The organism is Bradyrhizobium sp. B117 (assembly GCF_038969555.1).
GTDB lineage: Bacteria > Pseudomonadota > Alphaproteobacteria > Rhizobiales > Xanthobacteraceae > Bradyrhizobium.
The window spans coordinates 3,851,343-3,907,845 of record NZ_CP152414.1; the positions used below are offsets into that span (position 1 = coordinate 3,851,343).

Annotated in this window: 50 protein-coding genes and 1 pseudogene (2 of these 51 only partly in view); 34 read left to right on the forward strand and 17 right to left on the reverse strand. The window is 64.5% G+C overall.

The window, feature by feature from the left end:
* From AAFG16_RS18795 to AAFG16_RS18810, 4 genes are all read left to right on the forward strand, one after another.
* Positions 1–433: the end of a hypothetical protein gene (locus tag AAFG16_RS18795; protein WP_342740165.1), read on the forward strand. Its footprint begins 923 nt before the window's first position; 433 of the gene's 1,356 nt are visible here — the last part of the coding sequence; its start codon lies off the left edge, out of view; it ends in the stop codon at positions 431–433.
* Positions 434–498: 65 nt separating this feature from the next.
* A complete protein-coding gene (metK, locus tag AAFG16_RS18800) occupies positions 499–1,695 on the forward strand; it encodes a methionine adenosyltransferase (RefSeq protein ID WP_283085792.1) in 1,197 nt (398 codons plus the stop codon).
* 124 nt (positions 1,696–1,819) lie between these two features.
* Complete coding sequence (gene ahcY, locus AAFG16_RS18805; RefSeq protein ID WP_342740166.1) at positions 1,820–3,241, forward strand: adenosylhomocysteinase; 1,422 nt, start codon at positions 1,820–1,822, stop codon at positions 3,239–3,241.
* Positions 3,242–3,401: 160 nt separating this feature from the next.
* Positions 3,402–4,862, forward strand: coding sequence for an NAD(P)/FAD-dependent oxidoreductase (locus AAFG16_RS18810; RefSeq protein ID WP_342740167.1), 1,461 nt, complete (start codon positions 3,402–3,404; stop codon positions 4,860–4,862).
* An 18-nt stretch (positions 4,863–4,880) separates the two neighbouring features.
* Here AAFG16_RS18810 and AAFG16_RS18815 read toward each other — a convergent pair whose 3' ends face one another.
* From AAFG16_RS18815 to AAFG16_RS18825, 3 genes are read right to left on the reverse strand one after another with little or no spacing between them, the layout of a single operon-like run.
* Complete coding sequence (locus tag AAFG16_RS18815; protein ID WP_342740168.1) at positions 4,881–6,104, reverse strand: MFS transporter; 1,224 nt, start codon at positions 6,102–6,104, stop codon at positions 4,881–4,883.
* Positions 6,105–6,134: 30 nt separating this feature from the next.
* The gene (locus tag AAFG16_RS18820) at positions 6,135–6,371 is read right to left on the reverse strand and encodes a 4-oxalocrotonate tautomerase family protein (protein ID WP_342740169.1); all 237 of its coding nucleotides are present in this window, start codon (positions 6,369–6,371) and stop codon (positions 6,135–6,137) included.
* Positions 6,372–6,387: 16 nt separating this feature from the next.
* Positions 6,388–7,098 carry an SDR family oxidoreductase gene (locus AAFG16_RS18825; protein ID WP_342740170.1) on the reverse strand — a complete coding sequence of 237 codons (711 nt, stop codon included), beginning with the start codon at positions 7,096–7,098 and terminating at the stop codon, positions 6,388–6,390.
* A 206-nt stretch (positions 7,099–7,304) separates the two neighbouring features.
* Between AAFG16_RS18825 and AAFG16_RS18830 the strand changes: the two genes are divergently transcribed.
* The 3 genes from AAFG16_RS18830 (at position 7,305) to AAFG16_RS18840 (ending at position 9,603) form a co-directional block, all read left to right on the forward strand.
* Entirely contained in the window at positions 7,305–8,228 is a 924-nt protein-coding gene (locus AAFG16_RS18830) for a LysR family transcriptional regulator (protein WP_283085798.1), read from the forward strand.
* Between the two features lie 146 nt (positions 8,229–8,374).
* The gene (locus AAFG16_RS18835) at positions 8,375–8,530 is read left to right on the forward strand and encodes a hypothetical protein (RefSeq protein ID WP_014493894.1); all 156 of its coding nucleotides are present in this window, start codon (positions 8,375–8,377) and stop codon (positions 8,528–8,530) included.
* A gap of 143 nt (positions 8,531–8,673) precedes the next feature.
* The gene (locus AAFG16_RS18840) at positions 8,674–9,603 is read left to right on the forward strand and encodes an aspartyl/asparaginyl beta-hydroxylase domain-containing protein (RefSeq protein ID WP_283085799.1); all 930 of its coding nucleotides are present in this window, start codon (positions 8,674–8,676) and stop codon (positions 9,601–9,603) included.
* A 78-nt stretch (positions 9,604–9,681) separates the two neighbouring features.
* Here the strand turns inward: AAFG16_RS18840 and AAFG16_RS18845 are convergent, their stop codons facing one another.
* Positions 9,682–10,509 (reverse strand): molybdenum storage protein subunit alpha, encoded by an 828-nt coding sequence (locus AAFG16_RS18845; protein ID WP_342740171.1) that lies wholly within the window; start codon positions 10,507–10,509, stop codon positions 9,682–9,684.
* A 13-nt stretch (positions 10,510–10,522) separates the two neighbouring features.
* The gene (locus tag AAFG16_RS18850; protein WP_342740172.1) at positions 10,523–11,335 is read right to left on the reverse strand and encodes a uridine kinase; all 813 of its coding nucleotides are present in this window, start codon (positions 11,333–11,335) and stop codon (positions 10,523–10,525) included.
* Between the two features lie 135 nt (positions 11,336–11,470).
* Between AAFG16_RS18850 and AAFG16_RS18855 the strand changes: the two genes are divergently transcribed.
* Both AAFG16_RS18855 and AAFG16_RS18860 read left to right on the forward strand, forming a co-directional pair.
* Positions 11,471–11,929 (forward strand): nuclear transport factor 2 family protein, encoded by a 459-nt coding sequence (locus AAFG16_RS18855; RefSeq protein WP_342740173.1) that lies wholly within the window; start codon positions 11,471–11,473, stop codon positions 11,927–11,929.
* 150 nt (positions 11,930–12,079) lie between these two features.
* Positions 12,080–13,420 carry an MFS transporter gene (locus AAFG16_RS18860; protein ID WP_342740174.1) on the forward strand — a complete coding sequence of 447 codons (1,341 nt, stop codon included), beginning with the start codon at positions 12,080–12,082 and terminating at the stop codon, positions 13,418–13,420.
* 72 nt (positions 13,421–13,492) lie between these two features.
* On the opposite strand, the gene AAFG16_RS18865 is transcribed toward AAFG16_RS18860, so the two are convergent.
* From AAFG16_RS18865 to galE, 3 genes are all read right to left on the reverse strand, one after another.
* Positions 13,493–14,194, reverse strand: a complete 702-nt coding sequence (locus AAFG16_RS18865; RefSeq protein ID WP_071912070.1) for a fumarylacetoacetate hydrolase family protein — start codon at positions 14,192–14,194, stop codon at positions 13,493–13,495.
* 37 nt (positions 14,195–14,231) lie between these two features.
* Positions 14,232–16,034, reverse strand: coding sequence for an ABC transporter ATP-binding protein (locus AAFG16_RS18870; protein WP_342740175.1), 1,803 nt, complete (start codon positions 16,032–16,034; stop codon positions 14,232–14,234).
* 118 nt (positions 16,035–16,152) lie between these two features.
* On the reverse strand, positions 16,153–17,166 hold the full coding sequence (galE, locus tag AAFG16_RS18875) for a UDP-glucose 4-epimerase GalE (protein ID WP_342740176.1): 1,014 nt from the start codon (positions 17,164–17,166) through the stop codon (positions 16,153–16,155).
* Positions 17,167–17,292: 126 nt separating this feature from the next.
* On the opposite strand from galE, the gene AAFG16_RS18880 reads away from it, so the two are divergent.
* On the forward strand, positions 17,293–18,330 hold the full coding sequence (locus AAFG16_RS18880) for a glycosyltransferase family 4 protein (protein ID WP_342740177.1): 1,038 nt from the start codon (positions 17,293–17,295) through the stop codon (positions 18,328–18,330).
* A gap of 194 nt (positions 18,331–18,524) precedes the next feature.
* On the opposite strand, the gene AAFG16_RS18885 is transcribed toward AAFG16_RS18880, so the two are convergent.
* A complete protein-coding gene (locus AAFG16_RS18885) occupies positions 18,525–18,923 on the reverse strand; it encodes a hypothetical protein (RefSeq protein WP_283085807.1) in 399 nt (132 codons plus the stop codon).
* Positions 18,924–19,208: 285 nt separating this feature from the next.
* On the opposite strand from AAFG16_RS18885, the pseudogene AAFG16_RS18890 reads away from it, so the two are divergent.
* Positions 19,209–19,390 (forward strand): annotated as a pseudogene (locus tag AAFG16_RS18890) (arylsulfatase); the annotation flags it as partial.
* Positions 19,391–19,544: 154 nt separating this feature from the next.
* Here AAFG16_RS18890 and waaF read toward each other — a convergent pair.
* Positions 19,545–20,612, reverse strand: a complete 1,068-nt coding sequence (gene waaF / locus AAFG16_RS18895) for a lipopolysaccharide heptosyltransferase II (protein ID WP_342740178.1) — start codon at positions 20,610–20,612, stop codon at positions 19,545–19,547.
* A 155-nt stretch (positions 20,613–20,767) separates the two neighbouring features.
* On the opposite strand from waaF, the gene rfaD reads away from it, so the two are divergent.
* The 6 genes from rfaD to AAFG16_RS18925 all read left to right on the forward strand — a co-directional run bounded on the left by rfaD (position 20,768) and on the right by AAFG16_RS18925 (position 28,710).
* Entirely contained in the window at positions 20,768–21,748 is a 981-nt protein-coding gene (gene rfaD, locus AAFG16_RS18900; protein WP_342740179.1) for an ADP-glyceromanno-heptose 6-epimerase, read from the forward strand.
* Positions 21,749–21,761: 13 nt separating this feature from the next.
* Positions 21,762–23,246, forward strand: coding sequence for a D-glycero-beta-D-manno-heptose-7-phosphate kinase (gene rfaE1 / locus AAFG16_RS18905; protein WP_342740180.1), 1,485 nt, complete (start codon positions 21,762–21,764; stop codon positions 23,244–23,246).
* Between the two features lie 8 nt (positions 23,247–23,254).
* Positions 23,255–24,550, forward strand: a complete 1,296-nt coding sequence (locus AAFG16_RS18910; protein ID WP_342740940.1) for an O-antigen ligase family protein — start codon at positions 23,255–23,257, stop codon at positions 24,548–24,550.
* Positions 24,551–24,635: 85 nt separating this feature from the next.
* Positions 24,636–26,549, forward strand: coding sequence for an SDR family NAD(P)-dependent oxidoreductase (locus tag AAFG16_RS18915; RefSeq protein WP_342740181.1), 1,914 nt, complete (start codon positions 24,636–24,638; stop codon positions 26,547–26,549).
* A gap of 2 nt (positions 26,550–26,551) precedes the next feature.
* Positions 26,552–27,772 (forward strand): glycosyltransferase family 4 protein, encoded by a 1,221-nt coding sequence (locus AAFG16_RS18920; RefSeq protein ID WP_342740182.1) that lies wholly within the window; start codon positions 26,552–26,554, stop codon positions 27,770–27,772.
* Complete coding sequence (locus tag AAFG16_RS18925; RefSeq protein WP_342740183.1) at positions 27,769–28,710, forward strand: NAD-dependent epimerase/dehydratase family protein; 942 nt, start codon at positions 27,769–27,771, stop codon at positions 28,708–28,710. Before AAFG16_RS18920 ends, AAFG16_RS18925 begins: the two co-directional genes overlap by 4 nt.
* Here the strand turns inward: AAFG16_RS18925 and AAFG16_RS18930 are convergent.
* A complete protein-coding gene (locus AAFG16_RS18930) occupies positions 28,704–29,723 on the reverse strand; it encodes a glycosyltransferase family 4 protein (protein ID WP_342740184.1) in 1,020 nt (339 codons plus the stop codon). The two genes, AAFG16_RS18925 and AAFG16_RS18930, sit on opposite strands and share 7 nt — an antisense overlap.
* Positions 29,720–30,679 carry a lysylphosphatidylglycerol synthase transmembrane domain-containing protein gene (locus AAFG16_RS18935; RefSeq protein ID WP_342740185.1) on the reverse strand — a complete coding sequence of 320 codons (960 nt, stop codon included), beginning with the start codon at positions 30,677–30,679 and terminating at the stop codon, positions 29,720–29,722. The genes AAFG16_RS18930 and AAFG16_RS18935 overlap by 4 nt, the downstream gene beginning before the upstream one ends.
* A 189-nt stretch (positions 30,680–30,868) precedes the next feature.
* Here AAFG16_RS18935 and AAFG16_RS18940 point away from each other — a divergent pair, with 189 nt between their 5' ends.
* The 6 genes from AAFG16_RS18940 (at position 30,869) to AAFG16_RS18965 (ending at position 38,002) form a co-directional block, all read left to right on the forward strand.
* Entirely contained in the window at positions 30,869–31,858 is a 990-nt protein-coding gene (locus tag AAFG16_RS18940) for an SDR family NAD(P)-dependent oxidoreductase (RefSeq protein ID WP_342740186.1), read from the forward strand.
* A gap of 7 nt (positions 31,859–31,865) precedes the next feature.
* Positions 31,866–33,278: a mannose-1-phosphate guanylyltransferase/mannose-6-phosphate isomerase gene (locus AAFG16_RS18945; protein WP_342740187.1), complete on the forward strand. Its 1,413-nt coding sequence runs from the start codon at positions 31,866–31,868 to the stop codon at positions 33,276–33,278.
* Positions 33,279–33,460: 182 nt separating this feature from the next.
* Positions 33,461–34,465, forward strand: coding sequence for a Gfo/Idh/MocA family oxidoreductase (locus AAFG16_RS18950; protein ID WP_342740188.1), 1,005 nt, complete (start codon positions 33,461–33,463; stop codon positions 34,463–34,465).
* A gap of 46 nt (positions 34,466–34,511) precedes the next feature.
* Positions 34,512–35,663, forward strand: a complete 1,152-nt coding sequence (locus AAFG16_RS18955; RefSeq protein WP_342740189.1) for a DegT/DnrJ/EryC1/StrS family aminotransferase — start codon at positions 34,512–34,514, stop codon at positions 35,661–35,663.
* 273 nt (positions 35,664–35,936) lie between these two features.
* Positions 35,937–37,463: a murein biosynthesis integral membrane protein MurJ gene (gene murJ, locus AAFG16_RS18960; RefSeq protein ID WP_342740190.1), complete on the forward strand. Its 1,527-nt coding sequence runs from the start codon at positions 35,937–35,939 to the stop codon at positions 37,461–37,463.
* Positions 37,464–37,726: 263 nt separating this feature from the next.
* Positions 37,727–38,002, forward strand: coding sequence for a DUF1127 domain-containing protein (locus AAFG16_RS18965; RefSeq protein WP_283085822.1), 276 nt, complete (start codon positions 37,727–37,729; stop codon positions 38,000–38,002).
* Positions 38,003–38,224: 222 nt separating this feature from the next.
* Here the strand turns inward: AAFG16_RS18965 and AAFG16_RS18970 are convergent, their stop codons facing one another.
* Positions 38,225–38,920 (reverse strand): class I SAM-dependent methyltransferase, encoded by a 696-nt coding sequence (locus tag AAFG16_RS18970; RefSeq protein WP_342740191.1) that lies wholly within the window; start codon positions 38,918–38,920, stop codon positions 38,225–38,227.
* Between the two features lie 197 nt (positions 38,921–39,117).
* Between AAFG16_RS18970 and AAFG16_RS18975 the strand changes: the two genes are divergently transcribed.
* From AAFG16_RS18975 to AAFG16_RS18995, 5 genes are all read left to right on the forward strand, one after another.
* The gene (locus AAFG16_RS18975; RefSeq protein ID WP_283085824.1) at positions 39,118–40,158 is read left to right on the forward strand and encodes a glycosyltransferase family 2 protein; all 1,041 of its coding nucleotides are present in this window, start codon (positions 39,118–39,120) and stop codon (positions 40,156–40,158) included.
* A 373-nt stretch (positions 40,159–40,531) separates the two neighbouring features.
* Complete coding sequence (locus tag AAFG16_RS18980; protein WP_342740192.1) at positions 40,532–42,841, forward strand: xanthine dehydrogenase family protein molybdopterin-binding subunit; 2,310 nt, start codon at positions 40,532–40,534, stop codon at positions 42,839–42,841.
* Positions 42,842–42,973: 132 nt separating this feature from the next.
* On the forward strand, positions 42,974–43,420 hold the full coding sequence (locus tag AAFG16_RS18985) for a cytochrome c (protein WP_283085826.1): 447 nt from the start codon (positions 42,974–42,976) through the stop codon (positions 43,418–43,420).
* Between the two features lie 130 nt (positions 43,421–43,550).
* Positions 43,551–44,339, forward strand: a complete 789-nt coding sequence (locus AAFG16_RS18990; protein ID WP_342740193.1) for a substrate-binding domain-containing protein — start codon at positions 43,551–43,553, stop codon at positions 44,337–44,339.
* Between the two features lie 189 nt (positions 44,340–44,528).
* The gene (locus AAFG16_RS18995; RefSeq protein ID WP_342740194.1) at positions 44,529–45,812 is read left to right on the forward strand and encodes a cystathionine gamma-synthase family protein; all 1,284 of its coding nucleotides are present in this window, start codon (positions 44,529–44,531) and stop codon (positions 45,810–45,812) included.
* Positions 45,813–45,996: 184 nt separating this feature from the next.
* Here the strand turns inward: AAFG16_RS18995 and AAFG16_RS19000 are convergent, their stop codons facing one another.
* Positions 45,997–46,413: a CHRD domain-containing protein gene (locus AAFG16_RS19000; protein ID WP_342740195.1), complete on the reverse strand. Its 417-nt coding sequence runs from the start codon at positions 46,411–46,413 to the stop codon at positions 45,997–45,999.
* 154 nt (positions 46,414–46,567) lie between these two features.
* Between AAFG16_RS19000 and AAFG16_RS19005 the strand changes: the two genes are divergently transcribed.
* Positions 46,568–47,494: a cytochrome c gene (locus AAFG16_RS19005; protein ID WP_283085830.1), complete on the forward strand. Its 927-nt coding sequence runs from the start codon at positions 46,568–46,570 to the stop codon at positions 47,492–47,494.
* A gap of 11 nt (positions 47,495–47,505) precedes the next feature.
* On the opposite strand, the gene AAFG16_RS19010 is transcribed toward AAFG16_RS19005, so the two are convergent.
* Positions 47,506–47,751: an Lrp/AsnC family transcriptional regulator gene (locus AAFG16_RS19010; protein ID WP_280710233.1), complete on the reverse strand. Its 246-nt coding sequence runs from the start codon at positions 47,749–47,751 to the stop codon at positions 47,506–47,508.
* 187 nt (positions 47,752–47,938) lie between these two features.
* Positions 47,939–49,918 (reverse strand): PAS domain S-box protein, encoded by a 1,980-nt coding sequence (locus AAFG16_RS19015; protein WP_342740196.1) that lies wholly within the window; start codon positions 49,916–49,918, stop codon positions 47,939–47,941.
* Positions 49,919–50,238: 320 nt separating this feature from the next.
* Between AAFG16_RS19015 and thiD the strand changes: the two genes are divergently transcribed.
* From thiD to AAFG16_RS19035, 4 genes are all read left to right on the forward strand, one after another.
* The gene (gene thiD, locus AAFG16_RS19020) at positions 50,239–51,039 is read left to right on the forward strand and encodes a bifunctional hydroxymethylpyrimidine kinase/phosphomethylpyrimidine kinase (protein WP_342740197.1); all 801 of its coding nucleotides are present in this window, start codon (positions 50,239–50,241) and stop codon (positions 51,037–51,039) included.
* A 217-nt stretch (positions 51,040–51,256) separates the two neighbouring features.
* Complete coding sequence (locus AAFG16_RS19025; RefSeq protein WP_342740198.1) at positions 51,257–52,069, forward strand: UDP-2,3-diacylglucosamine diphosphatase; 813 nt, start codon at positions 51,257–51,259, stop codon at positions 52,067–52,069.
* A 13-nt stretch (positions 52,070–52,082) separates the two neighbouring features.
* Positions 52,083–53,126 carry a glycosyltransferase family 1 protein gene (locus tag AAFG16_RS19030; protein ID WP_342740199.1) on the forward strand — a complete coding sequence of 348 codons (1,044 nt, stop codon included), beginning with the start codon at positions 52,083–52,085 and terminating at the stop codon, positions 53,124–53,126.
* A 64-nt stretch (positions 53,127–53,190) separates the two neighbouring features.
* The gene (locus AAFG16_RS19035) at positions 53,191–54,174 is read left to right on the forward strand and encodes a threonine/serine dehydratase (RefSeq protein ID WP_342740200.1); all 984 of its coding nucleotides are present in this window, start codon (positions 53,191–53,193) and stop codon (positions 54,172–54,174) included.
* A gap of 283 nt (positions 54,175–54,457) precedes the next feature.
* On the opposite strand, the gene AAFG16_RS19040 is transcribed toward AAFG16_RS19035, so the two are convergent.
* Entirely contained in the window at positions 54,458–56,266 is a 1,809-nt protein-coding gene (locus AAFG16_RS19040) for a caspase family protein (protein WP_342740201.1), read from the reverse strand.
* Positions 56,267–56,442: 176 nt separating this feature from the next.
* On the opposite strand from AAFG16_RS19040, the gene AAFG16_RS19045 reads away from it, so the two are divergent.
* On the forward strand, positions 56,443–56,503 hold the start of the coding sequence (locus tag AAFG16_RS19045; RefSeq protein WP_342740202.1) for an RbsD/FucU domain-containing protein. It continues 380 nt past the right edge of the window; only the first 61 of its 441 coding nucleotides appear in the window; it begins with the start codon at positions 56,443–56,445; its stop codon lies beyond the right edge, outside the window.

A 56,503-nucleotide genomic window follows, 5' to 3' on the forward strand; every position in this document is an offset into this window, starting at 1 on the left:
GCGGGCACTTCGCCCGGGTGGGAGGCTGATCGGAATCCACTCTCACGGCCAGGATCCGGGCATGGAAATGATCCAGGCGATCTGGCCCGGAGAAAACCCTTTCGCGGTCAGCCGCCATGAGATATTGCGCGCGGTTAAGTATGAGCTCGGATCGTTGGGCCGCGACCTAAATTTTAATGCTTATGCGGACAACCGCTCGATCTTCAGGTATGATATGGAAGCGCTGCCCAACGAGGTAACGGGCTCCATCGGAACCTCGACGGCCTTTGCAGCGTGGAACGCGGCGGTGTATGTGGCGCAGATCGAGGACGACCGATTGACAGAAATGACTCAAAACGGCCGCACTCTGGATGCCGCCCGGGACGTGCTGCGCAAGTACAACGGGCTCTGGTTTCTCGACGAATCCTACGTCATCTCGCGACGGCGTGATTGACATAATCCAAGTCTAAACATCGCAAACACCCGCCAGCTTAGCGGCGGCGGAACAAGGGGTTACTGATGCGCGCGTCCTATCTCTTCACCAGCGAATCCGTGTCCGAGGGCCATCCCGACAAGGTCTGCGACCGGATCTCCGATGAAATCGTCGATCTGTTCTACCGCGAGGGGCCGAAGGCCGGCATCGATCCGTGGCAGATCCGTGCCGCCTGCGAGACACTCGCGACCACCAACAAGGTCGTGATCGCCGGCGAGACCCGCGGTCCGAAGTCGGTGACCAACGAGCAGATCGAGGGCGTCGTCCGCAACGCGATCAAGGACATCGGCTATGAGCAGGACGGCTTCCACTGGAAGACCTGCGACATCGAGATCCTCTTGCATCCGCAGTCGGCCGACATCGCTCAGGGCGTCGATGCGCTGCAGCCGGGCGAGGTCAAGGAAGAGGGCGCTGGCGACCAGGGCATCATGTTCGGCTACGCCACCAACGAGACGCCCGATCTGATGCCGGCGCCGATCTTCTATGCCCACAAGATCCTGCGCCTCATCTCCGAAGCCCGTCACTCCGGCAAGGAGAAGGTGCTTGGCCCGGACTCCAAGAGCCAGGTCACCGTGCAGTACGAGAACGGCAAGCCGGTCGGCGTGCGCGAGATCGTGGTCTCGCACCAGCATCTGGTCGAGGACCTCTCGTCCAAGCAGATCCGCGACATCGTCGAGCCCTATGTGCGCGAGGCGCTGCCGGCGGACTGGATCACGCCGAAGACGATTTGGCACATCAACCCGACCGGCAAGTTCTACATCGGCGGTCCCGACGGCGACTCCGGCCTGACCGGCCGCAAGATCATCGTCGACACCTATGGCGGCGCGGCCCCGCATGGCGGCGGCGCGTTCTCGGGCAAGGATCCGACCAAGGTCGACCGCTCGGCGGCTTACGCGGCGCGCTATGTCGCCAAGAACATCGTTGCCGCCGGTCTTGCCGACCGCTGCACGCTCCAGCTCGCCTACGCCATCGGCGTTGCGCGTCCGCTGTCGATCTACATCGACACCCACGGCACCGGTAAGGTGTCGGAGGATCAGCTCGAGAAGGCCGCCGCCAAGGCGATGGACCTCACCCCGCGTGGCATCCGCTCCCATCTCGATCTCAACCGCCCGATCTACGCGCGCACCTCGGCCTACGGCCATTTCGGTCGCACGCCCGACAACGAAGGCGGCTTCTCCTGGGAGAAGACCGATCTCGTCGAGCAGCTCAAGCGCGCGCTCTAATTCTCTTGCGTCATTCCGGGGCGCCGCGACAGCGGCGAACCCGGAATCTCGAACCTTACGGATTCCGGGTTCGCTCGTTTCAAGAGCGCCCCGGAATGACGAGCCAAACAAACAGGACCCCCCTATGAACGCGAAGCCCGGCTTCACTGATTACATCGTCAAGGACATCTCTCTCGCCGATTTCGGCCGCAAGGAGCTCTCGCTGGCCGAGACAGAGATGCCCGGCCTGATGGCCACCCGCGAGGAGTTCGGCCCGAAGCAGCCGCTGAAGGGCGCGCGCATCGCCGGCTCCCTGCATATGACGATCCAGACCGGCGTGCTGATCGAGACGCTGGCCGCCCTCGGCGCCGATATCCGCTGGGTCTCCTGCAACATCTATTCGACGCAGGATCACGCCGCCGCCGCGATCGCGGCCGCCGGCATTCCGGTCTTCGCCGTCAAGGGCGAGACGCTGAAGGATTACTGGGACTACACTGCAAAGCTGTTCGACTGGCACGGCGGCGGTCATCCGAACATGATCCTCGATGACGGCGGCGACGCCACTATGTACGTCCATCTCGGTCTGCGCGCCGAGAACGGCGACACCGCCTTCCTCGACAAGCCCGGCTCCGAGGAAGAGGAAGTCTTCTTCGCGCTTCTGAAGAAGCAGCTCAAGGAGAAGCCGAAGGGCTACTTCGCCGCGATCGCCGAGAGCATCAAGGGCGTTTCCGAAGAGACTACCACGGGCGTGCACCGTCTCTACGACATGCAGAAGGCCGGCACGCTGCTGTGGCCGGCGATCAACGTCAACGACAGCGTCACGAAGTCCAAGTTCGACAACCTCTATGGCTGCCGTGAATCGCTGGTCGACGGCATCCGCCGCGGCACCGACGTGATGATGTCGGGCAAGGTCGCGATGGTCGCGGGCTTCGGCGACGTCGGCAAGGGTTCGGCCGCCTCGCTGCGTCAGGCCGGCTGCCGCGTGATGGTCTCGGAAGTCGATCCGATCTGCGCGCTGCAGGCCGCGATGGAAGGCTACGAGGTCGTGACCATGGAAGACGCCGCGCCCCGCGCCGACATCTTCGTCACCGCCACCGGCAACAAGGACATCATCACCATCGAGCACATGCGCGCGATGAAGGATCGCGCCATCGTCTGCAACATCGGCCACTTCGACAACGAGATCCAGATCGCGGGTCTGCGTAACCTGAAGTGGACCAACATCAAGCCGCAGGTCGACGAGATCGAGTTCCCCGACAAGCACCGCATCATCCTGCTGTCGGAAGGGCGGCTCGTGAACCTCGGCAACGCGATGGGCCATCCGTCCTTCGTGATGTCGGCGTCCTTCACCAACCAGACGTTGGCGCAGATCGAGCTGTTCGCCAACAACAAGGACGGCAAATACAAGAAGGAAGTCTACGTGCTGCCGAAGTCGCTCGACGAGAAGGTCGCGCGCCTGCACCTCGCCAAGATCGGCGTCAAGCTCACCGAGCTGCGCAAGGATCAGGCCGACTATATTGGTGTGAAGCAGGAAGGCCCGTACAAGTCGGACCACTACCGCTACTGAGCCACAGGTTCAGCCGACCATCGACGCGAAGCCCCGGAGCGATCCGGGGCTTCGTTGTTTCGGCGCACGGAATTCAACTCGCTTTGCAGTTGCAGCACGGCTGATTGCCAATTGACGGTCCGCAGCCGCAGGCGGACAATCCTCCTCGGCGGAGGAAACCATGCAACCAGAACATTTCGACGTGCTCATCGTCGGCGCCGGGCTATCAGGCATCGGCGCGGGCTATCATCTGCAAACGAAATGCCCGACCAAGAGCTACGTCCTCCTGGAGGGCCGCGACTGCATCGGCGGTACCTGGGATCTGTTTCGCTATCCCGGCATCCGATCCGACAGTGACATGTTCACGCTCGGCTATTCCTTCAAGCCGTGGACCGATCCGAAGGCGATCGCGGACGGGCCGCAGATCCTGAACTATGTGCGCGAGGCCGCAGCCGAGAACGGTATCGAGAAGCACATCCGCTTCCGCCATCGCGTCAAGCGCGCGGCGTGGTCGACGCCGGATGCACGCTGGACCATCGAGGCCGAGCGCATCACGGGTGAGGGCGCGACCGAGCTGGTGCGCTTCACCTGCAATTTCCTGTTCATGTGCTCGGGCTATTACAAGTACGAGGCGGGCTACACCCCCGAATTCAAAGGCGTTGCGGATTTCGCCGGCCGCATCGTGCATCCGCAGAAATGGACCGAGGACATCGATTACGCGGGCAAGCGCGTCGTCGTGATCGGCTCGGGCGCGACCGCGGTGACGCTGGTGCCGGAGCTTACCAAGAAGGCGGCGCAGGTCACCATGCTGCAGCGCTCGCCGACCTATGTGGTGTCGCGTCCGGCGCAGGACCCCGTCGCGAACAAGCTGCGGCGCAATCTGCCGACGCGGCTGGCCTATCATGTCATCCGCTGGCGCAACGTGATGTGGGGGATGTTCTTCTTCCAGCTCAGCCGGCGCCGGCCTGCGAAGGTGAAGGACCTCATCCTCAAGGGCGTGCAAATGGCACTTGGGCCCGACTACGACGTCGCGACCCATTTCACGCCGCGCTACAATCCCTGGGACCAGCGGCTGTGCCTCGTGCCCGACGGCGACCTCTTCAAGGCGATCCGCGAAAAACGCGCCGCCGTCGTCACCAATGAGATCGACACCTTCACCCGCGACGGCATCCGCCTCAAGGACGGCAGCGAGCTCGCCGCGGACATCATCGTGACGGCGACGGGGCTGGTGCTCCAGGCCGTCGGCGGCCTCGAGGTCAGCGTCGACGGCCGCGTGGTCGATTTCGCCAGGACGCTGACCTACAAGGGCATGATGTATGCGGACGTGCCGAACATGGCCTCGGCGTTCGGCTACACCAATGCGTCCTGGACGCTGAAATGCGATCTCACCTGCGAATATGTTTGCCGTCTCATCAACTACATGGACCGGCACAATTTTCGCCAATGCATGCCGCACAATGACGACCCTGATATCACCGCGCAGCCCTCGCTCGATTTTACCTCGGGCTATGTCCAGCGCTCGATCGCAAAAATGCCGAAGCAGGGTTCGAAGCGGCCATGGCGGCTGTACCAGAACTACGCGCTCGACATCGTCTCCCTGCGCTTTGGCCGGATCGACGACGGCGTGATGCAGTATTCCTGATCGCGCCGCCGCCTGCTTCTATGCTTTGCGCGTGATGAGCGCGAGGCCAAGGTCGATCGCGAGCGCTACAATCACGGCGCCGCCGCCGAGACCGAACAGCACGAGATAGTCGCCGCCGGTCTGCGCGTAGATCCAGGAGAAGCCGTAGGCTGCTGCTGCCTGGAACAGTGCAAAGCTGGTGGTGGCATGGCTCCACGTCGCGCGCTGCTGCTCGGTGGAGTGCGGCACGAGCTCATGGATGCGTCCGAGCACGAGGGGCACAATGCCGGGCGTGAAGCCGCCGACCACCACGCTCGACACGATCAGCGAGAGCGGTGCGGTGCTGACGGTCGGCAGCAGCACAGCGGCCGCTTCGATCAGGAATGCCGCGCGCAAGGCCGGACCAAAACCCGAACGATCGCCGAGATGGCCGGTGACGAGCGGGCCGACGATGGCGCCGAGGCCGTACAGCACCCAATAGCGAGAGCCCGCGGCAATGCCCTGGCCGAGGCCGCGCGCAACGAAATCGACGATGAAGACCATGTGCGGCACCAAGGCCACCGCATTGAGGCCGTATTGGACCAGCAGCGCGCGGGCCGCGGGCGAGGCGTGATGGTGCCTTGCTTGATGCGAAGGTGCAGCATCGGCCTTGGCTTCCGCAGGCCAGTTCCACCAGCTCGCGAGGGTGAGGAGCGCCGAAAGCACGCCGAGACCATACCAGCTTTGCTGCAAACCCTGTTGCAGCAACAGCGGCACCAGCGTCCCAGATGCGGCGACGCCGAGGCCAACCCCCGCGAAGATCACGCCGCCGACGATGCCGCGCCGCGCCGCCGAAGTGTGCGGCAGAATGACAGAGGCCGCCAGCACCATGATGATGCCGCCGGTGACCCCAGAGAAGAACCGCCATACAAAGAACCAGGTGAACGACACCGGCGTCGCGCTGGCGAAAAAGGAGAGGGTGGCGAGCAGCATCATCGCCCGCAGCGCGCGGACTGCGCCGATGCGTGCGGCCACAGCGCGCGCGGTGAGTGCGCCGGCGAGATAACCGGCGAGATTCGCCGCGCCGAGATAGACGACGTCGGACGCGCTGAACCACTTTGCCGCGATCAGGGCCGGGATGAGAGGCGTGTATGAAAACCGGGCGAGACCAAGCCCGACGAGCGATGCGGACAAGCCCGCGACCGCGTATCGCCAGGTCGCTTGCGACGCTGATCCCGGCTGCTGATGCAGCCGGGTCTCCATGTTTTGCTTCGTATGTGTCATGTCATCCTCTTGCGCAAAACGGCGCGCGGATCATCCGGTCCGGGCTGCGCGGCGGCGCCGGAATTCCTGCACGGGCAGGCCGCCCCAGCCCCAATTGTCGGTGTCGACTTGCTCGATCACGACGAAGGTGGATTCGAGCGGCTTGCCGAGCACGTCGCGCAGGAGCTCGCTCGATCCCTTGATCAGCGCCGCTTTCTCCTCCGCGGTGAGCGACGCCGCTCCCGGCGTCGTTCCTTCGCGGGTCACTTGAATGGTGACGATGGGCATCGCGCCTCTCCTCAGCTCAGTGGCCTGCGCTCTGGCCGCCGTCGACATGCAGGATCTCGCCGGTGACGAAGGAGGCCCCCTCGAGATAGAGCACGGCATCGACGATGTCGGACATCTCGCCCATGTGGCCGACCGGGTGCAGAGCACCAAGCTGTGCGTGCGTCGCGACCGGATGCATCGGCGACTTGATGATGCCGGGCGATACCGCGTTCACGCGGATGCCGCGCCTGGCGTATTCGATCGCCAGCGACTTGGTCGCGGCGCTCAGCCCGCCCTTGCTCAGCGAGGCCAGCACAGAGGGCACGTTGGAGTTGGCCTGGTCGACCAGCGTGGTCGTGATCTGGACGACGTGGCCGGACCCCTGCTTCACCATCTCGGCGATGGCGAGCTGCGTGATGTTGAAGAAGCCGGCGACGTTGGTGCCCATCACCGCCGCATAGTCCTCGGCCGTGTACTGCGTGAACGGCTTTGCGACGAAGATGCCGGCATTGTTGACCAGCGTGTCGACGCGGCCGAATCGGGCAATTGCCTGGGAGACGACCCGCTCGGCGGTGCTCCGATCGGCGATGTCGCCGGCAACTGCGAGGACATCGTCATCGCCCGACGGCTTGATCGACCGCGCCGTTGCGATGACGCGATAGTTGCGATCGCGAAAACCCTGGACCAGGGCGGCGCCGATGCCCTGCGATGCACCGGTGATGATGGCGACTTTCTGCTCGATACCCATGACGGGCTCCTGTTGTTGAAACCTGCGCCAGCAGCGGCTGGCCTGCGCGTTGAAGTACGCCGCAGCGCCCCGGCTGCGAATACACGTTGTCCGGCAGACACTGTTACGCGGCGCGAACGAATGCCGGATCGGCGCCCGGCGGAGGTTGTCGCGGCGGGGACGAACGCCTAGCCTGTCACCGGAATGTGATGGGGCGGCAGGAAGGCATGGATCGTCTGGATGCGATGAAGGTGTTCGTCGTTGCGGTCGATGAGGGCAGCTTGGCTGCCGCAGGCCGCAAGCTCGGCCGCTCGCCGGCGGCCGTGAGCCGCGCCATCGCCTTCCTGGAGGAGCGGGTCGGCGCCGAGCTGCTGCACCGGACCACGCGGTCGATCAAGCTCAGCGAGGAGGGCGAGCGCTATGTCGCGGTCTGCCGCCGCGTGCTCACCGAGTTGGAGGAGGCCGACGACATCGCCGCCGGACCGCGCACGGCGCCGCGCGGTCTGCTCACCATCACCGCGCCCATCGTATCGGGCGAGATGGTGCTGCGGCCGATCCTCGATGCGTTTCTCGACGCTTATCCGACCGTGTCGGCAAAGCTCCTGCTGTTCGATCGCGCGGTCAACCTGATCGAGGAGGGGGTCGATATCGCGCTTCGCATCGGGCCTCTCGCGGATTCATCGATGGTCGCGATGCGGGTCGGCGGAATCAGCCGCGTCGTGGTGGCGGCGCCGCGCTATCTGAAGCAGCATCCGCGCATCACCGAGCCCGGTGATCTCGCAAAGCATCAGATCGTGGCGATGGCGCACCTGCCGAATTCCTGGACCTTCGCGCCGCAGGCCGGCTCATCAGTGGCGCGGACGGTGCAGTTCACGCCGCGCCTCGTCGTCAACAGCACCTATGCGGCCGTAGCCTCCGCCGTCGCCGGGCGCGGCGTGGCGCGGATGTATTCGTACCAGGTGGCCGAGCAGATCGCGCGCGGCGAGCTCGAGATCGTGCTGGCCGGCGACGAGGATCCGGAGATGCCGGCGCATCTGATCTGCCCGCAGGGCCGGCTTTCGGTGCCCAAGGTGCGGGCGTTCACCGACTTTGCCGTGCCGCGGCTGAAGAAACAGTTTGCGCTGCTGACACAGAGCATCAAGGCGCGCTGAGCCGCTTCGCGCGCCCGCAATGCGTTGTTTTGCGTATACGGCGGGCCGGCTGAATCGGCGATGGTTCCCAAACAGTTAACGCCGATTTAACGGATGAGTCCTAGGCTGTCTCGGCCGGGGTTACTCGCAAGGCCGAGGTGAGCCCAATGGAAGCCCAGAAGATCGCGGTCGACGCCGTCGTCGCGCTGACCGATTGCGACCGCGACGCCGTCATCGCCTTCATCCGCCGGCTCTATCTCGCTGGCGTCACCGACCCCAAGCGCCTGACATTCAAGGGCCTCCAGGCGCTGTCGCGGGCTTGATTCGGCCGGTTTCGGCCCTTCCAGCTCCAGGTTCCGTGCGAGCGCTCTCCCCAGCGTGATTGCAACCCACCGGCGAATATCTTGCCGCTCGGGCCGCGTCGGGCTACACGACAACCCGGCTGGGTCACTTGGGATTTGGGGAAATGCTGAGACAGCTTTTTGCGCCGCAGCTTGTCATTTTGTATGTGCTTGCGGCATCGACGATCTACGTTCACTTCCGCGGCAAGCAGCGGCTGCGCTTCGCGCGCCAGCTCGGCGATCACTCGACCTATCTCGCGCCCTACAATGTGTTGATGTATGCGGGCTCCGCCGTGCCGAACAAGCCGGTGATCTCGGTCGATCAGTTTCCGGAGCTGAAGCCGCTCAGTGAGAATTGGGAGACCATCCGCGACGAGGCGGTGCGCCTGTTCGACGAAGGCTTCATTCGCGCGGCGGCGAAGAATAATGACTGGGGATTCTACTCGTTCTTCAAGAGCGGCTGGAAGCGCTTTTACCTGAAATGGTACGACGACTTCCTGCCGTCGGCGAACACGCTGTGCCCGAAGACGGTGGAGCTGCTCAAGTCGATCCCGAGCGTGCACGGCGCGATGTTCGCGATGCTGCCCCCGGGCGGCAAGTTAGGGGCGCACCGCGATCCCTTTGCCGGCTCGCTGCGCTACCACCTCGGCCTGGTCACGCCGAACTCGAACAAGTGCCGCATCCTCGTCGACGGTGTCGAATGCGTGTGGCGCGACGGCGAGGCCTTCATGTTCGACGAGACCTTCATCCACAGCGCCGAGAATGCGACCGACGTCAACCGCATCATCTTGTTCTGCGACGTCGAACGCCCGATGAAGTATGGCTTCATGACCTCGATCAATCGCTGGGTCAGCCATCACATCGTCAAGGCCTCGGCGACGCAGAACGTCGAGGGCGAGAATGTCGGCGTGCTCAACAAGGTGTTCGGCAAGCTCTACGAGATCCATCTCGGCAGCCGCAAGGTCAAGGAGTGGAACCGCAACGTCTACTACACGCTGAAGTACTCGCTGACGGCGCTGATCCTCGGCTTGATCGTGCTGTCGGCGTTGCGGTAATCCGCCCCTACGAGCGGAATTAAAAAGCCCCGGAGTGATTTCCGGGGCTTTCATATTATGGATGGGCTCTGGTCGTGATCACACCGGCTTGGCGCCGGTGTAGATGATCGTCCCCACATGCTGCCCGCGCAGCGCCGCGCTGATGTGGCCCGGCACGAGGCCGTTGACGACCTGCACGCGCGCGATGTGGCGTGCGTTTGCCATGACCTCCAGCAGCGCGGGATCGAACGGCAGCGTGCCCTTGAGCTTCGCAAGCTCGACGAAGCTGGTCTCCTTCAACAGCTCGGCCTTCTTGCCATCGGCGCCATTGGGATCGTCGGTGTAGACGCCGTCGACATCCTCCACGATCGTGAGACCGGCAGCGCCCAGCGCATCAGCGAGCAGGAAGGCGCCGGTGTCGGCCCGATGCAGCGGGATGCGGGAGGTCGGGAATTCGTGATGGTGGTAGGGCGGGAACGCGCTGCCGACGACCGCGCGGGCCGCCTGGAGGTGGATTGCGAGCTGGCTCGCGATGGTCGGATGCTCGACATAGGAGACGCCTTCCGGCGCAAGCAGGCTTGCGAGGATGTGGCCGTTCTGGCCGGCCTCGCTGGCCGCGAGTGGCGCGAGCGAGCCCACGGGAAGGCCGAGGTCGAGACCGACGCTGTAGAGGTGGCGGGCGCGGATGCCGGCGCCGGTCAGGATCAGCAGGCGATGCTCCGGCAGCAGCGCGCGCAGCTCCTCGACGAGCGGCAGGATCGCCTCGTGGCCGCGGTCCATGATGCGGCCGCCGATCTTGATCACCTGCAGCCAGGGCAACAGCTTGATCGGGCGGTTGCCGGCGACGGGGCGGGTGAGATCGCTGTCCAGAAGCGTCTGGCGCGCGAGCGGCGAGGCGACGTGCTTGATCTGGTTGGTGTTAGCCATGACGGGGTGTTCTTCAGCTCGCGGTGATGATGGTGCCGACATGCTCGCCCGCGAGCGCGCGGGTGAGATTGCCGGGGACGAGGCCGTTGATAATCTGCACCTCGCGGACATGGCGCGAGGCGTTGAGCAGATCGAGCACCGGGAATTCCAGGATCGAATCCTGCAGGCCCTTGGCCTTCATCTCGGCGACCGAGATCTTGGGGATGAACGTCGCGTTCTTCGACGTCTTGGGGTTCGCGGTGTAGAGGCCGTTCTCGTCCTTCACATAGATCATCGCCTTGCAGCCGAACTGCTCGGCGACGAGGAAGCAACCGGCGTCGGTGCGATAGGGCGGGATGACGCCTTCGGCCGCCGGCCGCATCCACAAACTATAGGGCGGCATGCCGCTGAAGATCACCGCGTTCACCTCGGCGAGGAACAGCGGCACGGACGAGAGGCCCGCGCTGGAGACGGCGGAGATGCCGTGCTTGGCAAGCAGCTGCCCGAGCATCGCGGCGTTCTGGTCGGCGACGGAAGCGCCGAGCTGCGACAGCACGCCGGCCGGCAGACGAAGCCCGGCGGCGATCGAATAGAGATGCCGCGCGCGCGTGCCGGCTCCGGTGCCGATCAGGAGCTTGTGCGCCTTGCGAGCTGCGACGATCTCCTCGACGACAGGATAAACGGCAGCACGGCCGCGATCGATCAAGCTCTGTCCGCCGATCTTGATGACCGTGGCATCCGGCAGGATTCGGAAGTCCGATGCCTTCTCCGCTGCGGCGACGAGCTGTGGGTCGGTGAGCGAGCGCTGCATCAGCAGTGCTTCGAGCTCGCTGGTCGTCGTCGACATCAGAGACACCTCTCGTTGTCAATGCATTCTCTACGGTGGCCTCGTCGGCCCTGACCGCTGCCGCAACTCTTGCTGGATAGTGCGGCCCATGGCAACAAGATTGCCAGCATTCAACGGCTGAATTTGGAGCAGGCGATGGCCTCCTTGCCAACCGCGACCCCCGAGATCACGCAGTTCTTCCGCGTGTGGCTGGACACCTTCGCAGGCCACGTCCGCGAGGTCGATTATGCTTCGGCGCGGCCGCTCTTTCATCCGGATATGCTGGCCTTCGGCACGCATAACGACGTCATCCCCGGCCTCGACCAATGGGTCAAAACGCAATGGGACAACGTCTGGCCGAAGACGACCGACTTTCGATTCATCCTCGAGCAGGTCTCGATCCTGGCATCCGCCGACGGCACGATGGCGACGGTGATCGCGCCGTGGACGAGCACGGGCTATCATCCCGACGGCAGCGCGTTTCTGCGCCCTGGCCGCGCAACAATGGTGTTCGCGAAGGACGGCGATGGCTGGCTGTGCGTGCACTCGCACATGTCGCTCAATCGCGGAGTGCCGCAGGCGAGCCATGCGAATCGGCCGGTGAGGGCCTGGTAGTAGAGCGGTCACCGCCGGCTCTATCGGCTGACTAAAGTTTTAGCCTCTCGTTGCAGTTCGGCTGGAACCCTTGGAACCCAATATCGTTTGTTTGGCAACGAACAACCGATGAAAACGCGCAAGCGGGGGCCTGCCCGAGGGAGCATTCCCATGGCAACACTGGGCCTCGACGTCACCCGCCTCACTGCATCCGAGCATCAGCGTCAGCTTCGTCGCGCCGTGATCGCCTCCACGATCGGGACCGCGATCGAATGGTATGACTTCTTTCTCTACAGCACCGTTACGGGTCTGGTTTTCGCAAAGCTGTTCTTTCCACATTCCGATCCCTGGGTCGGCACGTTGGAGGCCTTTGCGATCTACGCGGTCGGCTTCGTCGCGCGCCCGATTGGCGCGGCAATCTTTGGGCACTATGGCGACCGCATCGGACGCAAATCCACACTGATCGCGACGCTGCTCTTGATGGGACTGGCAACCGCCGCAGTGGCCGTGGTGCCGACCTATGCGAGCATCGGCATCTGGGGAGCCGCGATCCTGACCGTGCTGCGATTCATTCAGGGCGTCGGCGTCGGTGGCGAGTGGGGCGGCTCGGTGCTGATGTCGATGGAATGGGCCCGCAACGACCACTCCCGAGGATTGATCGCATCATGGCCGCAGTTCGGCGTGCCCTGCGGGCTGTTCCTTGCCAATCTCGCCGTGCTGGCGTTCAGCCAGATGGCGGGCGATCAGTTCCTCGCGTGGGGCTGGCGTATTCCGTTCGCGCTCAGCATCATCCTGGTCGGTGTCGGCCTCTACATCCGGCTCGGCATTCTCGAAACGCCGGTGTTCTCAAAGCTCGTGGCTGAACGTCAGGTCGACCGCACGCCGATGCTGACCGTGATCCGGGAATACCCGAAGGAGATTCTGCTGTCCGCCTTCGCGCGCATGTCCGAGCAGGCGCCGTTCTACATCTTCACCGCCTTCGTGTTCTCCTATGGCATCGGCACGCTGCACGTTTCGCGCGACTTCCTGCTGACCGCGGTGCTCTCGGCCTCGGTGCTGTCGTTTGTCTCGATCCCGTTGTGCGGGCACATCTCCGATCGGATCGGCCGCAAGAACATGTACATGCTCGGCGCTGCCGCGACGGGCATCTTCGGCTTCATCTATTTCGCGATGCTCAATACCGGATCGCTAGCCATCATCTTCCTGGCGATCGTTCTGTCGCTGATTCCGCACGACATGCAGTATGGGCCGCAAGCGGCCTTGATCGCCGAGAGCTTTACCGGACGCCTGCGCTACAGCGGCTCCTCGCTCGGATACCAGCTCGCATCCGTGATCGCCGGCGGTCCCGCGCCGTTGATCGCCACCTGGCTGTACGGCACGTTCCACTCGGCGACGGCGATTGCGGCCTATATCGCGGCGTGCGCCGTCATCACGCTGGCCGCGACCGCGCTGATGACCGATTACACCGGCAAGGATATCAACGGCGCAGATGCGCACGCTTCGCGGGCCTGAGGTCAGGAGGCCCTTCGCAAAAAAGCCCCGGACGTCCTGTCCGGGGCTTTGATGTTCGAGATGTCGCGCAGCCTACTCCGGCTGGCCGATGCTGACCTTGAGCGTGCCGACGCCGTCGACGCCGCATTCGAGCTTGTCGCCGGGCTGGAGCTGCGACACGCCAGCCGGCGTGCCCGTCATGATGATGTCGCCGGCGGCGAGCTTCACCTGCTGGGAGAGCTGCCAGATGATCTCCGGCACATTCCAGATCAGCTCGGTGAGATCGCCCTTCTGCGCCTCCTTGCCGTTGACGGTGAGCCAGATCTTGCCCTTGGCGGGATGGCCGATCTTGGAGGCCGGCTGCACCGCGGAGCACGGCGCGGAGCCGTCGAACGACTTGCCGATCTCCCACGGGCGCTCCTTCTTGCGCGAGGCGATCTGGAGGTCGCGGCGGGTGAGGTCGATGCCGACGGCATAGCCGTAGACGTGGTCGAGCGCCTTGTCGGCGGGAATGTTGAGGCCGCCGCTCTTCATCGCGACGATCAACTCGACCTCGTGATGCAGGTCCTTGGTCAGCGGCGGATAGGGAATGGTCGCGCCATCCGGGACCAGCATGTCGGCATGCTTGGCGAAGAAGAAGGGCGGGGCGCGCTCGTCATTGCCCATCTCGCGGATGTGCTCGAGATAGTTGCGTCCGACGCACCAGATGCGGCGCACCGGATAACGGCCACTCTCCCCGACGACGGGAAGGGAAGCCTGGGGCGGAAGCGGGATGACATAGGAGGCGGCGTTCATGGAGCGATCTCGCTGCTCTTGAGGTTGATGAGGAACTCTATGCGGTTGCGCTGATCGGCGCCAGAGCGCCGGCGTGGTGATGTTGCAGCCGGAAGAACGAGGCATAGCGCCCGCCGCGGCGCAGGAGCTCGTCGTGGCGGCCCCGCTCGACGATCTCGCCGCCCTCGACCACCAGGATGCTGTCGGCGTGCATGATGGTGTGCAGGCGATGCGCGATCACGATGGTGGTGCGGTCCTGGCAGAGATGCTCGATCGCCTCCTGCACCTGCCGCTCGGACTCCGAATCGAGCGCGGCGGTGGCTTCGTCCAGGAGGATGACCGGCGCGTTCTTGAGCAGCGCGCGCGCGACCGCGATACGCTGGCGCTGGCCGCCGGAGAGCTGGGTGCCGTGCTCGCCGACCGGCGTGTCGTAGCCGAGCGGGAAGCCCATGATGAAATCATGCGCACAGGCCGCTTTCGCGGCCTCGATGATCTCATCTTCGCTCGCGCCCGGCTTGCCGAAGGCGATGTTGTTCCGGATGGTGTCGCGGAACAGATAGACGTCCTGGCCGACATAGGCGGTCTGCGCCCGCAGCGACTTGCGTGAGACCGCGCCGATCGACTGGCCATCGATCACGATGTCGCCTTGCGTCACCTCGTAGAAGCGCAGCAGCAATGCCAGCACGGTCGACTTGCCGCCGCCGGAGGGGCCGACCAGCGCGGTGACCTTGCCGGGCTCGGCTGTGAAGCTCATGCGGTTGAGCACGGTCTCGCCGTTGCGATACGAGAAGCTGACATCACGCAACTCGATGCGGGCATCGGTGAGCTTGAGCGCCGGCTTGTCATCGTCGGAATGCTCGCTGGCCGGGCTGTCGACGACCTCGAGCAGCATGCGCGCGCCGACGAGCTGGCTGTTGAGGTCGATGTTGAGCCGTGCCAGCCGCTTGGCCGGCTCGGTCGCCATCAGGAACGCGGTCATGAAGGAGAAGAACGCGCCGGGCGTGGCGTTGAGCGCGACCACGGCATAGCCGCCGTACATCAGGCAGCCGGCGACCGCGAAGCCGCCGAGCATCTCCATCAGCGGATTGGAGCGGTTGGCGACGCGGGCCATCTTGTTGGCGTTTCGCTCGACGATCGCGATGTTCTCGTCGATCCGGCTCTGCATGGTCTCTTCGAGCGTGAACGCCTTGACGGTGCGGATGCCCTGCAGCGATTCCTGCATCGTCTCCATGATGTCGGCGGTGCCGGTGAACTGGTTGTAGGCGAGGCCCTTGATGCGCTTGACCAGCTTGCGCAGCACCAGCATCGCCGGCGGCACCGCGACGAGGCCGATGAACGACATCAACGGATCCTGCCACACCATCACACCGATCATGGCGAGCAGCATCAAGAGGTCGCGCCCGACGGCGTTGACCAGCATGTTGAGCACGTCGGTGATCGACTTGGCGCCGGCCGTCAGCCGCGCCAGGAATTCGGACGAATGCCGCTCGGAGAAGAAGCCGACGCTCTCGCGCATCAGTTTTGCGAACAGCTGGCGCTGGTTGGTGGCGAGGATGGCGTTGCTGATCTTGGTCAGGATCACCATGTGGCCGTAGGTCGCCACGCCCTTGATGAAGAGCAGGATCACCGTGATGCCGGCGAACATCGCGATGCCCGGGACGTTCTTGTCGACATAGGCCTGGTTGATGACCTGGCCGAGGACGTAGGTCGCAGCAGCGGTGGCGCCGGCAGCGAGCGCCATCAGCGAAAAGGCAACCAGGTAGCGCCGCCAGTAGACGACCCCCTGTTCCATGACCAGGCGGCGGATCAGGACCGCTGCCGCATAGGGATCGTCGGTGATTTTCTTTGGAAACTGGGCCATCCGGTGTCCATTGACGGCGCAGGGAAAAGCCTGCCCGCGCGTCAGGGATCGAAGGGCCTCTGTGCCCGCTAAAGCTCAGCTTTTCAAGCCCAATTAAGGACTTGCGCGGGGATGGATTTTAGGCCGAGGCGGCGTGGCGGACTTCGCCATGGCGCTCGCGGAACAGCTTGTCCTCCCAGGCCAGCGCATGGGCCGCGATGGTCTCGAGGTCGTCATATTGCGGCCTCCAGTCGAGCAGGCTGCGGATGCGGCTGGTGTCGGCGACCATGGTCATGATGTCGCCGGGCCGGCGCGGAGCGTATTGCACGGCGAAGCTGCGGCCCGAGACCCTGCGCACCGCGTCGATGGTCTCCAGCACCGAATAGCCGCGGCCATAGCCGCAATTCAGCGTGGTCGAGGCGCCGCCGTTGCGAAGATAGGCCAGCGCGGAGCGATGCGCCTGCGAGAGGTCGGTGACGTGGATGAAGTCGCGGATGCAGCTGCCGTCCGGGGTTGGATAGTCAGTGCCGAACACGTCGATCTTGGCGCGCTGGCCGGTCGCGGCTTCCACCGCGATCTTGAGCAGATGGGTGGCGCCGACGGTGGCAAGCCCGATGCGGGCCTGCGGATCGGCGCCGGCGACGTTGAAATAGCGCAAGGTCACGTACTGCATGCCGTAGGCGGCGGCAACGTCGTGCAGCATGATCTCAGTCATCAGCTTCGAGGACCCGTAAGGCGACAGCGGCCGCGTCGGCGCGTGCTCGGGCACCGGCACCTGGTCCGGATCACCGTAGACGGCGGCGGTCGAGGAGAAGATGAAGCGGCCGATGCCGCGCTTGACCGCGACGTTGAGCAGATTGCGCGCGGTCGTGAAATTGTTGCGGTAATAGCCGAGCGGATCGCGCATCGAATCCGGCACGACGACGGAGCCGGCGAAATGGATGATGCTCTCGATGTCGTGCTGGGCGATCACGCCTTCGAGCAGGTTCTCGTCGCCGGCATCGCCAATGAACAGCGGCACGCCTTCGGGCAGGTAAGCGGAGAAACCGGTGGAGAGATCGTCGACCACAACGACATCCTCGCCGGCTTCCGCCAGCGCCAGGACCGTGTGACTTCCGATATAGCCGGCTCCGCCGGTGACTAGCACAGTCATGATCTCACCCGTCTTCGATCAACGCGGGATGCTAGCGTTTGCGTGGTGAAGAGGGGGTATCGGCGCGGCCGAACTGGTCACTATGCTTAATGTTGCGTATAGGGACTTTGCGAAACGGAGTGTGACGTGGCGAATTCCCCCCGCGACCTCGAACTGATCGTGCCAAATCTGCACAGGCGCTATTCCGGGGTCACCGCGACCAACCGGATGGTTGCGCCCCGGCTGGCGAAGCTGTTTCGCGCGGCCTGGTTCGGCACCGACGCGCCGGAGGGGATCGCAACGATGAGCGGTGCCGATCTCCTGAAATTGTGGCGGCGCAGGACGCCGCTGATCTGGCACGCGCGGCGCAACAACGAGATGATCGCGGGCGTGGTGCTGCGCGCGCTAGGCTGGCCGCTCAAGCTCGTCTTCACCTCGGCGGCGCAGCGGCATCACACCTGGATCACGCGCTGGCTGATCCGCCGCATGGACGCGATCATCGCGACGAGCGAGATCTCGGCCTCGTTCCTGAAGGTGAAGTCCACCGTGATCCCGCATGGCGTCGATACCGACGTCTACGCGCCGCCGATCGATCGCGCTGCTGCCTTCGCGGAAGCCGCGCTGCCGGGCCGCTACGCCATCGGCTGCTTCGGCCGCGTCCGCGCGCAGAAGGGCACCGACCTGTTCGTCGATGCGATGTGCCGCCTGCTGCCGCGCTATCCGGATTTCGCTGCGGTCATCGTCGGCCAGATCACGCCGGAGCAAACGCCTTTCGCAAATGACCTGAAGAAGCGCATCGAGGCCGCCGGCCTGCAATCGCGCATCGTCATCACCGGCGAATTGCCGATCGAGGACGTGCAGCGCTGGTATCAGCGGCTGATGATCTACGCCTTCACCTCGCGCAACGAAGGTTTTGGCCTGACCCTGATCGAGGCGATGGCGACAGGCAGCGCACTGGTCGCCGCCCGCGCCGGCGCCGCCGGGCTGGTGGTCGAGGATGGCGTGACCGGCGTGCTGATCCCGACGGGCGACGCCGATGCGTTGGCCGCGGCCGTGGAGCCGTTGATGCGCGACGTGGCTGCAGCGACCGCCATGGGCGAGCGCGGGCGAGCACGGGTGCTCGACCAATTCAGCCTCGATGCTGAAGCAAAGCGGATCGGCGAGGTCTATCGGCCGCTGCTCTGAAACGTCGTTTCCAGGGCCGCAGGGCAAAAACCGCGAAAACAACCCCATGCACAGTAGCCGATGCCAGCAGAATCAATGGCTTGACGGCCGGCGATGCTTTTATTCTGGTTTTACGAAAATGTTTTGACTCGTCGGGCAAAACACCGGCATGATGTCATCATCGGCACCGCCTCGACGGCCGTGCGCGGTCAGCTTCACATTGGGCAGCGCACATACGGCATTTGCACCGGCACTGGGTCCTTTGAGCTGAGCGTGATGTTGTTTTCGCCGGAGAATGTCAGATCGAATGTCACGTCTGAAATGGAGACGCCGTCCGAGCACGACGCGATCAGCCGCATGTTTGGCCCATCTTCGTGCAATGATCTGACGGTGCATTTTTCAAATGTGCCGGTGATTTGCTTGCCCTGGACGATCAAGCCGCCGGCGTGGAGATCAGCATCTTTCTTGAAGGCGAGCTTGTCGTTCTCTTTGGTGAACATTTGGCCACAGGCCGAGGCGTCGATCGACCAGGCTCCGTTCAAGTCCGCAGCCTGTATCGAGGCCGATTGCGTCACGAGAAGTAGTACCGTCACCAGGGGATTGAAGGTCCTCATGAAACTCTCCGACTAGAGGGGTAAGGTCGCTCAATCAGCTTCTTCGATGCAGGCGCAGTAAGACGTGGTCCTTCGTATCGGGCGTGATCGGTGTGACCCCGGTTCAGCCCCGGCAAGTGACAGCTGCGCTGCCCTTTCTCCGCCATGCGCTCGAATGTCTTTGCGCTTCGGTGTCTTCCGAACTGACGGGCGTTCGATCATCATGGCAAGGACTATGCGCCGCAGCCTGTGTTCTCTTGATCTGGATCAATCCTGAAGTTGCCTCTCTGCTACGGCACCAAATATGGCGCGCGGCAATACTTCGACTGGTTCAAATACGAGTTCTGGCGCTTCGTTTCGTCCAGCAGGAGGTCGAGAAGTTGGCAATGACCGCGATTGCATTTCCGCCGATGCAGAAGGGCGCGAGCTTCAACCTCGATGCCGTCAAGACCAAAATCGAGGCTGCAAGAACGGCGATGGCAAAATGAGCTGTGTTGACGATCGTCATGAATGGGGCGGCCCGGATACGGGCCGGCCAGCGTCCTGAGGCGACGTGCAGCAATGTTGGCTCCATGGTCGCCTTTGGGAGCCAGGCGATCCCGACCCAAGCGCGATGAGATCAGGGTGGAGCGTCATCGCGCTTCAGTTTGCTGTTTGAGCACGATCCCCGAGCACCCGCTCCGCAATCCCCACCACCTCGCTCGCTGCGATATCCCGCATGCAGCGGTGGTCGTTCATCTTGCAGATCGTGCGCTGACAGGGCTGGCACGACAGCACGCTCTTGTCCTGGACCACGGTTGCGGCAAGGCCGTTGAGGGGGGCCCAGAGATAGGGGCTGGTCGGGCCGAAAATGCCCATGGTCGGGGTGCCCAAGGCGGCGGCGATATGCATCAAGCCGGAATCGTTGGTGATGGCGACGCCGGCGGCGGCCATGGCGAGGACGCCGTTGCGCAGATCGTTGCCCGTGAGGTCGCGCACGTGAGGGCCGCCCGCTGCGACGATCTCCTGGGCGAGGCCCTTTTCGGCGGGGCCGCCGACCACCCATACCTCGAGCCCGTGCTCAGCCAGCAGCCGGGCAGCCTCCGGATAGTAGGTCCAGCGTTTTGAGACGCCGACCGAGCCGGGGGCCAGCGCCACGGCGGCCCCGGCGCTCAGCCCATTGGCCTCGCGCCAGCGGGCAATCTCCTCGGCCGGAACCCGCAATTGCGGCACCGGCCATTCCGGGGGCAGGGGCGCGCCGTCGGGCTGGGCCAGGGCGGCATTCTCATCGATGAAGCGGGGGACCTTTCTCTCGCCCCAGCGCCAATGGTTGATCAGGCCGAACCGGAACTCGCCGACCCAGCCGACTCGTTCGGGGATGCCGGCCAGGGTCGGCGCAATGGCTGCCTTCCAGGTTCGGGGCAGCACCAGGGCCGTGCCGTAGTTTTCCGCCCGCAGCAGCCTTGCCAGGCCGAACTGGCGGCGCACCGCGAGCCGGCTGCGCGGCAGGTCCCAGACGATGCCTCGGCGGACCCCGGGCATGTAATCAACAAGGGGGGCGCACAGGGTGGTGGTCAGGAGATCGACCGGCCGGTTCGGCCAGCGTTCCCTTAGAACCCGGACCACGGTGTGATTCCGGACGAAATCGCCGATCCACATGTAGGGAATGATCAGGATCGGGCGCGTGTCGTCCCGATCTGCATCTCCACTAAGTTGCGAATCAATGTTCATTCGTTAATAGGACCGGACGAGCTTGGTATGGCGGTTCGGTTAGCCGCTCCGGGCCGACAGGTAAAGCCGGGACAGCGTCGATCCAAAACCGCTTACACTTTGGCGGATCATGCGCTAGGGCAGGATCGGGCCGCAAAAATCGGGCAGGTATTGGAATGTTGCTGGTGACCGGCGGGGCCGGTTTTATCGGATCGAATGTCGTGGCCGCGCTCAATGACGCCGGCCGCAGCGACGTCGTGGTCTGCGATCTGCTCGGCAATGACGGCAAGTGGCGGAATCTCGCCAAGCGCCAGCTTGTGGATATCGTCCCGCCGGCCGAGCTGCTCGACTGGCTGAAGGGCCGCAAGCTCGACGCCATGATCCATCTCGGGGCCATTTCCGCGACCACCGCGACCGACGGTGATCTCGTGTTCGAGACCAACTTCCGCATGTCGATGCGTCTTCTGGACTGGTGCACGGCCGGCGCCGTGCCGTTCATCTACGCGTCCTCGGCGGCGACTTATGGTGATGGCGAGGCCGGCTTTGACGACGACGCCTCGTTGCCGGCACTGAAAAAGCTACGGCCGATGAATCTCTACGGCTGGAGCAAGCACATGTTCGATCTCGCGGTCGCCGGGCGCGTAGCGAACGGCGATCCGCTCCCGCCGCAATGGGCGGGGCTGAAATTCTTCAACGTGTTCGGCCCGAACGAGTACCACAAGGGTACGATGATGAGCGTGCTGGCGCGCCGCTTCGACGACGTCAAAGCGGGGCGCAACGTGCAGCTGTTCAAATCGCACCGCGAGGGCATCGCCGACGGCGACCAGCGCCGCGATTTCATCTATGTCGACGACGTCGTGCGCGTCGTCATGTGGCTACTGGCGACGCCATCGGTGTCGGGCCTCTTCAACGTCGGAACCGGCAAGGCGCGCAGCTTCAGGGATCTGATGCTGGCCGCCTATGCCGCGCTCGGCACCAGGCCCAACATCGAATATGTCGAGATGCCCGAGAGCATCCGCAACGCTTACCAGTACTTCACCCAGAGCAAGGTCGATCGCCTGCACCGCGCCGGCTATAACGGCGGCTTCACGCCGCTCGAGGACGCGGTGAAGGCCTATGTCGGCGATTATCTCGACCGGCCCGACCGTTTCCGCTGAGACTTCAGGACCCATGGTGACGCCCATTCTCGATTTCGATGCCCTCGCGCAAGCCATCTCAGGCCGCACGGTGCTGTGCATCGGCGACATCATGCTGGACGAGTTCGTCTATGGCGAGGTGTCGCGGATTTCGCCGGAAGCACCGGCGCCCGTCATCGCGGCACAGCGCAGCGAGATCCATATCGGCGGTGCCGGCAACGTCGCGCGCAATGTCGCCTCGCTCGGCGCGCGCTGCGTCTTCGTCGGCCTCGTCGGCGAGGACGATGCGGGCAAGCGGCTCGCCTCCGCGCTCGCGGACCATGCCGGCATCGAGAGTGTGCTGGTGTGCGACCCCTCGCGGCCGACGACGCGAAAAGTCCGCTTCGTCTCCGAGCATTTCTCCACCCACATGCTGCGTGCGGACTGGGAGCAGGCGGTCGCAGCCTCGGGTGACATCGAGACCAGGCTGATCGAAACGATCCTGACGCTGATTGCGCGCGCCGACATCGTGCTGCTCTCGGACTACGCCAAGGGCGTGCTGACCGCGCGGGTGATCCGCCACACCATCGATGCGGCGCGAGAAGCCGGCATGCCGGTGATCGTCGATCCCAAGAGCCTGAACTGGGCGATCTATCGCGGCGCCACGCTGCTCACGCCCAACCGCAAGGAATTTGCCGAGGCGACGCGCAGCCGCGCCGACACGCCGCAAGGCATCGTCGATGCCAGCGAGGACGTGATGCGGCTCGCCGATTGCGAGGCGATCCTGGTCACGCAAGGCGAGCACGGCATGACGCTGGTGCCGCGCAATGGCGAGTCCGTTCATGTTCCGGCTTTCCCCGTGAAGGTGCGCGATGTCTCCGGCGCCGGCGACACCGTCGCCGCGGCGCTTGCCGTGTCGCTTGCCGCAGACGCGGACTGGGATACGGCGCTGCGCATGGCCAGTGCGGCTGCGGCCGTTGCCGTCGGCAAGCAGGGCACCGCCAGCGTCAGCGTGGCCGAGCTGCGGCGGAAGATCCTGCCGCATGCTTATCTGGCGGCCGAGGAGAAGATCGTGCTCGAGCCTGATACGCTCGATGCGCAGCTCGCCGAATGGCGGCGGCAGGGTCAGCGCATCGGCTTCACCAATGGCTGCTTCGACATCCTGCATCCCGGCCACGTCAAGGTGCTGACCGCGGCGCGTGCCGCCTGCGACCGCCTGATCGTCGGCCTCAACAGCGACGCCTCGGTGCGGCGGCTGAAGGGCGCCGATCGTCCGGTGCAGGACGAACGCGCGCGCGCGGAAGTGCTGGCCGCGCTCGAAGCCGTCGATCTCGTCGTCATCTTCGAGGAGGACACGCCGATCAACCTGATCACCCGTATCAAGCCGAGCGCGCTGGTGAAAGGCGGCGATTACACCCGTGAGCAGGTGGTCGGTCATGAGGTCGTCGAGGCCGCGGGCGGGGTGGTGGTGCTGGTCGACATCCTCCAGGGTTTCAGCACGACGGCGCTGGTCCACCGTGCGCGGGGAGGGACCAAGTGACAGCTCAAATGACCGACCGGGCGGCGCCGCCCGGGGAGACGACCACCCAGATGCTGTCGCGGCGCTTGCGCAGCCCGGCGGCCTGGTGCGAGACGGCCGACCTGTTCGCGATCCTGACCGTGGTCGCGCTGCCCTGGTCGACCTCGCTGACGGCGATCTTCAACGTCGCGTTCCTCATCTGCATGGCGCCGTTCCTCGACCTCAGGGCGTTCCTGCAATCGCTGAAACGACCGATTTGCGCGGCGCCGATCGCGCTGGTGCTGCTCGCGCTGGCGGGCACGCTGTGGTCGGAAGCGGACTGGGGCGCGCGCCTCTATGCGCTCAGTCCGACCGCCAAGCTGCTCGTGCTGCCGGCGCTGCTCTATCATTTCGAGCGCTCGCCGCGCGGACACTGGATCTTCGTCGCCTTCCTGGTGTCCTGCGCACTGCTGTCGGTGATGTCCTGGCTGGTCGCCTTCTATCCCGACCTGACGCTCAAGCCCGACCACACCGAGCGCGGCATCTTCGTCAAGAACTACATCAACCAGAGCCAGGAATTCGCGCTGTGCGCGGTCGGGCTGGCTTATCCGATTGTGATGCTGCTGCGCCAGAAGCGCTATTGGTTCGCAGGCTTGCTGATCGCGCTGGCGCTGAGCTTCTTCGTCAACATGGCTTTCGTGGTGGTGTCGCGCACCGCGCTCGTCACCGTTCCGATCATGTTCGGCGTGTTCGCGCTGCTGCACCTGCGATGGCGCAGCATCGCGATCATCTGCGCGGCGCTGCTCGTCGGCGCCGTTCTCGCCTGGCAGGCCTCGCCGCAATTGCGCAAGACCGTCGATACCTTTGCCAGCGACTACACGCGCTATAAGGAAAAGGGCGAGCCGACTTCGGCGGGCCTGCGGCTCGAGTTCTGGCGGAAATCCCTCGGCTTCTTCGCGGAAGCGCCGATCAAGGGGCACGGCACCGGTTCGACGCGCCGGCTGTTCGAGCAGGTCGCCACGCCCGGTGGCCAGTACCTCGCGTCCGCCGAGGTGATCGGCAATCCGCATAACCAGACGTTGAACGTCGCCGTGCAATGGGGCGTCATCGGCATCGCCATTCTCTTCGCGATCTGGATCCTGCATCTGCGCCTGTTCCGCGGCGACGGGCTCGCCAACTGGGTTGGCCTTCTGGTCGTGGTCCAGAACGTCTTCACCTCGCTGTTCAACTCCCATCTGTTCGACTATCACGAGGGCTGGATGTACGTGATCGGCGTCGGCGTTGCCGGCGGCATGGTGATCCGGGCACAACAGGCCGAGGCGAAGCTGGGGGAAGCCGGTTCCTGAACGGCCGCGCGGCTGGCAACTCCTGCGGAGATGGGTTATCAGCGCGGTCAGGTTGCACCTAGCTGGATTTTTCATCGGTCGTCGGATGACGCGTCTTTCGCATCTCACCTTGCGCAATTTCCTGATCGCGTTCCACGATTTGCTGGCGACGACGGCGGCGCTGTTCGCCGCCTTCTATCTGCGCTTCGAGGGGGGCGACTTTTTCTACGATCGCCTGCCGCTGCTGTTCCAGATACTGCCCTATTTTCTCGCCTTCAGCGTGGTCGTGTTCTTCCTGTCCAACCTGACCACGACGAAATGGCGCTTCATCTCGCTGCCTGATGCGCTGAACATCATCCGCGTCGCGACCGTGCTGACGGTCGCCCTGCTTGCGCTCGACTACATCTTCGTCGCGCCCAACGTCCGCGGCGCCTTCTTCCTCGGCAAGGTGACGATCGTCCTGTACTGGTTCCTGGAGATCGCTTTCCTTAGCGCGCCGCGCATGGCCTACCGCTACTTCCGCTATACGCGGGTGCGGCGTCACGCGCGCGAGGAGGATGCCGCGCCGACCCTGCTGATCGGCCGTACCGCGGATGCCGAGGTGCTGCTCCGCGGCATCGAGAGCGGGGCGATCAAGCGTATCTGGCCGGTCGGCGTCCTGTCGCCGTCGAGGTCCGACCTTGGTCAGCTCATCCGCAACGTTCCGGTGCTGGGTGGCATCGACGACATCGAGGACGTCTTTGCCGATTTCGCCAAGCGCAACAAGGCGATTGCGCGCGTGGTCATGACGCCGTCGGCGTTCGAGCCCGAGGCGCATCCGGAATCGAGCCTGATGCGTGTGCGCAAGTTAGGTGTGATCGTCAACCGCATGCCTTCGCTGGAGAGCGGCGATACGCCGCGCCTCACCGCCGTCGCGGTCGAGGACCTTCTGCTGCGGCCGAGCGAGAAGATCGACTATGCGCGCCTGGAAGCGCTGATCAGGGGGAAGGCTGTCATCGTCACCGGCGGCGGCGGCTCGATCGGTTCGGAGATCTGCGAGCGCGTCGTGGCCTTCGGGGCCGCGCGGCTGCTGATCGTCGAGAATTCCGAGCCGGCGCTGTACGCGGTGACGGAGGCGCTCGCCGCGCGCGGCGCTGTGGCCGCGATCGAAGGGCGGATCGCCGACATCCGCGACCGCGAGCGCATCATGCGTCTGATGGTCGAGTTCAAGCCTGACATCGTGTTCCACGCCGCAGCGCTCAAGCACGTGCCGATCCTCGAACGCGATTGGAGCGAGGGCGTCAAGACCAACATCTTCGGCTCGATCAACGTGGCGGACGCAGCCCTTGCCGCCGGCGCCGAGGCCATGGTGATGATCTCGACTGACAAGGCGATCGAGCCGGTGTCGATGCTCGGCCTCACCAAGCGCTTCGCCGAGATGTATTGCCAGGCGCTCGATCACGATCTTGCCGCGGCAAGCAGCGGCGCCAAACCGCCGATGCGGCTGATCTCGGTCCGGTTCGGCAATGTGCTCGCCTCGAACGGCTCGGTGGTGCCGAAGTTCAAGGCCCAGATCGAAGCCGGCGGCCCGGTGACGGTGACGCATCCCGATATGGTGCGCTACTTCATGACCATCCGCGAGGCCTGCGACCTCGTCATCACGGCGGCGACGCACGCGCTCGGCACCGTGCGGTCGGACGTCTCGGTCTACGTGCTCAACATGGGCCAGCCGGTGAAGATCGTCGATCTCGCCGAACGCATGATCCGACTTTCCGGACTGCAGCCCGGTTACGACATCGAAATCGTCTTCACCGGAATGCGGCCGGGCGAGCGCCTGCACGAAATTCTGTTCGCGTCCGCAGAGCCGACCCGAGAGATCGGCGTCGCCGGCATCATGGCCGCGCAGCCGAACGAGCCGCCGATGCAGATGCTGCGCAAATGGATCGCAGCGCTCGATCAGGCCATCACCCGCGACGATCCGGCGACCATCAAGACCATCTTGAAAGATGCGGTCCCCGAGTTCGGGTCGACTGCGGCCTAACCATGCAGCGCCAAGGCAAGGTCGTCGTTGCAAGCCAGCATTATCCGCCGGATCCGAGCACGACCGCGGTGATCATGGCCGACATCGCCTGCCACATCGCAGAGGATCACGAGGTGGTGGTGCTATCGGGCTCGCCCGGTGTTTTGCCGGCTTCGCAGACCGGCCCGGGCAAGCCGCGCGTCGTCGCCCTCAAGAACCGGATCGCGGGCAAGACGGCGCTGGTGCGGCGCGGGGCGTCCGAGCTGCTGTTCGCGGCGCGCATGTTCTTCGCGCTGATCCGGGAACTGAGGCGAGGTGACGTCGTGCTCACCGTCACCGCACCGTTCATGCTACCCTACGCCGTTGTCGCGGCAGCCAGGCTCAAGGGCGCGCGCTCGGCGCTGATCATGCACGACCTTTTTCCAGACGTGCTGGTGATGGCGGGCCTGCTCAAGCCCGGCGCGATCGTCACTCGGCTCATGCGCGCCGCCAACAGCCTGATGTTTCGCACGCTCAATGCGGTCATCACGATCGGCCGCGATGCGGAGCGGCCGCTGCTCAGCTATTCCGGCATGACGCCGAACAAGATCCGCTTCATCCCGAACTGGGCGACGCTCACACCGGCGCCGCGTCCGATCACGTCGGACAATCCATTCCGCAAGGCGATTTCGGCGCGCTTTATCGTCGGTCTCTCGGGCAACCTCGGCTTCACCCATGATCCTGAGATCGTGTTCGAGGCGGCGCGGCTGCTGAAGGACCAAGCGGACATTCACTTCCTGCTGTCGGGCTGGGGCATTGGCTTCGAGCGGCTGAAACAGTTGCAGGCTGACGCGAACCTCGCCAATGTCTCGTTCGTTGGGCGGGTCCAGGATGCCGAGCTCGAGGCCTTCCTCGCCGCGGCCGACCTTTGGATCATCCCGTACCGGAAGAACGTGGCCGGAGTATCGGTTCCAAGCCGCTTCTATAATTTGCTCGCAGTCGGCCGTCCTGTCGTGCTGGTCTCGGAGCCTGAGGCCGAAGCCGCATTGACGGTGGTGGAGAACGGACTAGGGTGGGTCGTGACGCCGGGCCGAGCCGATGAGCTCGCAGACGCTATTCGCGTGGCGTCCAGTTCGGACGCTGCAGCCATGGCACAGCGGGCAGTGCGGTCGGCGTCACAGTTCAATCGCGCCGCCGCTATGAACGCCTATGTGGCCCTGATCGGAGAATTGCTGCTGCAACCCAGCCTCTCGGAGCAACGATGATCGCGAGAAAGCCGGTCGTGCTGGTGACGGGAGCGAGCGGCTTCGTCGGCCGTCATGTAATTCCGATGTTGGCGAGTGGGGGATGGTCCGTGCGCCGTGCGGTCCGCAGCCCAAACGGCCTCGATGGAGAGGTTGTTATCCCATCGATTGGGCCTGAAACTGACTGGCGGACGGCGCTTACCGATGTCGATGCCGTCGTTCATCTTGCCGCACGCGTTCATCACAAGCGTGAGGAGCACGCTGCCGACCTTTACAGGACGACAAACAGCGCCGGCACGTTGCAGCTGGCGCGCAGCGCGGCCGAGGCTGGTGTGCGCCAGTTTATCTTCATCAGCACAGTTCTCGTCCATGGCCGCACCAATGGAGGTCGCGCGCCGTTCAGCGAGGAAGATGTTCTGACGCCCCGTGGCGTCTACGGCGTGTCGAAGGCCGAGGCAGAGGCAGGCCTGAAGGCGTTGGCCTCCGAGACCGACATGAAGATATCGACGATTAGACCGCCACTCATCTACGGTGCTGGGGCGAAAGGCAATTTTGCTTTGCTGACACGTGCGGTCAGCCTCGGCGTGCCACTTCCCCTAGCAGCAATCCGCAACCAGCGCGCCTTTGTCGCTGTACAGAACCTGTCCTCGTTCATTCTTCATCGACTTGCACATCCAGATCCCATCAGCAATTTCGAGACCTTCCTGGTTGCCGACAAAGAGCAGATATCGACTCCAGAGTTCATCTCGCGTCTTGCCAAAGCATCCGGCACGCGCCCCAGGCTCTTCAGCGTGCCGCCAAGCCTGCTAAGCTCCCTTCTCAGCATGACCGGCAGGCAGGAAATCTACGATAGTTTGCTTGGCTCGCTCGAGCTCGACATCTCCAAGGCGATCGCTACCGGCTGGCAGCCTCAGGTTTCATTGGATGAAGGCTTGCGGCTCGCACTGTTGGCTCAATAGCCCGGACACTTGGTAAATCGCCACAGGATAAAGCCAACCGCGATCGCAGCGGCTAGCAGTGCAACGGAAATGGCCCCTGCAGAGCCGGCGCTGATGGCACCGAGAGCAAGCAGCACCAGCACGCAATTCAGCGCGAAGACCTCGCCAATTACGCGGCGCACCGTGAAGCCGTTGTCGGTGGCGCGCTGGTAGAAGTGCGAGCGGTGGGCCGACCAGAACTGCTCGCGGCGCGCGATGCGGCGGAACAGCGTGATGGTGGAATCCGCAAGATAATAGGCCGACAGCAGCAGTGCCGCGGCGGCGTGTCCCTGCCAGGTGAGCTCCAGCAGGCACCAGCCGAGCAGGAGACCGATCGGCAGGCTGCCGACATCGCCCAGGAAAACCTTTGCGACCGGACGGTTGAAAGGCGCGAAGCCGAGCATGGCGCCGCATAGCGTCGTCGCAATCATTGCGGCCGGCCAGGTCAGTTCCCCGAGCCATCCAAGCAGCAGCAGCGCCGCGGTGACCGGTACCACCTCCGCCACCGTCATCAGGTCGAGCCCGTCCATGAAGTTGACGAGGTTCACGAACCAGACGCCGGCGAGCAGGATGAGACCTCGTTCCAGCGCGAGCGGCAGCGCCGGCACGATGCGCGCGGTCTCGGGCGCGGTGAACACCACTGCGCCGACGCAGGCGGCCTGCAGCGCGAGCCGCACCAGCACCGGCAGCGACTTGATGTCGTCGGCGAACCCGACGATTGCGATCACGACCGTTGCAATGACGAGCGCCGGCGGAATCGCCAGGTTGGCCGAGGTGGCCCACGCCAATGCGACCAGCAGCGTCGCGGCGATGACCGCGATGCCCGCGCCCTGCGGCGTCGGAATGCGATGCGAGGAGCGTGCGTTCGGTCGCGCCAATGCGTAGCGTTGCAGCAGCGGACGGCTGATCCAGGTGATGACGGCCGATAGCAGCGCGGCTATCGCAAGAGCGAGCAGCGCGGGTAGGGCGGCGACGGCTTCGGCGGCCGGGTTCACTCGGGCACCCCGAGCGGCGCCGATCCCTGCGCGGCCTTCTCGGCGCTGAAGATCCAGACGAGGCCGCCGATCGCGCCGACGATGAACAAGACCGCGCCGAACAGCAGCGAGACGTTGACGCCTTCGTTGGCGGCGAGGCCGGCGAAGCCGAAGGCGAGGCCCATGGTCGCCTCGCGCACGCCCCAGCCGGCGATCGAGATCGGCATCAAGGTGATCAGCATCACCGGCGGGATGAGCAGGAATATCTGGCCGAAGCTGATGGGTGCGGCGATCGACTGCACCACGCACCAGGCGATGACGACGGCGAGCACGTGAATGAACAGCGACAGGACCGCGACGATCGGTCCGCGCTTGGCATTGAAGATCACGCGGTTGGCGATCACGGCGCAGGCGTGGATGTGATGGGTGGCCCACCAGGTCTTCAGCCAGCGCCATTTCAGCGCGCCGAAGACCAGGAAGCCGAGCCCGCCGGCGAGCGCCGCGAGGTCGAGCAGCAGCAGCGCCGAACGCCCGTGCGGATCGGTGATCAGGCTGTAGCTCCAGGGCAGGCTCGCGACGATGAGGATCGCGAGCGCGACGAGGCCGATCGCGCGGTCGACGAAGATCGAGTAGGTGGCCGCGCGCCAGCCGGCGCCGGCGCGCGCCACCAGCCACAGCCGGACCGCATCGCCGCCGATCGCGGACGGCAGGGTCTGGTTGAAGAACGCGCCGATCACGTTGTAGCGCATGGCCCGGCCGAGCTCGAGCGGCGCGCCGCATTCGGCGCTGATCTCGCGCCAGCGCAGCACGCCGACGAAGATTTGCAGGAACGTGACCGCGATCGCCGCGGCGATCCAGAGCAGGCTGCTCGCGTTGAAGCGCGACAACAGTTCGGTCAGGTCGACCTTGCGCAGCGCCAGGTAGAGCAGCGCTGCGGAAATCAGGATTTTGGCCGCAGAAAGCAGGATTCGGCGCATCTCGCCCGCATGAACAGGGTTTGCGAAGGTTACCCGACGCCAGGCGCCGAATTCGGCCGCTTTGGTATGGTCTTGGCGCCGATCTTGCAATAGCGGTGATTTGGAACGGCCATGAACGGCTGGCTATTGCGACCCCCTCGCGACCGCGGCTAAAGAGGCGGCGAGAGCTGGGAATGCCGCGGGAACAGGATGACGGATCAGGCGATTTTGGTCACGGGAGCCGCCGGCTTCATCGGTTTTCACGTCGCCCGGCAGCTGCTGGGCGAGGGCCGGCCCGTCATCGGGCTCGACAATCTCAACAGCTATTACGATCCGGCGCTGAAACAGGCGCGCCTCGCGCGGTTGCGGAACGAGGCCGGCTTCTCCTTCGTCGAGGCCGATCTTGCCGATCGCGACGCCATCGCGGCGCTGTTTGCGCGGCACGGATTTGCGCAGGTCGTGCATCTCGCGGCCCAGGCCGGCGTGCGCTACTCGATCGAGCAGCCGCAGGCTTACGCCGATTCCAATCTGGCGGGTTTTCTCAACGTGCTCGAGGGCTGCCGCCAGAGCGGCTGTCGTCATCTCGTCTACGCCTCGTCATCCTCCGTTTATGGCGCCAACACTAAACTGCCATTCTCCGTGCAGGACCGGACCGATCATCCCGTGAGCTTTTATGCGGCGACCAAGAAGGCGAACGAGGTGATGGCGCAGTCCTACAGCCACCTCTACCGGCTGCCGGTCACGGGGCTGCGCTTCTTCACCATTTACGGGCCGTGGGGCCGGCCGGACATGGCCATGTTTCTGTTTGTAAACGCCATTATGCAGGGTCGGCCGATCCGGCTCTTTAACCATGGCCGGATGCGTCGCGACTTCACCTATATCGACGACGTCACCCGCGTAGTATCCAAGCTGGTCGATTTGGTGCCCGCGGATGACCCGGCTGCCGCAAATGCGCCGTCCAAGGTCTACAATGTCGGAAATCACCACCCGGAGGAGCTGATGCATGTTGTCGCGCTTCTGGAGCGGGAGCTGGGCCGGACGGCGATCAAAGAATTGCTGCCGATGCAGCCGGGAGATGTTTTGGAAACGTTCGCGGATGTCGAGGACCTGATGCGCGACACCGGCTTTGCGCCGTCAACGCCGATCGAGCAGGGGGTCCGTAATTTTGTCGCCTGGTACCGGGACTACCACAAGGTTTGAGATGACGATGGACAAACGCATTATCCCCCTGATCATGTGCGGCGGCGCCGGCACGCGGCTGTGGCCCGCCTCGCGCGAGGTGCGGCCAAAACAGTTCCTGCCGCTATTCGGCACGCGCTCGACCTTCCAGGACACGCTGCTGCGTGTGTCCGATGCTTCGCTGTTCGATCGTCCGATCGTCATCACCAACGCCTCCTACCGCTTCATGGTGCTGGAGCAGCTCGCCGAGATCGGCATCGAGGCCGACGTCATCCTCGAGCCGATGCGGCGCGACTCCGGTCCCGCCATCGCCGCGGGCGCGGTGTTCGCGCAGAACCGTGCCAAGGAGGCGATCGTGCTCGCGCTCGCCGCCGATCACGTGGTGCAGGACAATGCCGCCTTCGTCGCCGCCTGCCGCGAGGGCTTGGCTGCCGCGAGCACCGGTCGCATCGTCACCTTCGGCGTCAAGCCGGAGCGGCCGGCGACCGAATACGGCTATATCAGCCCGGCCGAGGTGATCTCCGGCACGGTGCACGCGGTCGCGCGCTTCGTCGAGAAGCCGGACGCGGTGAAGGCGGCCGACTACGTCAATTCGGGCTATCTCTGGAACAGCGGCAACTTCATGTTCCCGGCCAGCGTGCTGCTCGACGAATACCGCAAGGTCGACGCGGCAAGCGTCGAGGCGGTGTCCAGTGCGGTCACCAAGGCCGGCCGCGATCTCGGCTTCGTGACGCTCGAGCCGAAGGCGTTCGGCGCGGCCAAGGCGATCTCGATCGACTATGCGGTGATGGAGAAGACCTCGCGCGCCGCCGTGGTGCCGGTGTCCTGCGGCTGGTCCGACGTCGGCTCCTGGCGCGCGGTGTGGGAATTGTCCGACAAGGACGCGCAAGGCAACGCCGCGCATGGCACCGTGGTGTTCGAGGATTCCCGCAACTGCAACGTCACCAGCGATCACGCGCTGGTCGCGCTCGAAGGCGTCGACGATCTCGTCGTGGTCGCGACGGCGGATGCGGTGCTGGTCTCGCGCCAGCAGGATGCCAATGGCCTCAAGCGGCTCGTGACCAAGCTCAAGACGGTCGCGCCGAAGGTCACCGAGGAGCATCTCAAGGTGCATCGGCCCTGGGGCAGCTACCAGTCCGTCGACAATGGCGAGCGTCATCAGGTCAAGCGTATCGTGGTGAAGCCGGGCGGGCGTTTGTCGCTGCAGAAGCATCACCATCGTGCCGAGCACTGGATCGTGGTTCGCGGCGCGGCCCGCGTCACCGTCAACGAGACCGTGAAGACGGTGCACGAGAACGAGTCGATCTACATCCCGATGGGCGCGGTCCACCGGATGGAGAATCCCGGCAAGATCATGCTGGAACTGATCGAGGTCCAGACCGGTTCCTATCTCGGGGAAGACGACATCATCCGGATTGAAGACGACTATCAAAGGTCGTAACCAGCAAACTCCGAATCACGCGACCCGGGCCGAAACCGGCCTCTTTTGGCGGCCTAAGGCCCGGGAAACGTGTAATTTTTTGAATCAAATCGTGTCCGGGTGACTTACCCGGCATTCGCCACAAATGTGACGTCCGTGCTAGAAGCGGCCCGGGGATTTGCGTGGAATCGGGGTTCGATCAGATGAGTTCCAAAGTGTCTCAACCGGCGAAGGCCGGCTTGCGCGTCGGCGTGATTGGCGCCGGCGTGATGGGAAGCAACCATGCCCGCGTGCTGAGCGGTCTTCCTGGCGTCAGCCTCGTCGGCGTGGCCGATCCGTCGCCGACGCACCTGACCCGCACCACCGAGCTTGCGGGCTGCCAGGGTTTTGAGACGCTCGACCAGCTCCTTGCTGCGGGCGTCGATGCCGTCACCATCGCTGCTCCAACGCATCTGCATCACGAGATCGCGCTCGCCTGCATCGCCAAGAACATCCACGTGCTGGTCGAGAAGCCGATCGCCTCCACGGTGGAAGAAGGCCACGAGATCGTCGCCGCCGCGCAAAAGGCCGGCGTGACGCTGATGATCGGCCATGTCGAGCGCTTCAATCCGGCCGTTGCCGCCGTGAAGCAGGCGATCGCGGGCGAGGACATTCTCTCCATCGCGATCACCCGCGTCGGTCCGTTCCCGCCGCGCATGTCCAATGTCGGCGTCGTCATCGACCTCGCCGTGCACGACATCGACCTGATCCGCTGGTTCACCGAATCCGATATCGTCGAGGTGCAGCCGCAACTCTCGAGCGCGGTCGCCGAGCGCGAGGACATCGCGCTCCTGCAGTTCCGCACCGCCAACGGCGTGCTCGCGCACATCAACACCAACTGGCTGACGCCGTTCAAGGCGCGCAGCGTCACGGTCGCGACCCGCGACAAATACGTGATGGGCGATCTGCTGACGCGCCAGGTCACCGAATGCTTCGGCTTCAAGCCTGACGGCAGCTATTCGATGCGACATCTGCCGGTCGGCCACGACGAGCCGCTCCGCGCCGAGCTGATCGCGTTCCTCAAGGCCGTCCGCCACGGCGAGACGCCGGCGGTTACCGGGGACGAGGGCGTCGCCAGCCTCGAGATCGCAACGCGCTGCCTCGAAACGCCATCGCGGCCGGCGGCCTCATCGGCCGCCCGCAAGGGCCCGCGCCGCGTCGCCGGCTAAAACCCTTTCCATGTCGACCGCGCAAGAAGGCGCCAAGAATCAGGCCATGAACCAGCACCTACGTTCCGAACCCATTCCCTTCATCGACGTCACCTCGCAGCGCCGGCGGCTCGGCGCCTCGCTCGATGCGGCCGTCAAGCGCGTCATGGACCATTGCCAGTTCGTCAATGGCCCCGAAGTCGCCGAGCTCGAGAGGCAGCTCGCGGCCTACTCGGGCGCCAAGCATGTGATCGGCTGCGCCAGCGGCACCGACGCGATCCTGATGGTGATGATGGCGAAGAATGTCGGGCCCGGCGATGCCGTGCTGTGTCCGTCCTTCACCTTCATCGCGACCGCTTCGCCCGCGGCACGGATGGGCGCGACCCCAGTCTACGTTGACGTCGACGAGACGACCTTCAACATGAGTCCGGAATCGCTGAAGCGCGGCATCGCGAGCGCGCGCAAGGCAGGCCTGAAGCCCGTTGCGGTCGTCCCGGTCGACCTGTTCGGCCAGCCCGCCGACCACGATGCCATCGCGGAAATCGCCAAGGCCGAGGGCCTGTTCGTGATCGACGACGCCGCGCAGGGGTTTGGCGCGAGCTACAAGGGCCGCAAGCTCGGCACCTTCGGGCTCGCCACCACGACCAGCTTCTTCCCGGCAAAGCCGCTCGGCTGCTTCGGCGATGGCGGTGCGATCTTCACCGATGACGATGACCTCGCAGCCACGCTGCGCAGCATCCGAGTGCACGGGCAGGGCGTCGACAAATACGACAACGTCCGCCTTGGGGTCACCGGCCGGATCGACACCATGCAGGCCGCGGTGCTGATCGAGAAGCTGAAGATCTTCGACGACGAGATCGCCGCCCGTAACAGGGTTGCGGAGCGCTACGCGCGCGGCCTGTCCAACGTTGTCACCGTGCCGCGTCTGGCGCCGGGTAATACCTCGGTCTGGGCCCAATACACGATCCGTCTCCCGAAAGGCACGGACCGCGATGGCTTTGCCGCCGCGCTGAAGGCGCAGGGCGTGCCGACCGCGATCTATTACGGCAAGTCGATGCACCAGCAGACCGCCTACAAGCAGTATCCGGTCGCCGAGGGCGGCCTGCCGGGTTGCGAGAGCCTGTCGCAGGACGTCATCAGCCTGCCGATGCACGCCTATTTGACCGAAGCCGACCAGGAGCGAATCATCGCCGCCGTGCAAGGCGCGCTCGCGGGCTGATCGGGCCGCTTGCCGCGCTGGTCGTCATGCCCGGGCTTGTCCCGCCTGCGCGGCCGCAGCCGCTTCGGCACGGCGAAGGCCCGGGCATCCACGTTCTTCGAGTGCGTCGCAAGGCGTGGATGGCCGGGACAAGCCTGGCCATGACGCTGTGGAGATTGTCGGTGCCCTAGCGTACACCCCAAGTGCGATTTCGCTGCGCAAGCGGGGGGAGGGGGCATACTGCCGCCGCAGCTGGCACCTAGACCTAATCGCGCCATGCTCTAAAACAGACGCATGCTCGGACGTATCTTCACTGTCGGTGGCTACACGCTGCTCTCGCGGCTGACGGGGTTTGCCCGCGACATCATGCTCGCGGCGATCCTCGGCGCCGGCCCGGTGGCCGACGCCTTCTTCGTGGCGCTTCGACTGCCCAATCATTTCCGCGCGATCTTCGCCGAGGGCGCCTTCAACGCCGCCTGGGTGCCGGCCTATGCCCATGTCCATGGCGAGAAGGGGGAGGGGGCGGCAAAACTGTTCGCCGACCGCATCTTCACGCTGCTGCTGGCCTCGCAAATCGTGCTGCTGATCCTGGCCTGGCTGTTCATGCCGCAGGCCATGAGCTTACTGGCGCCGGGCTTCAGTGAGGATGCCGAGCAGCGCAAGCTCGCGATCGAGCTGACCCGCATCACCTTTCCCTATCTCTTGCTGATCACGCTGGTGACGCTCTATGGCGGCATGCTCAACGTGATGCAGCGCTTTGCCAGCGCCGCCGCTGCATCGATCTTCCTCAATGTCGCGATGATGATGACGCTGGCTCTGGCCGCCTGGTTTCCGACCGCCGGCCACGCCGCAGCCTGGGGCGTCCTCATCTCCGGATTCCTGCAATATTTCCTGCTCGCGGGCGATCTCGCCCGCCATGGCGGCCTTCCGCGCTTTGCGCCGCTCAAGCTCGACGAAGATGTCCGCGGCTTCTTCAGGGCGCTCGGACCTGCGACGCTGGGCTCGATGGGCACGCAAGTGGCATTGTTTGCCGACACCATCATCGCGACCTTCCTGCCCGCCGGCGCGCTCTCGGCGCTCTATTATGCCGACCGTCTCAACCAGCTCCCGATCGGCGTGATCGGCATCGCCATCGGCACGGTGCTGCTGCCCGAGATGTCGCGGCGGATCACCGCCAACGACCATGACGGCGCGATGAAGGCGCAGCGCCGCGCCTTCGATTTCACGCTGCTGTTCTCAATCCCGTTCGTCGCGGCCTTCATCACCGTGCCGGACGCGATCATGCGCGCGCTGTTCGCCCACGGCGCGTTCTCCAAGGCCGATGCGGTCGCGGCAGGCAGGACGCTTGCGGCCTATGCCATAGGCCTCATTCCTTTCGTGCTGATCCGCAGCGCGGTCGCGACCTTCTATGCGCGCAAGGACACGGCGACGCCGGTGCGCGCCTCGCTCACCGGCATTGCCGTCAATGTCGCGCTGAAGGTCGCCCTGATGGGATCGCTCGCCCAGATTGGCCTGGCGCTGGCCACCGCCGTCGGCGTCTGGACCAATCTCTTGCTGGTGCTGTTCTTCGCCGTGCGGCGCGGCTTTCTCGTGCTCGACCGTGCCTGGCTACTGTCGCTCGCCAAATTCCTGCTGACAGGAGTCATCCTGGCCGCCGCGTTCTGGCTGATCGCACGCTTCAGCGGCTCTTGGCTGGGCTCGATGCACTTCCACGATGAATTGACGCTGGTCCTGCTTGCCGTCGGCGGCACGATGGTCTACGCGCTCGCGATCCTCGTGCTGTTCGGTCGTCGCTGGCTGGTCTCGCTGGTGCGCGGCTAGGCGCCAGCGCGAGGGGCTCGCCTCCAGGATGCAACAAACCTCCGCACATCTCTTGATTTTGCGTGATTCCCGTGCTACTGGCACCTCATGATCAAATCCGTGCGCAAAGTGAACTCGATGCACATGACCCGCTTCGGCTGGGCCGTGGGAGGAGTCGCGCGCTAGGAATTCGACGACGACATCTTTCCACAAGGCCCCGCCGGCATCGGACGGGGCCTTTTCATTGGCCACGCTCCCTGCCGGCACAACAGCAGGAGCGTGCGATGCCACCTCAACTGACGGACAGCACATGCGAGACGGAGGACGATGCCGCGAGGCGCGGCCTCGACTTCTCCATGGTCTTAAGCTTGCTCAGGCGATACTGGCGTGTGTTTCAGCAGCAGCGCTGGGGTCAGCGAGTCACCTTGCAGGACCTGAGTGACAGGGAGCTGATGGATGTCGGCTTGACGCGCGGCGAGATCGACTACCTCACACCTCAGCGAGCGATCGATACGCTGAGGGATCGCGCAACGGATCTCTGGAGCCGTGGTGGGTTGTAGAGGACACTGCCGAACACGGATGTGCTTGAGGGCAAGCGGTCGTCGGCGCGGCTGCTTGTTCTCGCATGCGGCGGTTCGTCGTCTAAAGCGCGATGAGATTAGGATGAATCGTCATCGCGCTTTAGGTTGTTGTTTGAGCATGATCTCCGCGCAAACGCGTTCCGCGTTTGTCGCGAGGGAAAACCGCTGCGCACTTTTCCGGATCATGCTTTAGCCGCAGCATCAAAGCTTGCGTGCGCTGGCGACGTATTGCGCCCCCAAGGGCAACCAACCGAGCTTGTTCTCAAACGGCCGCAACCCAGCGAGGACGCGAGGGAAAAAGAGATTGTACTGGATGCGCGATGAAGTCCAGCCGACGGCTTGCAGCCGCTTCGCAAGATCGCGAGCGTTAATCAGCCTGGCGTTCTCGTCGAACGGACAGGTGTTCACCGCATGCACCGTCAGCGGGTTCAGCGGATTATGCTCGAAGATGGCAATCAGTCCGCCCGGCCGCGTGATGCGATGTAATTCCTGCAACCACGTCAGATGCTCGCCGTGCGGGATGTGGTGGAACACGCAGGCTGAAAACACCACGTCGAAGCTGTCGGCCTCGACCGGAATCCGGTCGTTCTCGATCAGCACGCAGTTGCTGGCTTCGGGGTATCGCTGCCGGCCCAATGCGAGGCTGCGTTCGCTAACGTCGGACGAGGTCAGCGTCGTTTCAGGAAAATAGCGCCGGAAATACGGAATCGAATTGCCGATCCCGGAACCAAAATCGCAAATCCGCTTCACTTCGATGCCGGCGCGATTGACGATCTCCCGGAGCGCCCGGATCTTGTATTCCGCGAAATATTCCGGGCCCTCGCCGGTAACGGCGATGTTCTCGCGGTGCTGGTCCTCATAGGCGTCGGCGACGCGATCGAATTCGGCCTTGTCCATACGGCGATCCAGCTATCGAGAGTTTGATTAGAATCGGCATTCGTCCGCGCGAATCATGCATCAGGGGGTCTAAAAATTGATGAACAATTAACCGGACTTCGCCGAAGATAGGGGGCGGGAATTCGACCGACTTACCCTCTGAGAAACAGGTTTGCCGATAGATGGACCTTCAGGACGAGATGCCACGCCCTGGAAAGATGTTTTTGTCGATCGTTGTGCCCTGCTACAACGAGGAAGAGGGTTTGCGCGAATTCTATCGCCAGATGGTTTCGGCGGCGCGCGCTCTGTGCGGCGCAAAGTTCGAACTGATTCTGGTCGATGACGGATCGACCGACAGCACCTGGAAGATCATCAACGAACTTCTGGCGGAGGACCGCAACGTCGTCGCGGTCCAGCTCGCACGCAATCACGGCCATCAACTGGCGCTCACGGCCGGACTTTCGACGGTGCGCGGCGATCTCGTGCTTGTCATCGATGCAGACCTGCAGGACCCGCCGGAACTACTGACGCCGATGTACGAGATGATGGTGCGCGAGGGGGCCGACGTCGTCTATGGCATGCGACGCAGTCGCGCCGGCGAAACCCGCTTCAAGAAAAAATCGGCGGAAGCGTTCTACCGCCTGCTCGCCAAAGTTACGCGCGTCCATATTCCCGTCGACACCGGCGATTTTCGCCTGATGAGCCGGCGAATCTCCGACCAGCTCGTGCAGATGCCGGAGCATGACCGCTTCATCCGCGGCATGGTGGCATGGCTCGGCTACAAGCAGGTCGCCTATGAATACGACCGCCATCCACGATTTGCCGGTACGACCAAATATCCGCTGATGAAGATGATCGGTTTTGCTGCCGACGCGCTGATCAGTTTTTCGATGGTGCCGTTGCGGATCGCCACTTATGTCGGCGCGCTGTTGACGACCCTGCTGACCTTTGTCGGCATCGTGGCGGTGATAGGCTGGGTATTCTCCGGCACGGTGCCCGGCTGGACCAGCTTGACGCTCCTGGTCGTCATGATTTCCTCTGTTCAGCTCCTCGTGCTCGGCCTGATGGGCGAATATATCGGCCGCATCTATATTCAGTCGAAGAACCGCCCACTGTTCCTGATCTCACATATCCACCGCCGCGGCCGGTTGCCGCACGGTGCGGAAACGGCAACCCATCTGGAGCGGGCGCCGTTCAGGACATTGCTCGCGCAATCCGGACCGGACGCGCGCGGCCAGCTTCACGACCGGGTACCCTGACGAGGCGCTTATCAACCGCTCTAGGCCCACCAGAACGCCGGCCGATTTTTCCGGTGCTCGGGTCAAGGAGATCGCGGATATCTCACGCTGCTGCCAGGCGTGCGGGTGATCGATATCGGCTGCGGGATTGGCTACATCCTGCCATCTGCCCGATGGCAATATCCGGCGCTGCGCAATGCAACACAACTACTGCGCTGATCAGCAGCCAACGCATTGCGGCCCGCCATGTACGGGCATGGGGCTGCCCTGCACCTGACGGGAAACGTCTCCCGTCTCGGCGTTCATGAGGCTATCCCGAGAGGAAACCCATTTGCCTTGCCACTTTTTCCACGGCAATATGCCCGCAAAACAACCATGAGAACGGGAAAAGACAATGGCGGCTCCCATCAAGTTCGGCGTTGGCCAAAGCGTGCTGCGCAAGGAGGATGACGCGCTCATCCGCGGCAAGGGCCGCTATACCGACGATTACGCGCCGCAAGCCGCGCTGCGCTGCCTGATGCTGCGCTCGCCGCATGCCCATGCCAAATACACCATCGATGTCAGCCGCGCCCGCACGCTGCCGGGCGTCGCGCTGATCCTGACCGCCGACGACGTCAAGGATCTCGGCAATCTGCCGTGCTTGTTCAATCTCGAGACCGATCCCTTCACCGGCCCGCCTTACCCGATCCTCGCCAAGGACGAGGTGCGCCATGTCGGCGATTCCATCGCCTTCGTGGTCGCCGAGACCATCGACCAGGCGCGCGACGCGATCGAGGCTATCGACGTCAAATGGTCGCCGCTGCCGGCGGTGACCGGCGTCGTCAATGCCGTCAAGAAGGGCGCGCCGCAGGTCTGGCCGGACAAATCAGGCAACGTGCTGTTCGACGTCTCCATCGGCGACAAGGCCGCGACCGAGGCCGCGTTTGCCAAGGCGCATGCGGTGGCCGAGATCTCCATCGTCAACCCGCGCGTGGTCGCAAGCTTCATGGAGACGCGCGCGGCGGTGTGCGAATACGATTCCAAGCGCGACCACCTGACGCTAACGGTCGGCAGCCAGGGCAGCCATCGCCTGCGCGACATCCTGTGCCAGAACGTGCTCAACATCCCCACCGACAAGATGCGGGTGATCTGCCCCGACGTCGGCGGCGGCTTCGGCACAAAGCTGTTTCCATACCGGGAATATGCCCTGATGGCGGTCGCCGCGCGCAAGCTGAAGAAGGCGGTGAAATGGGCGGCCGACCGCTCCGAGCATTTCATGGGCGATGCGCAGGGCCGCGACAACGTCACCACCGCAAAAATGGCGCTGGCCGAGGACGGCAAATTCCTCGCCATGGATTGCGACCTGATGGGCGACATGGGCGCGTATCTCTCCACCTTCGGGCCCTACATCCCGCATGGCGGCGCCGGCATGCTGCCGGGCCTTTACGACATCCAGGCCTTCCACTGCCGGGTGCGCACCATCTTCACCCACAGCGTGCCGGTTGACGCCTATCGCGGCGCGGGCCGGCCCGAGGCGGCCTATGTGATCGAGCGCCTCGTCGACGCTTGCGCGCGCAAACTCGACATGACGCCGGACGCCATCCGTCGCAAGAATTTCATCCCGCCGAAGGCGCTGCCCTACAAGACGGCCACGGGCAAGGTCTACGATTCCGGCGACTTCGCCGCGCATCTCAAGCGCGCCATGGAGATCGCCGACTGGAAGGAATTTCCAAAGCGCGCCAAGGCGGCCAAGAAGGGCGGCCTGATCCGCGGCATCGGGCTTGCGAGCTATGTCGAGATCTGCGGCGTGATGGGTGAGGAGACGGCCAATGTCCGCCTCGATCCCAATGGCGACGTCACCGTCCTGATCGGCACGCAGTCGAGCGGGCAGGGCCACCAGACCGCCTATGCGCAGATCGTCGCCGAGCAGTTCGGCGTCGCGCCAGAGCGGGTCCACGTCCGTCAAGGCGATACCGACGAGATCGCGACCGGCCTCGGCACCGGCGGCTCGGCATCGATCCCGTCAGGCGGCGTCAGCGTCGAGCGTGCCACGCGCGAGCTCGGCTCGAGGCTGAAGGAGATCGCGGCGCAGGCGCTGGAGGCGAGCGCCGGAGACCTCGAGATTTCGGAAGGCGTGGTGCGCATCGCCGGCACCGACCGCTCGATCTCGTTCGCCGATCTCGCCAAGCGGCCCGGTGTCGACCCGTCGAAGCTCAACGGTAGCGCGACGTTTGCCAGCGCCGACGGTACCTATCCGAACGGCACCCATGTTGCGGAGGTCGAGATCGATCCGGCGACCGGCATCATCAAGATCGTCAACTACGTGATTGTCGACGATTTTGGCAAGACGCTCAATCCGCTGCTGCTGGCGGGGCAGGTGCATGGCGGCGCCATGCAGGGCATCGGCCAGGCCTTGATGGAGCAGGTGGTCTATGGCACGGGCGATGGCCAGCTCATCACCGCGACCTTCATGGACTACGCGCTGCCGCGCGCGGCGGATGGTCCGGCCTTCGTGTTCGAGACCAACAACGTCCCCTGCAAGACCAATCCGATGGGGGTAAAGGGTGCGGGCGAGGCCGGCGCGATCGGCTCCTGTCCGGCCGTGGTCAACGCCATCGTCGATGCGCTATGGCGCGAATACAAGATCGACCACATCGACATGCCGGCGACCCCGGAGCGGGTGTGGATCGCCATCAGCGAGCACCACCGCCGTCACAGCCTTTGAGTTCAAGCCGAACCAAATCATCCCAAATGCGACGATTGATCGCCGCGCTTGGGATGGAATGAAATCTGCCATGCGGTGTTGGCCCCATTGTGGGGTCAGCACGATCCTGTCTCAGCGAAAGGGATTTTGCGAATGAAGCGAGTGTTGGTTGTTGCGGGCGCGCTGCTGCTCGGCATGGGCGCCGTCTGGGCGGAGCAGGAGACCGTCAAGGAGGTCCAGACGCTCATGAAGGGCAATGGCAAGAATGCCGGCGCGGTTGCGGCGATGGTCAAGGGCGAGAAGCCCTACGATCAGGCCACGGTCGACGCGGCGCTGGCGCAGTTCGCGGACACCGCCAAGAAGCTGCCGAACCTGTTTCCGGCCAGCGCCAAGGGCGTGAAGCTCGACGGCGATTACTCGGCCTCGCCGAAGGTGTGGGAGGACAAGGCCGGCTTCGACGCCAAGGCCGCAAGCTTCGCCAAGGTCGTCAGCGAGGCCAAGGGCAAGATCAAGGATTTGGATTCTCTGAAGGCGAATTTCCCCGCGGTCGGCAAGGAATGCGGCGGCTGCCACGAGACGTTCCGCGTGAAGAACGGCTGAGGCTTTCGTAGCCCGGAATCGCAAGGGCGGCTGCAAAGCAGCCGCCCTTTTTCGTTGCCTTGCGTGTCGCGGCTGGACGCAGGCCGACTTTCGTAGGACACTGCGAACGAAATGCTTCGAGGTCCGTATCGTGCCGCGCCATGTCGTATGCCTGTTTGCCGTTCTGATCGCTGTCCTGTTCGCGCCCGAGGTGAGAGCGGCCGATCTCAAGGTGATGATCTCGGCCGGCTTCTTCAACGTGTACAAGGAGCTCGGGCCCGCGTTCGAGGCATCGACGGGACACAAGCTCGTCACCACGCGCGGACCTTCGGTCGGCGATTCGCCGGAGGCGATCCCGACGCGCCTCGCGCGCGGCGAGGATGCCGATGTCGTGATCATGGACGGCGTCGGGGTCGATCTCCTCGACAAGCGCGAGCTGACGCGCTCCGGCAGCCGGATTCAGCTCGCGCAATCGTTTATCGGCATGGTGGTTCGCGCGGGTCAGCCCAAGCCCGACATCAGCACGATGGACGCGCTGCGCAAGACACTGCTTGCGGCCAAATCCATCGCCTATTCGGATAGTTCGAGCGGCACCTATCTGTCGACGGTCGGCTTTAGGAAGCTCGGCGTTGCCGACGAGATCGCCGGCAAGACCCGCAAGGTGCCCGGTCCACCCTCGGGCGAGCCGGTGGCTGCGGTCGTTGCCCGCGGCGAGGCTGAGATCGGATTCCAGCAGGTCGCCGAACTCATGCATGTTCCGGGCGTCGATCTCGCGGGCACGGTGCCGTCAGAGATCCAACCGCCGACTTACTACGTCGGCGCGTTGCCGAAGAATTCGCAGCATCCCGAGGCCGCAATCGCCCTGCTGAATTTCCTGTCCTCCGCGGACGCAGCAGCTGCCATCACCAGGGCCGGATTGAAGCCGCTGCCGGCGCATTGAGGGGCCGGACCGGCGCGTCCGGCACGTCGTCGTCGCGTGATCCGGGGGCCGTACATTGTGTGCGATGAGTAGCGGATTCCGCTTGGTTTGATGCGAGCCGTCGGAACCGGCGTACCCGATTCCGATTGCTTCAGCATCGCGAAAGCTCAGGCGCGGCGCGCATCTCGATCAGGACCAGCGAGGCAAGCCATGGCAAAACCGTTCCCATCGAAAACCCACGTCGGCAACCATATGCTGCATCCGGAAACGCTGATGCTGACCTATGGCTATGATCCGCAGCTCTCCGAAGGCGCCATCAAGCCGCCGGTGTTCCTGACCTCGACCTTCGTGTTCAGGACGGCCGAGGACGGGCAGGACTTCTTCGATTTCGTCTCCGGCCGGCGCGAGCCGCCGGAGGGGATGGGCGCGGGCCTCGTCTATTCGCGCTTCAACCATCCCAACAGTGAGATCGTCGAGGACAAGCTCGCGGTCTACGAGCGCACCGAGAGCTGCGCGCTGTTCTCGTCCGGCATGGCGGCGATCGCAACCACGATCCTCGCTTTCGTCCGGCCGGGCGACGTCATCCTGCACTCCCAGCCGCTCTATGGCGGGACCGAAACGCTGCTGACGAACACGCTTGCGCGGCTGTCGATCGGCGCCGTCGGCTTCGCCGACGGTGTCGACGAAGCGGCTGTCAGCCAAGCCTCCGAAGAAGCCATGGGCGAGGGCCGCGTTGCGATGATCCTGATCGAGACGCCGGCCAACCCGACCAACGGCCTCGTCGATATCGCGATGATCCGGCGCGTCGCCGAGGCGATCGGAAAGGCGCAAGGGCACACGCCTGTCATCGCCTGCGACAACACGCTGCTCGGGCCGGTGTTTCAGCGGCCGATCGAGCATGGCGCGGATATTTCGCTGTACTCGCTGACCAAATATGTCGGCGGTCATTCCGACCTGATCGCGGGCGCCGCGCTCGGCAGCAAGGCGACCATGAAGGGCATCAAGGCGCTGCGCGGCGCCATCGGCACCCAGCTCGACCCGCATTCCTGCTGGATGATCAACCGCTCGCTGGAGACGCTGAGCCTTCGCATGGAGAAAGCCGATGCGAATGCCCGCCTAGTCGCGGACTTCTTGCGCGACCATGCCAAGGTGGCCAAGGTGCATTACCTCGGTCATCACGAGGAGGCCTCGCCCGCGGGGCGTGTGTTCGCAAAGCAGTGCCTGGGGGCCGGATCGACGTTCTCGTTCGACATCGTCGGCGGCAAGGACGCGGCGGTGAAATTCCTCAACGCGCTGCAGATCTTCAAGCTCGCGGTGAGCCTCGGCGGAACGGAGTCGCTCGCCAGCCTGCCGGCGACGATGACTCATTCCGGCGTTCCCGCGGACATCCGCAAGAAAATCGGCGTGCTCGATTGCACGATCCGGCTGTCGATCGGCATCGAGAATCCCTCGGACCTGATCGCCGATCTCGGCCAGGCGCTGAACGCCGCCTGATCATGCTTGAAGCGGATTGGATGCGCGGCACGCCGACATGATCGCCGCGGCAGCCTCGTTGCTCTGCGCACCGAGCGCCGGCAAGGCACCGGTCCTGGAATTGCCGGACTGCGACATCTTCGCTCAAATTGAAAAGGCCGGATGCGCCGCCGCGCGCCCGGCCTTTGCCGATGAAGCAGTCTTCTTACTTCGTCACCTGTCCCCGGATCTCGCCGCCCGGATTGGCCGCGGTGTGGATGTTGACGTAGAGCTTGCCGGCGAGGAGATCGGCGGCCTGCGCGTCGGTCAGCGTCGCCGAGCCCTCGACCGGGCTGTTGGCGGCGCCGGGGATCGGGACCATGACGCCGGCGTTCTTGCCGGCCTCGGCCGGGCCGTGGAAATGCGCGGCGGTGGCGGGGCCGGACAGGCCGGAATAGGTGACCTTCCAGGACAGCTTCTTGCTGGCGGCGTCATAGTCCAGATCGGCCGTCCCCGTGCCGCTGCTGGTCGTCGCCGGCACCTCGGCCTTGCCGTCGAGCGTTGCTTTCAGCTTTTCGGCGCTGGCCGAGCCTGTAAGAGCCAAAGTGCCGAGTGCGAACACGGCGATCACGGTCTTGTTCATGACATTCTCCCTGGTGACCTCGTTGGATTGCCAAACTTTCAACAGCCACCGTTTCAGTTTATTCCCGTTGCCGCCGGGGACGGACTAAATTCTTCGTGGCTGGAGCCGCGCGGAGAGAGGTCATAGGCTTATCGCAACCGCGTGGATGGACTTGATGTTGCAACGAACAATGATCGCGGCGCTGCTCGCAGCAATCGCAGCCGGTGGCGTCTATTGGTGGCTCAGCGCGCCGGTGATAGCCGCCGCGAGCGCCGCGCCGGCCCATGTCCCGAACCTTGCCAATGGCGAGGTGATGTTCAACGCCGGGGGCTGCGCGTCCTGCCATGCCGTTCCCGGCCAGGACGATCGTCTCAAGCTCGGCGGCGGTGTCGCGATCAAGTCGCCGTTCGGAACGTTCTACGCGCCGAACATCTCGCCCGATCCGGGCGATGGCATCGGCAAATGGGGAGAGGCCGATTTCGTCAACGCAGTGATGCACGGGGTCTCACCCAGCGGGCAGCATTACTTTCCGGCGTTTCCCTACACCTCCTATCAGCATGCCAGACGCGAGGACGTGCTCGACCTCTTCGCCTATCTGAAAACGCTGCAGCCAGTTGCAGGCAAGGTGCGCGACCATGACGTGCGCTTTCCCTTCGACATCCGCCGCAACATCGGCATCTGGAAATTCCTGTTCATGGACGGCAAGCCGTTCGTCGCGGACGGCAGCAAATCACCGCAGTGGAATCGCGGCGCCTATCTCGTCAACAGCTTTGGCCATTGCGCCGAGTGCCACAGCCCGCGCAACGCGCTCGGCGGCATCATCTCCGGCGAGCGTTTTGCCGGCGGCCCCAATCCGGAAGGCGAGGGCTGGGTGCCCAACATCACGCAGAAGCGCCTCGGCGAATGGAGCGCCAAGGACATCGCCTATTTCCTCAAGACCGGCGAATTGCCCGACGGCGACAGCGTCGGCGGCGCGATGACGCGCGTGATCAAGAACACCTCGCAATTGCCGGACGAGGATATCGCGGCGATGGCCGAGTACATCAAGTCGCTGCCGCCGGTCGACGGCCCGACGCCGCCCAAGCGCAAGGCAGCAAGCTAGCGAACGCCGCGCTAGCCCGTGCCGAACGCCTTGAAGGTGATAATGGTGAGGGTGTCCTGGATACCCGGCAGCACCTGCACCTTCTCGTTGATGAAGTGGCCGATGTCGGTGTCCTTGTCGACGTAGAACTTCACCAGCAAATCGTAATGGCCGGCGGTGGAGTAGATCTCGGAGGCGATCTCGGCTTCGGCAAGCGCATTGGCGACCGTGTAGGACTGGCCGAGCTTGCATTTGATCTGGACGAAGAAAGGAACCATTGCAGTCACTCCGAAGGCATATTGTTCCCGCTAATAGGCCAAAAGCGGCCGGGATTGGCAAGCGAACTTGCCGGCCGCGGGGATAAGCCGCCCGCGGCCATCCTTCGAGACGCCCGCCTAGGGCGGGCCCTCAGGATGAGGTCCCGTTTCGCGGCGAGATTATCCTCGTGGAAGAGGAGCCCACCGCCTAGGAAGTGACGGCAGCTGCGGCAAACGCCTCCCTGAGCCGCTGCGCGAGCTCGGCCTTGCGATAGGGCTTGGTCAGCAGGATCGCCTGGGCGTGCGCGCGGCCCTGCTCGACCAGGGTCTCCAGCGCGTAGCCGGAGGTGAACAGGACCGGCAGGCCGGGGCGAATCCGCCGCGCCTGCTCGGCGAGCTCCCAGCCGCTCATGCCGCCGGGCATCACGATATCGGTGAACAGCATGTCGATGCCGGGATCGGACCGCAGCCGCTGCAAGGCCTCTTTGCCGTTGACCGCGGCAACGACGCTATAGCCGAGCGCTTCCAGCCTGCGAATGCCGGAGGAGCGGACGAACGGATCGTCCTCCGCGATCAGGATCGTCTCATATCCGCGCGGCGCCGCCTCCTCGCCGTCGGCAAGGTCGCCCGCAGATGGTCCCGCGTCGGCGCGCGGCAAATAGATCCGGACCGTCGTGCCCAGGCCCTGCTCGCTGTAGATCGAGACATGGCCGTCGGATTGCTTGGCGAAGCCGTAGACCATGCTCAGCCCGAGGCCAGACCCCTTGCCGACCTCCTTGGTGGTGAAGAACGGCTCGAAGGCGCGCTCGATGACACCGGGCGTCATGCCTTCGCCGTCGTCGGTGACCGCGATCATGGCGTAGCTGCCGGACGCGACTTCAGGGTGAAGGGCGCGATAGTCCTCGTCGATCGCAGCCAGTTCCGTGCTCAGCGTCAGATGTCCTCCTGACGGCATGGCATCCTGCGCGTTGAGCGCAAGGTTCAGCACGGCGGATTCGAGCTGGGCGCGGTCGGCAAAGGCCAGGATCGTGCCGGGTCCGGAGCCTGTCCTGATCTCGATGTCCTCGCGCAAGGTGCGCTTGAGCAGCTTGAACATGGATTCGAGCAGGTTGCGGCAATCGATCGTCTGCGGCTGGAGCAGCTGGCGGCGGCTGAACGCGAGCAGTCGCTGCGTCAGCTCGGCGCCCCGTTCGCCCGACAGGCAGATGTCGTCGGCAAACCGCCGCAGGTCGGGCCTTGCCTTGAGCTGCTCGCTTAGATGCTCGGCGTTGCCGATGATGACGGTGAGGAGATTGTTGAAGTCGTGCGCGATGCCGCCGGAGAGCTGGCCGACGGTCTCCATCTTCTGCGCCTGCTGGAGCTGCTGCTCGGTGAACTTGCGTGCGGTCAGGTCGTGGACGATGCCGACGTAGATCAGCTCGCCTTCCTGCCACGCCTGGCCCACTGACAAATCCATCGGAAAGCTCGATCCGTCCTTGCGCAGACCGACGGCTTCCCCGGTCGCGAAACGCCGCTCATGCCCTGTGGAGGAGGGGCTCTCCCGGCCGGACATCAGCATGCCGATGTCGAGATTCATGACCTCGTCGGTGCGGTAGCCGAACAACCGTTCGCAAGCGGGATTGAACAGGAGAATGCGGGCTTGCGCGTCGAACAAAATGACCCCGTCGACCGCGGTCTCGACGATTGCGCTGAGGCGCACCATGCTTTCGCGCATCGCGCGCTGGGCCTCGCCGACCTGCTTGAGCAGCTGTGTCGCGTCCCGGCTCTTGATCTCCTCCTCCTCGAGCGCAGCCTGGACCTGCCGCAGCTCGAACGGAGAGGGGATCGTCAGGATCTTCGGCAGCAGCGGCCAGAGCGCGCCGGCGGTGAAGATGGAGGCCGCGGCCGTGACCGCCTTGACGAGGCCCTCGATGCGGTAGATCGGGACCCAGAGCGTGTAGATCGAAAGCACATGAGTGAGGCCGCAGGCCATGATGAAGATCGCGAACGCCCAATATACCCAACCGAATTTGAGGTCGCGCCGCTTGGTGACGAAAATGGCGAGGGCGAACGGAATCGAGAAATAGGCGGCGGCGATGACCGCGTCGGAGACGACATGGAGCCAGATCAGTTCGGGTTCCCACAATAGGCAGATGCCGTGCGGCGAGAACATCGAGGAGTCGAGGATACGTTCGAGAAAGGCCCACATGGTTCCACCCCAGGCTGGCATTCAAGGTTTCGCGGGCCAGGGCGGCCCGCTGGTGCCGTTGGACGGGTCCCGCCGCCCAACGTCTCACGCATGGACACACACGCCGAACGCGAGACCATACCAAGGGGACGGCGCGGTTGCATTTTGCAAGCCCGCACGATTGCGGGACGCCGGTGCCGGGCCGGATCGGCTCCACCTGATTCGCTGGGCCGTCAGCACAGCGAATCACGGCTGCCCGCCGCCCGCAACGCTTGCTGGCGTTCCACGGCCGCGCTAGGACAGGTCATGGCGCTGTCCGTATCAAGCAGAAGTATCCCGCGATGACGACGCCGGTCGCGCTCACCATCGCCGGCTCGGATTCGAGCGGCGGCGCCGGCATCCAGGCGGACCTGAAGACCTTTGCCGCGCTCGGCGTCTACGGCGCCTCCGCCATCACGGCGCTGACGGCGCAGAACACGCGCGGCGTCACCGGCATCCACGCGGTGCCGGCCGATTTCGTCACCGCGCAGATCGACGCGGTGTTCTCCGATCTCGAAGTCGGCGCGGTGAAGATCGGCATGGTGGCCCAGGCCGCCAGCATCGATGCGATCGCGGCCGCGCTGACGCGGTGGAAGCCCGGCCATATCGTGCTCGATCCCGTGATGGTTGCGACCTCCGGCGACCGACTGCTGGCGTCCGAGGCCGTGGACGCGTTGCGCACGAAACTGATGCCGCTGGCTTCCGTGATCACGCCTAATCTGCCGGAAGCCGCCGCGCTGCTCGACGAGCCGGTTGCGGCCGGTGAGGCCGAGATCGAGCGTCAGGGCCGCCGCCTGCTGGCGCTCGGCTGCCGCGCGGTGCTGATCAAGGGCGGCCACGGCGAGGGGGCAGAGAGCATCGACTATCTCGTCGATTCCAAGAAAACGATCGCACTTGCCGCCCCGCGCGTTGCCACACGCAACACCCATGGCACCGGCTGCTCGCTGTCCTCGGCCGTCGCGGCCGGGCTCGCCAAGGGCGAGGATCTCGAGCGCGCCGTGCAGAGCGCCAAGGCCTGGATCAGCGCGGCGATCGCCGCCGCCGACCGCTTCAGCGTCGGCCACGGCCACGGACCGATCCATCATTTCCACAAGTTCTATTGACCCCGGTCTCGCGCGGCGCGGCGGCTCCCGGCGTTAACCAATAACGCCTTGGGGTTCCGTAGCTTCGCGGGCGGTCATCACCGCTTCATGTCGCCTGATTGTCGCATGCGACTGATATTCGCGGGGAAGGGCGAGGCAAGGTTTGATTCGTATCTGAGGGTGCCTCAAAGGTTCAATCGTCATCCCCCTGTCACGGGAAATTGTTACGGGCGGTCGCATGGGAAGTTACGATGTGAGTGACGAGAGCCCGGAGCGGCGCTTTCGCACGTTGTTCATCTCCGACGTTCATCTCGGAGCCCGCGGTTCGCAAGCCGACCTTCTGCTCGACTTCCTGCGCTACCACGATGCCGATACGATCTATCTCGTGGGCGACATCGTCGACGGCTGGGCGCTGAAATCGAGCTGGCACTGGCCGCAATCGCACAACGACCTCGTGCAGAAGCTGCTGCGCAAGGCGCGCAAGGGCGCCAAGATCATCTACGTGCCCGGCAATCATGACGAGTTCCTGCGCAACTATTACGGCACGCATTTCGGCGGCATCGACGTCGTCGAGAACACCGTCCACACCAGCGTGGACGGCAAGCGCTACCTCGTCATCCACGGCGACATCTTTGACCTCGTGGTGCAGAACGCGCGCTGGCTCGCTCATCTCGGCGACAAGGCCTACGACTTCGCGATCCAGATGAATCGCTTCGTCAACTTCTTCCGCCGCATGTTCGGCGTGCCCTATTGGTCGCTGTCGCAATGGGCCAAGCAGAAGGTCAAGAACGCGGTGAACTATATCGGCGCGTTCGAGCAGGCGCTCTCCGCCGAAGCGCGGCGCCATGACGCTGACGGCGTGATCTGCGGCCACATCCACTACGCCGTGATCCGCGACGAGAACGGCATCCGCTACATGAACTGCGGCGACTGGGTCGAGAGCTGCACCGCGCTGGTCGAGCACGACGACGGCCATTTCGAGATCATCACCTGGGCCGACCAGCTGCGGAAGCCGGCACAAGTTCCGCAGGTGGCAGCCAGAGCTGCATAACAGAGGCGGCTTGATGCGCATCCTGGTCGCGACCGACGCCTGGCACCCGCAAGTCAACGGTGTGGTTCGGACGCTGACCAAGCTAGCTGAGGCCGCCAAAGGGCTCGGTGTCGAGTTCACATTCCTGACGCCGCAATCGTTCCGCACCTTCGCGATGCCGAGCTATCGCGACGTGCGGCTGGCGATGCCGCGTCCGGCGCGGATCGCGAAGCTGATCGAGGAAGCGCGCCCCGACAGCATCCATATCGCGACCGAAGGGCCGATCGGACTGATGGTCCGCCGCTATTGCCGCCAGCGCAAGCTGCCGTTCACGACCAGCTTCCACACCCGTTTCCCTGATTATGTCCGCGCCCGCGTGCCGGTGCCGGGCTCGCTGATCTGGCGGGCGCTGCGCCGCTTTCACGCGCCGAGCCGCGCCGTGATGGCGGCAACGCCGGCACTCGCCTGCGAATTGACCGAGCGCGGTTTCGACAACGTCGTGCTGTGGCCGCGCGGCGTCGATACTCACTTGTTCCATCCCCGCGCCATCGACCTGTGCCTCCCGGCGCCGGTGTTCCTCTCGGTCGGTCGCGTCGCGGTGGAGAAGAATCTCGAAGCCTTCCTGGAGCTCGACTTGCCCGGCACCAAGGTCGTCGTCGGCGACGGCCCGGCGCGTGCCTCGCTGGAAGACGCCTATCCCGATGCGATCTTCTTGGGGGAGAAGCACGGCGAGGCGCTGGCGGAGATCTATGCCGCGGCCGACGTGTTCGTGTTTCCCAGCAAGACCGACACGTTCGGCCTGGTGCTGCTGGAGGCGCTCGCAAGCGGCCTGCCGGTTGCGGCGTTCCCGGTAAAGGGCCCCCGCGACGTGATCGGCGATGCGCCGGTCGGCGCGCTCGATCACGACCTGCGCAGCGCCTGTTTTGCGGCGCTCGGCATCTCCCGGCAGGACTGCGTCGAGTTCGCCGCCAACTACACCTGGGAGGCCTCGGCCCGGGTCTTCGTCGACAGCATCCAGGCGGTCGGCGCGGTGCTATCAGGCAGGAATGGGGCGGAGTCGGTTAGTTTCGTAGCCTGAAAACCAGGGTTCATCGCGCGGAGGTGTCTTGCCCGCGCTCAGACTGCCGCGATAAGTTCGGGTTATGACCGAACAGCTCCTCCCCATCGGCCCTGCCGATATCGATGCCGCAGCGCGCGTGATCGCGCCCTACGCCATCCGCACCCCGCTGTTGTCCTTTCCCGTGCTCAACGAGCGCGTCGGTGCCAAAGTGTTCCTGAAGCCGGAAATGCTCCAGCGCACCGGCTCCTTCAAGTTCCGCGGCGCCTTTAACAAGGTGTTCTCGATCCCGCAGCACAAGCGCGCCGGCGGCGTGGTCGCGTTCTCCTCCGGCAACCACGCCCAGGGCGTGGCGGCGGCGGCAAAAATCCTCGACATGCAGGCGACCATCGTGATGCCGGCGGACGCCCCGCTGTCGAAGCGCGAGCGCACCAAGTCCTACGGCGCCGAGGTCGTGCTGTATGATCGCGACAAGGACGACCGCGAGGCGATCTCGCGCGGCATCGCCGAGAAGCGCGGCGCGACCTTGGTCAGGCCTTATGACGATCCGTTCGTGATTGCGGGGCAGGGCACCGCCGGCCGCGAGATCGCGGAGGACATGGCGGGGCTCGGCGTTGCCCCCGACATCGTGGTCGCGCCGGCCTCCGGCGGCGGCCTCATCGCGGGCGTCGCGACCGCTGTGAAGGCGCGTTATCCGCAGGCCGAGATCGTGGTGGCCGAGCCCGAGGCGTTCGACGATCACGGCATCTCGCTCACGGCTGGCCACCGCGAGCCGCATCCGCCCGCGGGCCGCACCATCTGCGATGCGCTGATGGCACTGATGCCCGGCGAGATGACCTTCGCGATCAACAGCAAGCTGCTGGCGCGCGGCGTCACGGCATCGGACAAGGAAGTCGGCGCGGCCGTGGCGTTTGCCTATCGCGAGCTGAAGCTCGTGGTCGAGCCGGGCGGCGCGGTGGGCCTTGCCGCGCTGCTGGCGGGCCGCCTCGATGTCGCCGGCAAAAACGTCGTCATCGTGCTTTCCGGCGGCAATGTCGATGCGGATCTGTTTGCCGAGCTGGTGGCTTGATCCTCCATTCGACGTGATCCACCTCTTCCCGTCGGGAAGCAATCGCATATGAGATGAGTGTTGAGCGCGCGATGCGTCCACGGCGTCATGGCCGGGCTTGACCCGGCCATCCACGTCTTTTCCTGACGGCACGAAGAACGTGGATGCCCGGGACAAGCCCGGGCATGACGACCTCTTCTAAGTCTGCAAGTGCTGCGAGAACTCGTGCCGCACTCTGGTTCTCCGACATGAAGAAAGGGCAGAGCGTCGCCGCTCTGCCCTTTTGTCGTTGCGCTGATCGCGATCAGTGCATGAAGCCGCGGTGGTTGTTGCCGCCGCTGTTCATGCTCGGCGCCTGGTTCATCGACTGGCGGAAGTTGTTGCCGCCGTTGTTGACCATGCGGTTGGTCGTGTTGAACTGCGGACGGTTGTTGTTCTGCGGGTTGTTCTGCACCTGCACCTTGTTCACCGGATTGTTGTTGAGCTTCACGATGCCGGTGTTGCCGTTGCTGACACGGATCGGATTGGTCTGTGTCTGGACGACAGGCTTGGCCTCGATCGTGGCGCCGCCTTTGCCGACATTCACCGGCATGCTGACGATCTCGCCCGGGTTGCCGTTGCCAGTGCCGTTGCCGGCGTTCGGCGCGTTGTTGGTCGCGGGCAGGGTGACGATCTTGCCGGTGCCGCCGCTATTGTTGGTCGGCGCAGGCAGGGTGACGATCTTGCCCGGATTCTGCGACGGCGTGCCGTTCGGCTGGTTGTTACCCGCCGGCAGGTTGACGATCTGGCCGCCATTGCCGAGCTTGCCGATCACGTTGCCGTCGATCGGCTTCTGCACGACCGGCAGGTTGCCGTTGATCTGGCCGCCACCATTACCCTGCTGCATCAGCGGCATGTATTTTGGCTGGCCGAGATTGCCGACCTTGAACGTCGGGGCAATGTTCTGCGGCGCCAGGAACTTGGTCGCCTGCATCAGGGGGATCAGCTTCGGCTGCGCTGCAAGCTTCAATGCGGACGAGCCATAGGGGCTGTTGCCGTAACTGTCGTAGAAGCTCTGGTAGCCGAGCGGCGAGTTCGCCAGCACCGCCTTGTGCCAGGCCTGCGTGAGCAGCAGGTTGTTGAGCAGCCAGCGGATGTGGTCGCACAGCGGGTCGTGCGGGTACATCAGGATGAACTCCTGATAGTACTCCGGCCGGCCCTCGGACACGACGTAGTCATAGGCCTGGCGCGTCGAGCGGCTGGGCAGATTGGAGGCCATCTGCACGACAGGCGCATTCACCGGCGCGCGGTTGGCGGCCACGGCGGTCTCGCCGAAGAAGGTGAAGTCACTCGTCAGCGACGAGCTCTCCCACGGGATCTGCGCGCCGCTGGTGGTCTGGTTGACCGCGAGACGCACGCGCTTGAACAGCTGCTCGATCGGCACGTTGGGCTCGTGCGCGATGTTGAGGAAGGCCTGAGTATAGGGGCTGTGGCCATTAGTGCCGTCGAGCGCTTCGGCGCCCGGCGCGGTGGAGTAGCCGACGATCGAGCCGTTCGGAGCGTCGACGATGGCAAGGCCGCGGCCGGCGTCGTTGACGGTCGGGAACGGATTGTTGCGGCAGGCATCGAGGATCACGATGCGCATGCGGCTCGGGATCGACTCCAGCGTCGACATCACGTCGACCAGGCGCACCGAATTGTTGACGAGCTCGGTGGGGCTGGAGACCTTGGCGTCGACGGGCACGAGATAGTTCTCGCCCGCGAGCTGCACGCCGTGACCGGCGTAATAGACCATCGCCACCGTGTTCGGACCCCGCGCGGACACTTTGGCGGAAAAGTCCTGGACCACGCGGAGCATGTCGTTCTGGGTCAGGTCGGTTGCGGCAACCACCTCGAAGCCGGCCGAGTTCAGGAACTGCGCCATCGACTGCGCGTCATTGTCGGGGTTTTGCAGCTGCGGCGCGTTCTGGTAGTTCGAATTGCCGATCACCAGGGCGACCCGCTGCTCCGGGCCCTGCAGCGCGGTGGGGGCGGGCTCCACGGAAGCGACTTGCGCGGAAACAGGGCCGCAGAGAAAGCCGAACAGGCTTCCCACGAGGCTAGCAGTCATCAGGAAAGGTCTTAGGCGGAACATGGCGTGCTCCTCTGGCACTGATCTCGATGCGAGATTGGTTGCGAGGCAGACTGGCCGCGTTCGAGTTCGAGGTCCGTGACCGCGGTCACCATGATAGCCTGCGTGATCTGAATCACGCTTGGAACCTGCTAGGGTGAATGGCCGGTTTCGCCGGGAAAGAGGGAGCAGTCCGCCACATGCTGAAATCAATCGATCCAATCCCAACGCCTGACCTGCTCTGGCTGCTGGCTTCGATGG

Excerpts from the sequence above, each read along its gene's own strand:
- metK (WP_283085792.1), top strand. The coding sequence starts at position 499 with ATGCGCGCGTCCTATCTCTTCACCAGCGAATCCGTGTCCGAGGGCCAT.
- ahcY (WP_342740166.1), top strand. The coding sequence starts at position 1,820 with ATGAACGCGAAGCCCGGCTTCACTGATTACATCGTCAAGGACATCTCT.
- AAFG16_RS18810 (WP_342740167.1), top strand. The coding sequence starts at position 3,402 with ATGCAACCAGAACATTTCGACGTGCTCATCGTCGGCGCCGGGCTATCA.
- AAFG16_RS18815 (WP_342740168.1), bottom strand. The coding sequence starts at position 6,104 with ATGACACATACGAAGCAAAACATGGAGACCCGGCTGCATCAGCAGCCG.
- AAFG16_RS18820 (WP_342740169.1), bottom strand. The coding sequence starts at position 6,371 with ATGCCCATCGTCACCATTCAAGTGACCCGCGAAGGAACGACGCCGGGA.
- AAFG16_RS18825 (WP_342740170.1), bottom strand. The coding sequence starts at position 7,098 with ATGGGTATCGAGCAGAAAGTCGCCATCATCACCGGTGCATCGCAGGGC.
- AAFG16_RS18830 (WP_283085798.1), top strand. The coding sequence starts at position 7,305 with ATGGATCGTCTGGATGCGATGAAGGTGTTCGTCGTTGCGGTCGATGAG.
- AAFG16_RS18835 (WP_014493894.1), top strand. The coding sequence starts at position 8,375 with ATGGAAGCCCAGAAGATCGCGGTCGACGCCGTCGTCGCGCTGACCGAT.
- AAFG16_RS18840 (WP_283085799.1), top strand. The coding sequence starts at position 8,674 with ATGCTGAGACAGCTTTTTGCGCCGCAGCTTGTCATTTTGTATGTGCTT.
- AAFG16_RS18845 (WP_342740171.1), bottom strand. The coding sequence starts at position 10,509 with ATGGCTAACACCAACCAGATCAAGCACGTCGCCTCGCCGCTCGCGCGC.
- AAFG16_RS18850 (WP_342740172.1), bottom strand. The coding sequence starts at position 11,335 with ATGTCGACGACGACCAGCGAGCTCGAAGCACTGCTGATGCAGCGCTCG.
- AAFG16_RS18855 (WP_342740173.1), top strand. The coding sequence starts at position 11,471 with ATGGCCTCCTTGCCAACCGCGACCCCCGAGATCACGCAGTTCTTCCGC.
- AAFG16_RS18860 (WP_342740174.1), top strand. The coding sequence starts at position 12,080 with ATGGCAACACTGGGCCTCGACGTCACCCGCCTCACTGCATCCGAGCAT.
- AAFG16_RS18865 (WP_071912070.1), bottom strand. The coding sequence starts at position 14,194 with ATGAACGCCGCCTCCTATGTCATCCCGCTTCCGCCCCAGGCTTCCCTT.
- AAFG16_RS18870 (WP_342740175.1), bottom strand. The coding sequence starts at position 16,034 with ATGGCCCAGTTTCCAAAGAAAATCACCGACGATCCCTATGCGGCAGCG.
- galE (WP_342740176.1), bottom strand. The coding sequence starts at position 17,166 with ATGACTGTGCTAGTCACCGGCGGAGCCGGCTATATCGGAAGTCACACG.
- AAFG16_RS18885 (WP_283085807.1), bottom strand. The coding sequence starts at position 18,923 with ATGAGGACCTTCAATCCCCTGGTGACGGTACTACTTCTCGTGACGCAA.
- waaF (WP_342740178.1), bottom strand. The coding sequence starts at position 20,612 with ATGAACATTGATTCGCAACTTAGTGGAGATGCAGATCGGGACGACACG.
- rfaD (WP_342740179.1), top strand. The coding sequence starts at position 20,768 with ATGTTGCTGGTGACCGGCGGGGCCGGTTTTATCGGATCGAATGTCGTG.
- rfaE1 (WP_342740180.1), top strand. The coding sequence starts at position 21,762 with ATGGTGACGCCCATTCTCGATTTCGATGCCCTCGCGCAAGCCATCTCA.
- AAFG16_RS18910 (WP_342740940.1), top strand. The coding sequence starts at position 23,255 with ATGACCGACCGGGCGGCGCCGCCCGGGGAGACGACCACCCAGATGCTG.
- AAFG16_RS18915 (WP_342740181.1), top strand. The coding sequence starts at position 24,636 with ATGACGCGTCTTTCGCATCTCACCTTGCGCAATTTCCTGATCGCGTTC.
- AAFG16_RS18920 (WP_342740182.1), top strand. The coding sequence starts at position 26,552 with ATGCAGCGCCAAGGCAAGGTCGTCGTTGCAAGCCAGCATTATCCGCCG.
- AAFG16_RS18925 (WP_342740183.1), top strand. The coding sequence starts at position 27,769 with ATGATCGCGAGAAAGCCGGTCGTGCTGGTGACGGGAGCGAGCGGCTTC.
- AAFG16_RS18935 (WP_342740185.1), bottom strand. The coding sequence starts at position 30,679 with ATGCGCCGAATCCTGCTTTCTGCGGCCAAAATCCTGATTTCCGCAGCG.
- AAFG16_RS18940 (WP_342740186.1), top strand. The coding sequence starts at position 30,869 with ATGACGGATCAGGCGATTTTGGTCACGGGAGCCGCCGGCTTCATCGGT.
- AAFG16_RS18945 (WP_342740187.1), top strand. The coding sequence starts at position 31,866 with ATGGACAAACGCATTATCCCCCTGATCATGTGCGGCGGCGCCGGCACG.
- AAFG16_RS18950 (WP_342740188.1), top strand. The coding sequence starts at position 33,461 with ATGAGTTCCAAAGTGTCTCAACCGGCGAAGGCCGGCTTGCGCGTCGGC.
- AAFG16_RS18955 (WP_342740189.1), top strand. The coding sequence starts at position 34,512 with ATGAACCAGCACCTACGTTCCGAACCCATTCCCTTCATCGACGTCACC.
- murJ (WP_342740190.1), top strand. The coding sequence starts at position 35,937 with ATGCTCGGACGTATCTTCACTGTCGGTGGCTACACGCTGCTCTCGCGG.
- AAFG16_RS18965 (WP_283085822.1), top strand. The coding sequence starts at position 37,727 with ATGCCACCTCAACTGACGGACAGCACATGCGAGACGGAGGACGATGCC.
- AAFG16_RS18970 (WP_342740191.1), bottom strand. The coding sequence starts at position 38,920 with ATGGACAAGGCCGAATTCGATCGCGTCGCCGACGCCTATGAGGACCAG.
- AAFG16_RS18975 (WP_283085824.1), top strand. The coding sequence starts at position 39,118 with ATGTTTTTGTCGATCGTTGTGCCCTGCTACAACGAGGAAGAGGGTTTG.
- AAFG16_RS18980 (WP_342740192.1), top strand. The coding sequence starts at position 40,532 with ATGGCGGCTCCCATCAAGTTCGGCGTTGGCCAAAGCGTGCTGCGCAAG.
- AAFG16_RS18985 (WP_283085826.1), top strand. The coding sequence starts at position 42,974 with ATGAAGCGAGTGTTGGTTGTTGCGGGCGCGCTGCTGCTCGGCATGGGC.
- AAFG16_RS18995 (WP_342740194.1), top strand. The coding sequence starts at position 44,529 with ATGGCAAAACCGTTCCCATCGAAAACCCACGTCGGCAACCATATGCTG.
- AAFG16_RS19000 (WP_342740195.1), bottom strand. The coding sequence starts at position 46,413 with ATGAACAAGACCGTGATCGCCGTGTTCGCACTCGGCACTTTGGCTCTT.
- AAFG16_RS19005 (WP_283085830.1), top strand. The coding sequence starts at position 46,568 with ATGTTGCAACGAACAATGATCGCGGCGCTGCTCGCAGCAATCGCAGCC.
- AAFG16_RS19010 (WP_280710233.1), bottom strand. The coding sequence starts at position 47,751 with ATGGTTCCTTTCTTCGTCCAGATCAAATGCAAGCTCGGCCAGTCCTAC.
- AAFG16_RS19015 (WP_342740196.1), bottom strand. The coding sequence starts at position 49,918 with ATGTGGGCCTTTCTCGAACGTATCCTCGACTCCTCGATGTTCTCGCCG.
- thiD (WP_342740197.1), top strand. The coding sequence starts at position 50,239 with ATGACGACGCCGGTCGCGCTCACCATCGCCGGCTCGGATTCGAGCGGC.
- AAFG16_RS19025 (WP_342740198.1), top strand. The coding sequence starts at position 51,257 with ATGGGAAGTTACGATGTGAGTGACGAGAGCCCGGAGCGGCGCTTTCGC.
- AAFG16_RS19030 (WP_342740199.1), top strand. The coding sequence starts at position 52,083 with ATGCGCATCCTGGTCGCGACCGACGCCTGGCACCCGCAAGTCAACGGT.
- AAFG16_RS19035 (WP_342740200.1), top strand. The coding sequence starts at position 53,191 with ATGACCGAACAGCTCCTCCCCATCGGCCCTGCCGATATCGATGCCGCA.
- AAFG16_RS19040 (WP_342740201.1), bottom strand. The coding sequence starts at position 56,266 with ATGTTCCGCCTAAGACCTTTCCTGATGACTGCTAGCCTCGTGGGAAGC.